The following is a 57,671-nucleotide window of genomic DNA, read 5'->3' as shown; positions in this document are numbered from 1 at the left end:
TGTTATAAAAGTATATCCAAATCCTGTTAGTGAAACTATTTTTGTTACAGTACCGCAATCTTCAATGGCAGTTGTTCAGGCTACAGTATTTGATTTGAGCGGAAAAATAGTGCTTTCGCAAAAAATAAATCCGCAAGACAACGGACACTTGCGTATCGATATAGCAAACAAAAATTTATCGGGAATCTATATTTTAAATGTAGTTGGAGAAAATTTCAACCAAAATTTTAAAATTATAATTAAGTAAAATTTAGATAATACCCAAATGTTGGCTAAGAGTTTTTTTTTCGCTTTTAGCCAACATTTTTTATGTAAGTTTCTTGTTTATTCTTTTAAAAAAGTAATAATTATGTAATGGAAACCTCAATTTTAAATTTTATTTTTACCCATATAAATAAAAAGAAATGGCATCAGGAATATTCGCCGTATTAGATGATATTGGCGCACTTATGGACGACGTAGCGGTAGCAAGCAAAATTGCAACCAAAAAAACGGCCGGAATTTTAGGAGATGATTTGGCGGTAAATGCCGAAAAAGCAACAGGTTTTTTATCCTCGCGCGAGCTGCCTGTTTTATGGGCCATTACCAAAGGCTCCTTTATCAACAAACTCATCATTATTCCGATTGCGCTGTTGTTAAATGTGTTTTTTCCAGCGGCCATAAAAGGTGCTTTGATTTTGGGTGGTTTTTATTTGGCTTACGAAGGTGTCGAAAAAATTATCGAATATTTGTTTCATCGTCATGAAGCTGATTCTGCAGAAAAAACAATCGAAATAGACGAAACATCTAATGAAGATCTGGAAAAAACCAAAATCAAATCGGCCATTGTGACTGATTTTATACTCTCTGTCGAAATTGTCATTATTGCATTGGGAACTGTTTTAGAAGAGCCTTTATCCATTCAAATTATAACCGTTGCTGTAGTGGCTATTCTAGCAACAATTGGTGTTTACGGAATTGTAGCCTTAATTGTACGAATGGACGATGCTGGATATAAGTTAATTAAACGCTCTCACAACAAAGGTTTTTTTGCACAATTAGGCGCTTTATTAGTAAAAATGCTTCCCATAATTATAAAGTTTTTAGGATTTGTGGGTACTATAGCTTTGATTTTAGTTTCGGGTGGTATTTTTGAACACAACATCGAATACGTGCATCATCTCTGGGAAAATTGGCCCCTAACACTTAAAGAAGTTGTTTTAGGTCTGACCGCCGGATTGCTTGTATTTTGTATAATCGGTTTGTTCAAAAAACTGATGGAGTTGTTTAAGTTAAAAGTATAATGAAATAAGGTTCCGATTGGAGCCTTTTTTTATGGGCGTAATTTATTAGTAGACGTTTTCCTTTTTTAAATATTGTAGTAAAAATCTTTAAAAATTTAATTTTAAATTATAAGCTATTACAAATGAATTTGTTAACTTTAGCTAGTTAACCATAAAAATTTAAATTATGAAAATGAAATCTATTGTTTTTGGAATTTCGCTTGCGGTACTATTAGCGGCTTGCGGACCAAAAGATGCCGATATTGAAAAAGAAATTGCGTCTAAAATGAGTACCATGCCGGGTATGCAAGTAAGCGTAAAGGATGGAGTAGCGACGATTGCGGGAGTTTGTAAAGATGCTGCTTGTAAAGAAAGTTGCGAAGAAATTGCCAAAAGTGTAAAAGGAGTAAAATCGGTAGTGAACAATTGTGAGATCGCCTCATTTGAAGTGGTGGCGCCTCCCGTAGAAATTTCAAGCGATGAAATGTTGAATACTTCGGTAGCTGCTGTTTTAAAATCCTATGAAGGGGTAAGCGCTTCTGTAAACGATGGTGTGATTACGCTGACAGGCGAAATCAAACGCGATAATTTGCCAGGTTTAATTCAGAGTATGCAAGAATTAAAACCAAAAAAAGTCGAAAATCAACTAACCATTAAATAGAGAGCGATGAGTTTACAAGATAAATACGCAGAATTGATTGCAACCGGAAATACGTTAGGAATTGCCAATTGGCAAGTGCGCGAACAAGATCAGGTTTTGTACTTGGATGGAACCGCAAAATCGACTGCAGATAAAGATAAACTTTGGGAAGTGTACGGAAAATTAGATCCCGATTTTAGATCGGCCGATGTCGTAATGAATATTGCAATAGCCGAGGGAGCTGTGAGAGAATATACCGTAGTAAGCGGCGATTCGTTATCTAAAATAGGAAAAGCACACGGTGTTTCTTGGCAAAAAATTTACGAAGCCAATACTGATATTATCAAAAATCCGGACATCATTCAGCCGGGTTGGAAATTAAAAATACCCACAGCATAGTTTGTTAATTGGTTGTTTTAAAAGTCTGTCTTGGTTTTGACAGACTTTTTTATTTGTATACAAATCAAGTTACAATTGCGTTTCCTGAAAATGCTCGGGTGGGTACAATACTTAAATTTGTATCTTCGTTTAATAATAGTGGTTCAATTTTAATATATCTCCCAAAATGATGCGTTGGATTTTAAACAGTTGTTTTTTATTGCTTACTTTTTTTGCTTTTGCTCAAGACGAAACGACACTTAAAGATACAACTGCCGTAAAAATAGACTCGTTGTACCGAGAAGACCAATTTTATGTGAGTTTTACTTACAACCGAATTTTGGAGGCGCCAGAAGGATTTGATCAACAAAAATTCTCTGTCGGAATTTCGGGAGGATTTGTACGTGATATGCCCCTCAACAAACGCCGAAATATTGCTTTTGCTACGGGTTTGGGATTTACCTATAACAACTACTTTCAGAATTTAACCATCGAAAAATTTGGCGATTCTAAAATATATCACATTTCAGATTATAATGATTTTGACCGAAACAAATTTTCTAACTTTTTGTTAGATGTTCCTTTGGAGTTTCGTTGGCGAAGTTCTACCGCGCAAACCTATCGCTTTTGGCGCGTGTATTCGGGCTTGAAATTTAGTTATTTGCTATTTGATGCATCAGTTTTAAAAAATGCCTTGGGAAAAAATAAAATCAAAAACAATCCCGATTTTAATGATTTTCAGTACGGCGTTTATTTGGGTGCGGGTTTTAATACCTGGAATTTTTACGGATATTATGGCCTAAATACCTTGTTTAAAAAAGGACTTCAAACCACCGATGGACAAAACATCAACATTAGAGCATTAAATTTCGGAATCATTTTTTATATTTTATAAAACCCATTTAAAGCCACAAATACAAAAAAAGCAATTGCGGAAAAATACCAAAAGCGCAACCCAAACTCAGCTCAAAAGGAGAATGCGCTTTCATGACCAAACGTGAGGAAGCAACCACGCCATTCATCAGAATAAAAAAAGCAATCAAATACGGCATTTTAATTTGTAAATGCAGACTCAAACCAATTAAAAAAAGCGTTAAAGCACTAATTCCCAACATGTGCAAACTGGCCTTTATTTTAAAAAAAACCAAAATAGCTACACCCAATGTCGAAAATAAAGCACCTAGTAAAAAGAAATGCAATTCGGGATATCTTGTAACCAAAATGGTGCGTTTTACTAGCAAAATAAAAAGCAGGCATTGTAGTGCTAACGGAATTTTGCGTTGTGTTGTTTCTTTAATCATAACCGATTCGACCTTGCCTGTGGTTTGCAACAACAAAAAAAACAAAATAGGAATGACCACGGTTAGCAAAAAAACTTGTAATAAAATATAGAGTTTTTCTTGTGCCGCAAACACATCTTGTTTTAAAAAAAAGTAAAAAAGAGTCGCATATATCGAAATAAATATTGGGTGAAAGATATACGAGAAAATAGGGAGTAGCTTTTTCAATTTTTTTCAATTTTTGTTACAAACAAATATAAAAATTATGCTCACAATGGCTTGGTATATTAAAGTTAAAACGACCAAAAACACCATTTATTTGTGAATAAACTTTAAATTTGAGTTTTAAATCCCGCAATCATTTCTCAAATGAGTATACCGTTACAAAAAGCCATTACTGTTTTAAAGGCTGAGTTTATTGGACTTTCACCCGATTCAAGTTTTGATCATATTTCGATAGACAGCCGCTCATTGCAAAACGGAGAAGGTACGTTGTTTTTTGCGCTAAAAGGACCCAATCATAACGGACACGATTATATTGAAGACCTTATTTTAAAAGGAGTACAGCATTTTGTTGTAGAAGAAGTTCCCGAAAATAAAATCCCAAATGCCAATTTTTTAGTCGTACCCGATACCGTTAGGGCATTGCAAAAAATAGCGGCCTATTACCGTGGGTTATTTGATTTTCCTATTATTGGTTTAACCGGAAGTAATGGCAAAACTATTGTAAAAGAATGGCTCAATTTTTTGTTGAGTCCCGATTATAATATTATTCGAAGTCCCAAAAGTTACAATTCGCAAGTTGGGGTGCCTTTATCGGTAATTGCAATAAATGAAAAGCATAATTTAGGAATATTTGAAGCAGGAATTTCTACTATAAACGAAATGGATCATTTGCAACAAATTATCCAACCCACTATGGGTGTTTTAACCAAAATTGGTTCGGCACACGATGAGGGTTTCGAAAATAGATCCCAAAAAATTCTAGAAAAATTAAAGCTTTTTACCACAACACCACTTATTATTTATAAAAAAGATCCTTTGGTCGACGATAGTTTAACGGTCTTTTTAAAAGAAAATCCACTGATTGATCGGCAACTTTTTTCGTGGAGTTTTACCGATGAAACCGCAACGGTTTTAATTTTGAATGTCTTAAAAAGTTCAACTTCTACTCAGATTTTTTATCGATTTGCAAGTACAGAGAATCAAATTGAAGTACCTTTTCATGACGATGCATCGATTGAAAATGCTATTTCTTGTTTGATGGTTTTGCTTTATCTGAAATATCCGATTGAGGTGATTCAAAACCGAATGGCACTGTTGTACCCAGTGGAGATGCGTTTAGAAGTAAAAAACGGTATTCATAATTGCAGTATTATTGATGATAGTTATAGTTCCGATTTTCAATCGCTAAAAATTGCTTTCGATTTTTTAGAAAGCCAAAAGCAAAATCCGAAAAAAACGGTTATTCTTTCGGATATTTTTCAAAGCGGATTTTCTAATGAAGAGCTGTATTCTAAAGTGGCTCAATTGATAAAAGACAACCGTATTTCGAGAGTAATCGGAATCGGGAAAACCATTTCATCGTTTCAAAAACTGTTTTCGAATTGTACCGTTTTTGAGTCGACCCAAGCTTTTTTAGAACAATTTGATGATTTATCTTTTAATAACGAAACCATCTTGATAAAAGGTGCTCGCTCGTTTGAATTTGAACGAATTGTGCAACGTTTGGTATTAAAAACCCATGAAACAGTGCTCGAAATCGATTTGAATGCCATTAGTCATAACCTCAATTTTTTCAAATCGAAATTAGAGGAAAAGGTCAAAATTATGGTCATGGTCAAAGCTTTTGGTTATGGCAATGGCGGTTTAGAAATTGCTAAATTATTAGAGCATCATCAAGTAGATTACCTCGGAGTCGCTTTTGCAGATGAGGGAATTGCGCTTAAAAGTGGTGGTGTAAAAGTACCGATTATGGTGCTTAACCCCGAATCGACTAGTTATGAAGCCATCATTCAATACCAATTAGAACCCGAAATTTATAGCCTTAAAGGCCTCCATGCTTTTTTAAAAATTGCCAAGGAAAAAAAGTTGGAAAATTTTCCAATTCATATAAAATTGGATACCGGCATGCACCGTTTGGGCTTTGAAGCCAATACGTTGCCCGAACTGATAAACACATTAAAAGGCAATACCTCGGTTCGTATAACCAGCATTCTTTCGCATTTGGCTACTAGTGATGATCCACAGCATTTTGATTTTGCCAATGCGCAAATTGCGCTTTTTGAAAGCTTATCTTCACAATTAATTAGCCAATTGCAAATCAATCCGATTCGGCATATTTTGAACACTTCGGGTATTAGTAATTTTCCAAAAGCCCAATACGATATGGTGCGATTGGGAATTGGTTTATACGGCGTTTCGAACGACAGTAACGAGCAAAAATATTTAGAAAATGTCGGTACTTTAAAGTCGTTGATTTCGCAAATACGAACTATTCCGGCTGGCGATAGTGTAGGTTATGGTCGTCGATTTATGGCTGAAAAAACTACTAAAGTAGCTACCATTCCTATTGGTTATGCCGACGGAATTGCAAGGTTGTGGGGCAATCAAGTGGGGTACGTGGTAATTCACAATCAAAAAGCGCCCATTTTAGGGAGTATCTGTATGGATATGTTGATGGTGGATGTAACGGAAATAATTTGCCAAGAAGGAGACGATGTGATTATTTTTGGTGAAAGCCCTACCGTTGTTGAAATGGCAAACGCGATTCAGACCATTCCATACGAAGTTTTAACCAGTATTTCGCAACGTGTAAAAAGAGTGTTTTTTAGATAAAATCTTATATTTGTAACAAAATTAGCTTAAAAATAACCAAAAAATAGCTACTTTTAAAAATCAAATATTTTTTAAAATTTAATACAAATAGAGTTATGGGTTTCTTTGCAGACTTTAAGGCCTTTTTGATGAAGGGGGATATCGTAAATTTAGCAACTGCGGTAATCGTAGGTGGTGCTTTTGGTAAAATTGTAACATCGTTTACCAATGATGTTTTAATGCCTCCTATCGGATTGTTATTAGGAAAGGTTGATTTTAAAAATTTAAAATTAGTACTGCAAGACGGAATACCAGCCGTTACTGAAAATGGAGTCGAAAAGGTTCCTGCAGTTGCCGAAGTAGCTATTTATTATGGAGCGTTCATTCAAACTATTTTGGATTTTGTAATTATCGGGTTTTGTATTTTTATGGTATTAAAAGCCTACGAAAGAACTCAGAAAAAAGAAGAAGTTGCTGCTCCACCTGCTGGGCCAACTCAAGAAGAATTGTTAACCGAAATTAGAGATTTACTGAAGAAATAATTCCGCTACACTATGTCTAACTAAACCGCTTTATAACGAAGCGGTTTTTTTATTTGTTACAAATTAAACAATTTGTTAATTTTTGTGAACCCCCTTGTCTAACCTTTTATTATAGTTACTTTTGCTGCTCAAACTCAAAAAAATAATCTTTTTAAAAAAAATAAAAACTATGAGAATAGCGGTTGTAGGCGCCACCGGTATGGTAGGTGAAGTAATGTTACAAGTTTTAGCAGAGCGTAATTTTCCGGTAACAGAATTAATTCCGGTTGCTTCTGAAAAATCAGTGGGAAAACAAATTGAATACAAAGGACAACAATATACAGTAGTGGGATTGCAAACAGCGGTGGATATGAAGGCAGATATTGCTGTTTTTTCGGCAGGAGGAGATACTTCCTTAGAGTGGGCTCCAAAATTTGCAGCTGCAGGTACGACCGTAATTGATAATTCATCGGCTTGGAGAATGGATCCAACCAAAAAATTAATTGTTCCCGAAATCAATGCAACTGAATTAACTAAAGAAGATAAAATTATTGCAAATCCAAATTGTTCTACCATCCAAATGGTGTTGGCTTTGGCTCCTTTGCATAAAAAATACAACGTAAAAAGAGTAATTGTTTCTACTTATCAATCTATTACGGGTACTGGTGTAAAAGCGGTTCGTCAGTTAGAAAATGAATATGCAGGTGTTGATGGAGAGATGGCTTACAAATACCAAATTCACCGAAATGCGATTCCACAATGTGATGTTTTCGAAGAAAATGGATATACGAAAGAAGAGATGAAATTAGTTCGTGAAACTAAAAAAATCTTAAGTGATAATACTATTGCTGTTACGGCTACTGCAGTTCGTGTGCCAATCGTGGGCGGACATAGTGAAGCAATTAATGTTGAATTTTCAAATGATTTTGATCTTGCCGAAGTACGAAACATTTTAGAAAATACCGATGGTGTAGTGGTGCAAGACAACATCAAAGAGTTTGAATATCCGATGCCGCTTTTTGCTAAAGGTAAAAACGAAGTTTTTGTGGGAAGGTTAAGAAGAGATGAGTCGCAACCTAACACTTTAAATATGTGGGTGGTAGCCGATAACTTAAGAAAAGGTGCTGCTACTAATACCATTCAAATTGCCGAATATTTAATTCAAGCTGGATTAGTATAATCGCAAAAAACAACAACTTTAACCACCTAAACTGATAATTCTTCATGAAAATATTGGTTTAGGTGGTTTTCTTTTTAATGTTTCTGTATCTTTGCGACTCATGAAAAATAAACAGCTCATACTCTCTTTTACGTTGGCGGTTACGGTATTGTTCTCGATACTGTTTCAATCGATTCACAGTTATGAGCATTTAAAGCAGCAATTGGCTCAAGTCGATTGCCACCACCACTATAACACTGCCAATCATACTGAAATTACGCACAAGCACCATGCTTTTGAAATGTGTTCGGTTTGTCACTTTTCGTTCAGTTATAGTGTGGCGCCACAAGATTTTTCTTTTCAAGTCCTTCATTTTCAACAACTGCTGTCGTGTGCCATCATCATTCCCGATGGTATTATTTCTTTTTCAGGAAGCAGTTATTCCCTTCGAGGGCCACCTGTAATAGCGTAAAAACAATAGATTTAGTAGGTTTGTGTTATTTGTTTGAAAATCAATATTTTAAAACAATACAATTCTTTATTTGAGGTGTTTGTTTTGCTTCGTTTCTACAAAATCTATTCTAATTATTTAATCGAACTAAAGGTCTTTAGTTTCGAAAATCATTATTTTACTTATTACGAAATTAAAAATGAAAAAATTTTTACTAACCCTATTTTTGGGTTTTTCGGCTTTACTACAAGCTCAAAATTCGGTATCTGGAAAAGTGACCGATAATCAAAATAATCCCCTACCAGGCGTGGCCATTTATTTGGCTGAATTGCACAAAGGGACCACCACCGATGCTAATGGAATTTACCGTTTTGACAATTTGCCAAATCGTAATTTTAGAATTGCTTTTACGTATGTGGGCTTTCAAACTGTCAATCAATTACTAGAAAAAATAGGAAAAGGAACGGTGCTAAATATTCAGATGGAAGAAGCCGTTCTGGAAATGGATGAAGTAATTGTTTCAACGCCTTTCAACAAATTGCAATCGCAAAATGTAATGAAAGTGGAACACGAAAGCATCAAAACCCTGCAGCAAAAAGGGACAGCCACTTTAATTGAAGGATTAGCGACAATTCCGGGAGTTTCGCAAATTTCGACCGGGACTTCAATCGGAAAACCTGTCATTCGTGGACTTAGCGGAAATCGCGTTTTGGTGTATTCGCAAGGGGTTCGGATAGAGAATCAACAATTTGGAGACGAACACGGTTTGGGATTAAATGATGCCGGCGTTGAAAGTGTGGAGGTAATCAAAGGACCAGCTTCGTTGTTGTACGGTTCCGATGCGATGGGAGGCGTTTTGTATTTCAATCCCGAAAAATTTGCCGATGCACACACCATAAAAGCGAATTTTAATCAAAGGTACTTTAGCAATACACTAGGTAGTAATGCTTCGTTGGGCGTAAAAGGCTCTACCGATAACTGGAAATTTTTAACTAGGGGAACTTATAATACGCATTCGGATTATAAAATTGCCGATGGAGATCGCGTGACCAATACACGTTACAACGAAACCGATTTTAAAACCGGAATTGGGTACAACAACACGAAATTTTCAACTGTTTTTAGATACAATTACAACAAATTGGACTTGGGAATTCCCGAAGAAGGTTTCGCCGAACAAACTCATAGTAAGTCACCTCAATTTCCTAAACAAGGTGTAACCAATCATTTGTTGAGTTTGAATAATGTGGTGTATTTAGGAACTTCAAAACTTGATCTGGATTTGGGATATATTTCCAATAACCGTAAAGAATTTGAGGAGAGTAACGATCCTTCGCTCGATATGTTATTGAATACGTTTAATTATAACGCCAAGTATCATCTGCCTAAAATGGGTCAGTTTGAAACCATTGTTGGGGTGCAAGGTATGCATCAAACGAATAAAAATTCGGGAGATGAATATTTGATTCCCGATGCAACGACCAACGATTTTGGTGCGTTTGCAACTGTAAATTACGAGTGGAAATCGAATGTGTTGCAAGCAGGTTTGCGTTTTGATAACCGACATATTAATTCCTTAGCACACGAAGCAGATGGTCACGAACATGATGACCATGATGACCATGATCACGATCACGATGAGGAAGATCACGACCACGATCACGATCATGAACATCATGGTGGCGATTTTGATGCTTTGAATCGATCTTTTAATAGTGTGAATGCGTCTTTGGGGTACAAAACCAATTTATCGGAAGCTATTGTGTTGCGAGCCAATGTAGCTTCGGGATTTCGAGCTCCAAATTTGGCCGAACTGACTTCTAACGGCGTACATCACGGAACAAATCGTTATGAAGTTGGGAATAGCGCTTTGAAAAATGAGCAAAATTTGCAAACCGATTTGAATTTGGAATATAAGAATTCGCATTTTGAATTTTTTGTAAACGGATTTTACAACCACATCAACAATTATATTTACACCTCGCCAACTGGTGAAATGCTAGATGATAACTATGTTTTTGAGTATATACAAGACAATGCCAAATTGTATGGAGGCGAAGTTGGTTTGCACATTCATCCGCATCCGCTAGATTGGTTGCATTTTGAAACGAGTTTTGAAACCGTTACCGGAAAAAAAGACAATGGCGATTACTTGCCGTTAATTCCAGCAAACAATTGGAACAATACCATAAGAACCGAATTTACCATTAAAAATTGGCTTCGTGAAGGATTTGCATCTTTCAATGTGAGTTCTACTTTTAATCAAAATAAGGTGAGTGGTTTTGAAACAGCTTCCGACGCTTATACTTTGGTAAATTTAGGTCTAGGCGGAACCATTCAGCTTCGAAAATTGACTTTCGGATTGAGTTTAAATGCTAATAATCTTTTTGATAAACAATATATTGCGCATTTATCGCGATTAAAAAATGACGGTATACCAAATATCGGACGAAATGTTGTTTTAGGATTAAACTTCAATTTGTAAAAATCATTGAATAATTTTCAGCAAAACGGCAACTTACGGTTGTCGTTTTGAATTTTAATTACAAAAAATAGTTATTTTTGTTAAAACTCATAAAACAGATTTCATGCACAAACTACTAATTTTTATGGCAATAACAGCAACAACCGCTGCTTTAGGGCAAAATGCAAAAAACAAAACCATTGTGTATCCCCAAACTAAAAAAGGCACTACGGTAGATACGTATTTTAATGAAAAAGTAGCCGACCCTTACCGCTGGTTAGAAGACGATAAATCGGCCGAAACAGAGGCTTGGGTAAAAGCTCAAAATGTGGTAACCTATGCCTATTTGGATCAAATTCCGTTTCGAAATGAATTGAAAAAAAGAATGGAGGAATTGTGGAATTACGAAAAAATTGGTGCTCCTTTTATAGAAGGAGAAACAACGTATTATTTTAAAAACAATGGTTTACAAAACCAATCGGTTTTATACAAAAAAAATAAAAATGGTAAAGACGAAGTGTTTTTAGATCCCAATACTTTTTCGAAAGATGGCACGACGTCGTTGGGTGGAATCGATTTTTCAAAAGACGGCTCCAAATTAACTTATGCTATTTCGGAAGGCGGAAGTGATTGGAGAAAAGTAATCATCATGGATGCGGTTTCTAAAAAAGTGTTAGAAGATACGTTGGTAGATGTAAAATTCAGCGGAATTTCATGGAAAGGGAACGAAGGTTTTTATTATTCGAGTTACGATAAACCAAAAGGGAGTCAGTTATCGGCTAAAACAGACCAACACAAACTGTACTTTCATAAATTAGGAACGGCTCAAAAAGACGATAAATTAATCTTCGGATTAAATGAAAAACGCCGATATGTAGGTGGTTATGTTACCGAAGATGATCGTTATTTGGTGATTACGGCGGCCAATTCTACCTACGGAAATGAATTGTATATTCAGGATTTGCAAAAACCAAATAGTCCTATTATCACCATTGTGGATAATTTCACCAATTCGCATAGCGTGCTTACCAATCAAGGAAGCAAATTGTATATTGAAACAGATTGGAATGCGCCCAATCAAAAAATTGTTACCGTTGAGGTAGCCAATCCAAAACCCGAAAATTGGAAAGATTTTATTAAAGAAACCGAAAATGTATTGAGTCCAACCACTGGTGCAGGTTATATTTTTGCCAATTATATGAAAGATGCGGTTTCGTTTGTGCAACAATACGATTACAACGGAAAACGTATTCGCGAAATCCAGTTGCCTGCCTTAGGAACAGCAAGCGGTTTTGGAGGAAAAAAAGAAGATAAGCTAGTGTATTATACCTTTACCAATTACACCACTCCAGGAAGTATTTATTCGTTTGAACCAAAATCAGGTAAATCAAACGTGTATAAAAAACCAACAGTCGATTTTGATAGTAATGCTTACGAATCTAAGCAAGTTTTTTATACTTCAAAAGACGGAACCAAAATTCCGATGATGATTACCTATAAAAAAGGAATGGTTTTAAATGGCCAAAATCCGACTATTTTATACGGATATGGTGGTTTTAATGTGAGTTTAACACCTAGTTTTAGTATTTCGAATGCTGTTTGGTTAGAAAATGGCGGTGTGTATGCCGTGCCTAATTTAAGAGGTGGTGGCGAATACGGAAAAAAATGGCACGACTCCGGAACTAAAATGCACAAACAAAATGTTTTTGACGATTTTATCGCTGCGGCCGAATACCTAATTGCACAAAAATATACTTCAAGTGATTTCTTAGCGGTTCGTGGTGGATCTAATGGTGGTTTGTTGGTGGGTGCTACCATGACCCAACATCCCGATTTGATGAAGGTTGCCTTACCGGCTGTTGGCGTGATGGATATTTTGCGTTACCATACTTTTACTGCAGGAGCGGGATGGGCTTATGATTACGGAACAAGTCAGGATAGTCCAGAAATGTTTTCGTATTTAAAAGGTTATTCGCCAGTGCAAAATGTGAAATCAGGTTTGCAATACCCAGCTACAATGGTTACAACTGGTGATCACGACGATCGTGTAGTACCTGCACATAGTTTTAAATTCGCTGCCGAATTGCAAGAAAAACAAACCGGCCCAAATCCCGTTTTAATTCGTATTGATGTAAAAGCTGGTCACGGAGCGGGTAAATCGGTTGCAGCTAGTATTCAAGAAAATGTAGACATTCAAGCGTTTACTTTGTATAATATGGGTTTTACATCCTTGCCAAAAAACAAATAAAGTAAATAAAAAGTAATTTTTGAATTCTCATTTTAAGCTAGTTATACTGGAAATATGCTTCCAATAAAGTTGTTTTTGTAACAAATCTGTTTTTCTTTGATAAAAAACAACTTTTTTTTTGGTGCGCTAGAAATAATTTATACATTCGCAGAGAATTTACAAAAAAACAGACACAAAATGTTGAATAACCGTTTTTATTTTAGCAACAACTTTTATTTCTTCTTTAGTAGAAGTAAGGATTGTGCTATGGTTATTTGAAAATATAAAAACAAGTAAAACTAATATACAATCCTGATGAAAATCAGGATTTTTTTTTGAGTATATGATTACAAAAATTGCAATACAAGGAATTTTAGGTTCTTTTCACCATCAAGTGGTCAACGAATATTTTGATGCCAATGTGACTATTGATGAGTGTTTGTCTTTTGACGAACTAATTGATAGCTTGAAAAGTGGTAAAACCGACCAAGCGGTAATGGCCATCGAAAATTCGATTGCAGGCCCGATTATTCCAAATTATGCGCTGATTGATAAAAACAATTTGCACATTATTGGTGAGCATTATTTGAGTATTCATCAAAATTTAATGGCTTTAAAAGGTCAGAAAATAGAAGATATTAAAGAGGTGCATTCTCATCCGATGGCGTTGTTGCAATGCATGGATTATTTAAAGCAATTTCCAGATATCAAATTAGTTGAAGATAAAGATACAGCCGAAACCGCTCGCCGCATCGAAAAAAATCAATTGAAAGGAATTGCTGCTATTGGGAGTAAAACGGCAGCCGAAATGTACGGATTGGAGATTTTAGCCCCGGAGATTCAAACCATAAAAAATAACATGACGCGTTTTGTAATCATCAACAGAGAAAATCATTTTGTTCCTGAGAATGAAATTAATCGCGCGTCAATTAAATTCGAATTGGATCATAAAAGAGGTAGTTTGGCGGCTGTTTTAAATGTGATGAGCGATTGTAAATTGAATTTAACCAAAATTCAATCGCTACCTAAAATCGAAACGCCTTGGAAGTACTCTTTTTTTGTAGATGTAACTTTTGAGAAGTATGAAGATTACACCAAAGCGAAAAGTTTGTTGCAAATTATGGCCGAATATTTTAAAGTATTGGGCGAATATAAAGACACCAAACCCTTGAGTCAGTCATAAAGTCCAAAGAGAAAAACCTAAAGCATTTTTTAATAAAAAATAGAAATGATTACAACAGCAAAACGATTAGATAAAGTTGAAGAATACTACTTCTCTTCCAAATTGAGAGAAGTGAGACAACTAATTTCTGAAGGAAAACCGATTATCAGTATGGCAATCGGAAGCCCTGATTTGAGTCCGTCAAAAGCAGTAATTGATGCCGTCACTGAAGCAATTCAAGACAAAAATGCTCATGGTTATCAAAGCTATCAGGGATTGCCAGAAATGAGACAGGCTATGGTCGACTTTTATCAAAATCAGTTTGGTGTTTTAGTAAATCCAAATAATGAAATTTTGCCCTTAATGGGTTCTAAAGAAGGAATTTTGCACATTTCGATGGCTTTTTTAAATAAAGGAGATGCCGTTTTGATTCCAAATCCGGGATATCCAACTTATACGTCGGTAACCAATTTGGTTGAAGCTGTTCCGATTTATTATGATTTGAAAGAAGAAAATGCCTGGGAGCCCGATTTTGAAGCTTTAGAAAAATTAGATTTATCAAAAGTAAAATTAATGTGGATTGGCTATCCGCATATGCCAACAGGAGCTCGAGGTTGTTTGGCGTTGTTCGAAAAATTGGTAGCCTTTGCCAAAAAACACAACATATTATTGGTAAACGACAATCCGTATAGTTTTGTTTTGAATGATAAACCAATGAGTTTGTTGCAAGTAGAGGGTGCTTTGGAAGTAGCAATGGAACTGAATTCGTTGAGCAAAACCTTCAATATGGCGGGTTGGCGAGTAGGAATGGTGATTTCGAATCCAACTTATATAGATGCTGTTTTGAAAGTAAAAAGTAATATGGACAGCGGGATGTATTACGGAATTCAAAAAGGAGCCATTGCCGCTTTAAAAAGTGATAAATCGTGGTTTGATGAAATGAATGCCATTTATGCCGAAAGACGTCTTTTAACCGAAAAACTGGCCGAAAAATTAGGTTGCAAAGTGTATAAAGAAGGAGTTGGACTCTTTGTTTGGGCTAAGCTTCCGGAAGGTGTGGAATCGGCTGAGGATTTTATCGATACCATTTTATACGAAAAACATATTTTTATTACACCAGGAACCATTTTTGGTAGTAACGGTGCAGGGTATATTCGTTTTTCTTTATGTGTAGAAGTTGATAAAATTGAAGAAGCGATTAACCGATTTTAAAAAGAAAATTAAGTAAAGCCCTTTTAACAATTTAAAAGGTTAATAAAAGAAGAAAATGAACGTACACGTTATAGGAATAGGATTGATTGGAGGTTCGCTAGTGCTGGATATCAAAGCACTGCATCCCGAAGCTACTATTTACGGTATCGATGCCAATCCAAAACACGTACAAGAAGCCATTGCGTTAGGTGTGATTGATAAAGAATCCAATTACGAAGATTTGGCAACAGCCGATTTTGTAATTGTTTCGGTTCCGGTAGATGTTGCCATGACGGTGTTGCCTGAAGTGCTCCATCATATCGGAGATAAAACCATTGTTTTTGAAGTAGGTTCTACCAAAACGCCTATTTGCGAAGTAGTGGCTCATCATCCGAAAAGAAGAAATTTTATTGCCACACATCCCATTGCAGGAACCGAATTTTCGGGGCCATCGGCAGCAATAAAAGGTTTGTACCAAGGAAAAACGAACATCATTTGCGAAGTCGAAAAAACAGCTTTTAAGTTGCAGGAAAAAGCATTAGAATTGTTCAAAAACATCGGAATGCGCATTCGTTATATGGATCCGAAATCGCACGACAAGCATATTGCGTATGTATCCCATTTATCGCATATTAGTTCGTTTATGCTCGGAAAAACGGTTATGAATAAAGAAAAAGACGAGCAAGATATTTTTGATATGGCCGGCTCGGGTTTTGAAAGTACCGTTCGATTAGCCAAAAGTTCGCCAGCTATGTGGACACCCATTTTCAAACAAAATAAAAAACATGTTGTAGAAACTTTAGAAGAATATATTGCCAATCTAACTCAATTTAAAGATTGGTTAGAAGCAGATGATTATCAAGCCATTTTTAATGAAATGGAAAGTACCAATAAAATAAAAGAAATATTAAACGGAATAACAACTATCAAAAAATAACTTAAGAAATGGAAAACAAAAAAGAAATGAGAGCATGGTTGGAGGCGTTCAAATTAGATCACCCTTTAGTAATTGCTGGGCCATGTAGTGCGGAAACGGAAGAACAAGTATTGAAAATTGCTCACGAATTGAAAGATTCAAAAGTTAGTGTGTTTAGAGCGGGAATCTGGAAGCCAAGAACGCGTCCAGGAGGATTTGAGGGTGTTGGTGAAATTGGTTTGAAATGGTTACAAAAAGCCAAAGCCGAAACCGGAATGTTAATGGGAACGGAGGTTGCTACTGCAGCTCACTGTAAATTGGCTTTAGAGCATGATATTGATGTGTTATGGGTTGGAGCAAGAACTACTGCAAATCCGTTTGCGGTTCAAGAAATTGCCGATACCTTAAAAGGAACAGATAAAATCGTTTTGGTTAAAAACCCAGTAAACCCAGATTTAGCTTTATGGTTAGGTGGTGTTGAGCGTTTACACATGGCTGGAATCGAGAAATTAGGTGTAATTCACAGAGGTTTTTCTACTTACCAAAAAACGAAATACCGTAATATTCCGGAGTGGCAAATTGCTATTGAATTACAAAATAAATTCCCCGATTTGCCTTTAATTATCGATCCTTCGCATATTACAGGAAACCGTGATATGATTTTTGAAGTAACGCAAGAAGCTTTAGACTTAAACTACGACGGTATGATTATCGAAACGCACATCGATCCAGATAATGCTTGGTCGGATGCAGCGCAACAAGTAACACCCGATTCGTTAAAACAAATCATCAAAGATTTAACGATTAGAAAAACGGATGACAATACCGACGAATACAGTTCAAAAATGTCAAAATTGAGAGCGAATATTGATGTTTTGGATGCTAATTTATTAGAATTGTTAGGCAAACGTATGCAAGTAGCCGACGAGATAGGTCAAGTGAAAAAAGACGCTAACGTAGCTATTTTGCAAAACAACCGTTGGAACGAAATTTTAGGAAAAATGATTTTGGAAGGTGAGAAAAAAGGACTTTCGGAAGAATTTGTTTTGAAAATGTTCAAAGCAATTCACCAAGAAAGTATCGGTCACCAAGAAAAAATCTTCAATGCTTAATTTTTTCTGAATGAAATAGTGATAGGAGGTTTAGGGGAAGTTTTATTCCCAATTTCAAATGTCACGTTTTAAAATTTTTTAAAATCCCTGCCACTTTAAATAAAGTAGTAGGGATTTTTTTATTGTTAGCACGGGCAAAAAGACTACTGTTTTATTCGCTTAGATACCTTATATGGTTGAAATTATTCATTTATCTTTGTAAAGATTTAGGTTTTGACTTTGAAATCTAAAATCAACAATCTAAAAATAAAGAATGACAGGAACCGTTTATAAATCAACAGGAAGTTGGTACACCGTAAAATCTGAAACTGGCGATTTTATTGAGTGTCGCATTAAAGGTAAATTTAGGATGAAGGGAATTAAAAGTACCAATCCTATTGCCGTTGGCGACCGTGTTGATTATGAACTCGAATCTACTTCGGATGCCGTAACGGGAACCATCCACAACATTCACGAACGCAAAAATTATATAGTTCGCAAATCGGTTAATCTTTCCAAACAAATCCATATCATCGCATCCAATATCGATCAGGTTTTTTTACTAATTACAATTGATAATCCTCCCACTACTACTAGTTTTATCGATCGTTTTTTGGTCACTGCCGAAGCATACGGAATAGAAGCTATTTTGGTTTTTAATAAAATGGATACGTTAACCGATGCCACGCTTGATGAGCAGTTGTATTTGCAATACATTTACCAAGAAATTGGATATGAATGCTTGCGCGTTTCTTCGACAGAAGGGAATGGCGTGGAAGCCTTAAAAGCAAAAATGATGGGAAAAGTCAATATGTTTTCGGGTCATTCGGGAGTAGGAAAATCGACTTTGGTTAATGCCTTAGAACCCACTTTGCATTTAAAAACTACGGTAATTTCCGAACAAAGTAAACAAGGACAGCATACGACAACTTTTGCAGAAATGTACGATACCCGTTTTGGTGCGCAAATTATTGATACTCCCGGAATTAAAGGTTTCGGAATTGTAGATATGGAAAAACAAGAAATAAGTGATTATTTTCCAGAATTTTTTAAGTTAAAAGACCAATGTAAATTTAATAATTGTTTGCACAAAGAAGAACCACATTGCGCTATAAAAGCAGCTTTGGATAAAGACGAAATTGCATGGTCTCGATACAATTCGTACTTGAGTATTTTAGAAGGAGATGATGAAAACTACCGCACCGACATTTACAACGAGGACCGCAAAAAGAGTGATGAAACGCGAAAATAATTGTGGATTGTAAATGTTAAATTGTTAATTATGACTGATAACATCATTAAAGTTAAATCGTTTAGTTTCGCTTTGAGAATTATTAAACTTTTTCAATTTTTAAAGGATGAAAAGAAAGAGTTTGTGTTAAGTAAACAATTGCTTCGAAGTGGAACTGCTATCGGGGCATTGGTGAGAGAAGCTGAACAAGCAGAAAGCAAAAAAGATTTCATTCATAAACTAGCCATTGCACAAAAGGAAGCAAATGAAACAGATTATTGGTTGGATTTGCTTTATCAATCGGGTTATTTTAACGATTTTCAATATCAATCCATAAAGTCGGATGTTGTAGAAATTAATAAAATTTTGGCTTCAATGATTATTACTTCCAAGAAAAAGTTGAATACTAAATGAATTTACAATTTATAATTCACAATTCACCATTATCATGAAAACCGTAATTCAAAGAGTTTCCTCAGCGTCAGTAACAGTGGAGCAAAAAATAGTAGGCGAAATTCAGAAAGGCCTTTTGGTTTTAGTCGGAATTGAAGATGCCGATACACAAGAAGATATTGATTGGTTGGCTGCTAAAATTGTCAAAATGCGCATTTTTGGCGATGAAAACGGTGTGATGAATTGTGATGTGAAAGAAGTTGACGGTGCTATTTTAGCGATAAGTCAATTTACGTTACACGCTCAAACCAAAAAAGGAAATCGACCCTCCTATATAAAAGCTTCAAAACCCGATTTTGCCATTCCGATGTATGAGAAATTTGTTGGAGCACTAGAAAAAGAATTGGGTAAAAAAATTCAAACCGGCATTTTTGGAGCCGATATGCAAGTCCAACTTTTAAATGATGGTCCCGTAACTATTATAATTGACAGTCAAAACAGGGAGTAAAATAGATAAAAAACACCAATCCTCAAATTGGTGTTTTTTTGTTTTATTGTTCAAGTAAATGGGTAACTACTGATGCCGCTACTTTTATAATTGTACCGTGTCTGGTTCCGGGAGGAAAAGAAATCTGATTCGAAATATCTTCCCATTTGTTCCCATTTTGTTTTACAGCACCATATTGGTGGTCTCGGTATTTGTCAAAATAAACAACCCAATCGCCCTTTATTTTAACGGCAGTTGGCCCTTCAGCCCAATAATTTCCGGTGATAGGTTCACTTGCTTTAGAATAAGGACCGGTTAGTTTTTTACTATAAGCGACTTTCAGATTTTTTTGGACGGGTACTTTTGTTTCGTCTTTTAAAAACATAATATATCCTTTGTCATCTTTCAAAATACTAGAATCGATTACATTAAAACCCGGTTCGTAAAGTAATTTAGTTGGCGAGTATTTTTTAAAATCGTTTGTTGTAGTGTAATAAATTCGATGGTTATAGCCTTTGTCTTCGGTTGATTGTGTTTCTGGAAATGCTCCTTCAATAGTTGAGGCCCAATATATCATGTATGTTTTTGATTTTGCATCATACGTAATTTCGGGAGCCCAAGTATTTCTGGTTTTTTCCTCATGTGCCATTACCGGAATAAATTCTTGTTTCGACCAGTGAATTAAATCTTTTGAAGACGCATAACCAATGCCTTTATCTGTCCAACTGACTGTCCAAACCATGTGAAAAAGTCCGTCGCCACCTTGAATTACGCAAGGATCACGCATGAGTTTGTCTTTTCCAACTTCGGGTGTTAGGAAGGATTTGTTGTCTTTTAATGCCTTCCATTTAAAACCATCTTCGCTATAGGCCAAATGCAAACCGTCTTCGCCATTTCCTTTGAAAAAGGTAAAAACATACAAACTATCTGCTGGTTTTTTTTGAGCAAAAAAGCTGGCAACTGTTAAACAAAAAGCTAGTGTTAGCAGTGTTTTTTTTGAAATGAATTTCATTCTTATTTCATTTTATAAAGTTCAGAACCTGCTAATAAGAAACAACCCAATCCGTAATCTTCAAAATCGGGCATTTTATCTACTGATAATGGTTGCCCATCTTTTGGCTCTTTTCCTGTAGATTGCAAATACCCTAAGAAACCATTTTTTTGTAAACTTTCGGTTGTTAGTGCTTTCCAAGCTTTTTCAATTACAGGTAAATACGTTTTCTTGTCTAAAATTCCAGTGTTGATGCCATAAGCCATTCCGTATACAAATAATGCCGTTCCCGAAGCTTCTTTTTCGCCAAAATTATTTGGATCGTGTAAGCTTACATTCCAAAAACCATCCGCCCTTTGAATAGGAACCAAAGCTTTTGCCATCGCTTTTAAATCTTTTACGTATTGGTCTCTATGGGGTGCATTTTCTGGAATAATAGTTAAAACTTTTGCCAAAGCAGCAATTACCCAACCATTTCCACGACTCCAATAACAATCTTCTCCGTTTGGTTCTTTGTAAGGCGGATCAAAATCGGCATCACGCCACCAAAGTCCATCTTTTGGATTGAATAAACCATGATCTCCGTGTTTGTCTCTTGAGTACATATACATATCGTACATTTTCTCATAATAACGATTATCGTTGTCTAAAACGCCCATTTTAGCAAAAACCGGCATTCCCATTTGAATTGCGTCAACCCAAGACCAATCGTCGTTTTGAGGCGTGTTTAAGAGCATCGCAATATTTGCTTTGGTGTTTTTTAGCTTTTTTGAATCAGGCTCTAAATTATATAGGTCAATATAGGTTTGAGCCGCACAATAGTTGTCGGCATTTCGGGTTGTATTCCCGCCGTTAAATCCCCATTTGTGTGATTCAGCCCAATCATAAGCATATTTGTAGTAAACGTCTTTTGGATAAATTTCGTGCAAAGCCATTAATCCTTCGTAGTACACACCACGTGTCCAAATATTACTCGGACGTTCTTTATTGGTGATGATAGTTTTTCCGGTATCCGGCCATTTATCCATGAAATATTTATTGGCTAATTCCATTTGAGCCAAAATTGTTTTTTTGTCAAATGTTTGTTGTACCTGAGCAATTCCTTGATTGATATAAAAAACGGAAAGAAGCAGCACTAGTTTTCTCATTTCGTAAGTATTATGATTTAGTAATTTTTATTGTAAAGGTGTTATGGTAACAGGACCCAATAAGCCAGAAGGTGTAGGATTCCATTTAGTAGCATCAAATTTTTTATAATCTTTATCGACCATATTAATTTCATAGAAAATTTTCCATTCCTGACCTTTTAGTTCCATGTCACGAACTCGGTTGGCAGCTAGGTTTGTCACCTGAATTTTAAGTTCGTTTTTACCTGATTTTAATTTGCCAATATTGAGTTTGTAAGGAACCGACCAAGCTGTACCAATATACGTGCCATTTAGCCAAACTTTGGCGCTCTCTCGGACATTTCCTAAGTTTAATGACCAATTTTCGGCTTTGTTTTTTGGAGCATTAAAAGTCAAGGTATAAGTAGCCGATCCTGAAAAAGCTTCCGCCTGAGGTGAAAGTTTGGTCCATGATTCTAAATTTTCTGTAGTAGCTGAAGGAGGTAATTCAGGTCCACCTTTATCAAAATCAATTTGCCATTTTCCGTTTAAAGTTATCGGTTCCGAAATTGGATTCCAATAGTTCCATTTTGATTGTGTTGCTGACTTTTCGGTAATTAAAAATAACGATTGTCCAGGCTCTAGTTTTACTTTAACTAAAGTTTGATTTGCTGATTTTTCAACCTGAGCATTTCCGGATATTTTAGTCAATGGATCAAATAAAACTACTTCTTTTTGACCAATTTGAATTGGAATCATTTGGTCAATAGTTTTTGAAGTATGGTTTACAATGTAATATAGTTTTTCACCATCTAATGTTCTTCTGATGAATTTTAAACCTGTATTAACCAGTGTTTCGGGTAAAATAGAACTATTAGCAAGTTGTGCGGCTACATCCGATTTTGGGTTTAAAATAGTTGAATTAGAAGTGATTAATTGCTGTAATTCCTTGTTTTGTTTTTCCAATTCAAAATAACCCGGAACGGTTTCTGGTAAACCTTTAAAAATGATGTTGGCTCCTGCTTTTTTGAGTTCAATTAATTTTTGAAGCGTTTGTAAAGGCATATTTTTAGATTCTGGAATTACCATTGCTTTAAATGTTCCTCCAGGCACAACCAAAAATCCGTTTTCAACTTTAGCTTCGGCAATAAATTGATCTGAAATAAAATCAACACTATAACCTTTGCCCATCAACTCTTTGGTTGTATCATAAAAGGAAGTATGATATAACCATTCGTTTAATGAGTGAATTTTGAATTGAAGAAATAAGGAACCCTCATTATATTTATTCCAAGCATCATAAATGGGCCAGTACATTAAAATTTCATTATCTGGATTTCCTTGTTGTAAAAGCGATTGACAATTGGCTATATAAGAAAATAATGCTGGAACATCTTCCCAAATGGTGTTGTTGGTATTAAAATTTACAGAGGCATAAAATTTCCATCCTGGCCATTTGGCTCTATCAGGTGAATACGTAGATCCGTGAAGAAAAGTATGGTTTACACCGTTCAAAAATAAATCTTCAACTTCGGGTTTACATTGCGAAAGCGCGGTTTTAAAATGATCGCGCAACCAGGTAAATGTTTCGGATGACACTAAAGGTTTTCCGGCAATATGCGCCGCAGAGGATGAAAATTTAAGCATCACGGGGTCGGCATCGCCTTGGCGGATATCGTCAGCTTCTCTTCTAAAACCTGGAATGTCATACGGCATTGACCCAAATGTTTCGCATTCCGGAATATCAGCAGAAGCGTACAAATCAATTAAATTTCCGGGAGAACCATGTGCTTGTAATTTGGTTTTCATTTTTTTGGAATTAGCCCAAGCTGTCCACGTTTTATCAAAACGATTTAAGAGTAAATCCGAAATGGTTTCACGGTAATCTGCTTTTATACGATTTCCTTTTTCGTTATCGGTTGTACTAATTAAATCCGGAAGGTGTTTTTTTAAATCATAACCCCTTCTTTTTAGGAATTCTTCAAAAAAATCGGGTGTAAAATCGGTGCCATATACTTCATAACTATCATTAAAAATAGCTCGTATTTTGCCTTCTCGGCCTTTAAAGACTTCATTAAACGGTTGTACATATTCGTTAAAAGCTGTTTCGGAATAATGGTCTACCGTAAAACCATTTCCTCCCGGAGCAGCACGTTTGACTTTTTGACCTGTTTTACCACTAAATACAGCGTAAATAGTATAATTGGTTTTGGTAGCTTTCCAGTCTAACTGATTATTTTTTACAACAGTTTCGGTGTTTTTGTTTTCTATTTTCGATTTTTGCCAATCTATCTTTTTTTGTTTAATTTCTTTAGTCAAATCTAGTATAGTTCCGTTTTCACCGCAGGCAATAACGTAAAGTAATTCGGCAGGATTTTTTTCATTTTTGCCGGGTAAAATTTCACGGTTTATTTTTTCTCCTTTTTTTACCTCGAATTTTTCGATGAGTAATTTAGTAGCAGCATTTTCAAGAGTTACCTGAGCGCCTCCATAAGGCCATCCGGTTCCTAAAACCATATCAACTTGCATGTGTAAACTGTCACTTATGTGTATAGTGTAGTCTAACATGTCGAGCCATTTAGGGGATAAAAAGTCAATAAAATTATTTTCTTCTCCTTTTACACCATATATAGGAGTGATTTCTACACCGCCAATTCCGGCTTTATGAAAATCATTTAGTGTTTTTTTTAAGTTGGGTTTATCAACAGCACTTCCCATCCACCACCAACGCGTCCACGGCTGATTGGTGTTTTTGATTTCTTGCAATCTAAAGTTGGAAACGGTTTGAGCCGAAGTTTCTAAACAGAAAGTTAAAACGAGAAGTAAAAATATACCAGATTTAGTACGCATCATTAGTATTAGGATTTAGGTCTTTTTTTGTAATTATTTGTAAGATAGAAATATAGGTAAAAATGAACTCTTTTCTAAAAAGTAAAAGTAGTATACCCAACAAAATACTCTATCCTGTTGCATCCTGTTTAATAAAAAGTGTCTTTTTTTTAGATAATCATTTTTATAGTTATGATATTTTATGAAGAATATAATTTTTTTTGCAATGTTTTATTGATATGATATTTTGAGTATAAATAACTATAAATCAATATGTTATGTATTTGTTTTTAACAAAAAGGGGTCTAAGGGTTTGCAAATTAACAGGATACCACAGGACACAAAGGAGATGCACACTAAATAAATTTGGAACACTAATAGGATTAACCAAAATTTAACTTTTTATGAAATTAGAAATGTGTTGGGAAAATGGAGCATTAAAAAAGATGTTACTGTTTTTAGTATTTTTTTCTATAGGAGTTGTACAGGCTCAAAATAGGATTAACGGAACAGTGAAAGATGCAACGGGATTTGGAATACCAGGAGTTAGTGTAAATCAAAAAGGTACTTCCAATGGGGTGATAACAGATATTGATGGAAAATTTGAGATTAATTTACGTGATAACGGGCAATCAATTTTAGTTTTTTCGTCAGTGGGTTTTCTTAGAGTAGAAGAAGCTTTAAAAGGGCGAACTTCAATAGAGGTTTTACTTAAAGAGGATAATCAGGTTTTGGAAGAAGTAACTGTTATCGGATATGGAACTCAGAAAAAAAAGCTAACTACGGGAGCCATTTCCTCTATTAAAACCGAAAATTTTACAGAAAGACCTATTTCAAGAGTTGACCAAGGTTTGATTGGTCAATTAGCTGGGGTAAGGGTAAAACAAACTACCGGGTTGCCAGGACAGCCTTTTAGTATTGAAATTCGAGGAGCGGGTTCTATAACTGCAGGTAATGAACCGTTGTATGTAGTAGATGGATTCCCTATTTACACAGAAGGGTCAAATAGTAACGGTGGATTTTCTAATGGAAGCCCTTTGGATAATATGAATCCAAATGATATTGCCTCAATTGAAGTATTGAAAGATGCCGCTGCTGCCGCAATTTATGGTTCGAGAGCATCAAATGGGGTGGTATTAATTACTACCAAAAAAGGTAAATTGGGTAAAACAAAATTCACTTTTAATACATACGGAGGGATTAACAAAGAAGCAAATAGAGTAGATATGTTAACCTCTCAACAATGGATTGATAGAGCAAAGGTAATGATAGATGCGCAATGGGAGGCTTCGGGTATTCCTGGAGCATCTGCTGGTCAAACTATGGGAGAAAGAATTGCTGCCTATAATTCAGTAAATCCTTCGGCGCCTTTAAATCAAACTAATACCAGATATTTTACCTATATCTATGATGAACGCTGGGATATACCAGGTCATCCTGGCTTGGATTATATTGATTGGCAGGATAAAATTTTTAGAACAGGAGAATTTAGTAATTATCAATTATCTGCTTCGGGTGCTACAGATGCTGTAAATTATTATGTTTCGGCAAACTATCAAAAAAACACAGGATATATTGTTGGTACGGACTATACATTATTTTCGGCAAGAGCAAATGTAGATGTAAAGTTGTCTGATAAATTTAAAATGGGTATAAATTTAGCTCCTTCTTATTCGGTTAAAAACGATCCAGGAGTAGAGGGTAAGGATAATACCTTATTTAAAGCTTTGGTTGCCACGCCTGTTTTTGAAAGTGCTCCTAATGCTGCGGGAGAGAAATATACTACACGTTATGCGTGGGGAAGCAGTACTACTAACATGCTTAGTGCTTTGGCAAAAACGGGAAGAAATTCGATGTATAGAAGTTTAATTTCGGGTTATGCTAATTATGAAATTATTAATGGTTTAATTTTAAAGAGCACAATAAATTTTGATAATTCGGATAATACTTTTGAAGGTTACACGCCAAACGATGTATTGTTAAGTATAAGGGGATCTTATAATACGTATAGAAGGCAAAATATTGTAAACGAAAACACAATAAATTATTCTAAATCATTAGGTAATCATAATTTTAATGTTTTGCTAGGGCAGTCGTTTAGTTCTTACGAAATTATGCGATCAAGTTTATCTTCAGGAAATTTATATACCAATTCGAGTATAGAAACACTTCCGGCTGGATCTTTGGGAAGTACTAATGCTGAAAAAAGTACTTTGTTGTCTTATTTTGCAAGACTTCAATATGATTATAAAGAAAAATATTTGTTATCATCAAGTATACGAAGTGATGGTTCATCCAAATTTGGTATGGATAAAAGATGGGGAACTTTTTATTCTCTTGCCTTAGGATGGAGAATTAAAAAGGAAGCGTTCATGGATGATGTAAATTGGTTGGATGATTTAAAAGTGAGAGCCAGTTTAGGTACAAACGGAAGTAATAACATTGGTAGTTATGCTGCTTATTCAACTTTGGGTAGCTATAATTATTCTATTGGTGGTGCAGCAGCAATAGGACAAGGTGTTACCTCAATTCCAAATCCTTCTTTACATTGGGAAGAATCAAAAAGTGTTGATTTTGGTTTGGATTTTTCGGTCTTGAAAAATAGAATTTCAGGAACTTTTGAAGTGTATAGAAAAAACAATAGTGATTTATTATTACGAGTTCCCGTTCCGGCATCTTCAGGATTTGAAACCTATTTAACGAATGTAGGGGAAGTGCAAAACCAAGGTTGGGAGTTTGAATTAAATACCGTAAATGTCACTACCAAAGATTTCCAATGGAGAACATCTGCTAACTTAAGTCATAACGAAAATAAAGTTTTGGCTCTAGGACCTGGTCAAAGTAAAATAGAAATAAGCAATTCTTTTGATGGAGGAGTGCCGTTTGTAAAATTGGAAGTAGGCAAGCCTATGTATACCATTTTTGCATTGCAACAAAACGGAGTTGTTACCCAAGCCGATATCGATAATGGAGGTACTACAATAGGAGGAAAAGCATTAGTGCTTGGCGATCCTCGATATGTAGACCAAAACGGTGATAAAAAAATTAATTCTGAAGATAGAGTGGATATTGGAAATCCAACTCCAAAATACACTTGGGGAATTACCAATAATTTTAAATACAAAAATTTTGATTTAAGCGTTTTGGTTCAAGGTCAAAATGGAGGTACAGTATATGGATTAACAGGTAGAGCTATTGATAGAACAGGTATGGGATCTGTAGAAAACTCATTAGATATTGATCCTGCTGTAAGAGGTAATTGGAAAACAAATTTTGGTTATCAAGCCAATACGGATTGGTTGTATAAATCAGATTATGTGAGTATAAGAAGTATTTCCTTGGGATACAATTTAAAAGACGCTGTGAAATCAATTAAAAAAATAGATAACGCGCGACTTTATTTGACTGGAGAAAATTTATTTTATTGGAATAAATACAAAGTTGGATTTAATCCAGAAGCTGTAAATACTTCAGGAAGTTCCAATAGTGATTTTGCTGTACCTGTAGATTATGGCGGAGCTCCACTACCTAGTTCAATAGTTTTAGGACTTAACATTAATTTTAATTAAGAAAAAATGAAAAAATATATTTATTTAGCAACCAGTGCTTTCTTGTTGTTTGCTTTTGCATCTTGTAATGATGAACTTGAGCAAATTCCGTTATCACAAGGTACCACAGAAAATTTTTATGCTAACCAAAATGATTTTATACAAGCAAGAAACGCAACCTACTCGGTCGCATTTCATGGAGCAGGTACCTATGGTTATGCCAATAGAGTCTTGAATTTAAGCGAAACAAGATCGGATAATTTGTATGCTACAACGACAGCTTCGAGAGATTGGGAGGGTATAAACGGTTTTTTTACCTCAATAAGTTCGGTTTCATATATTAACGAAGCTTATACATCAAATTATAATGCCATTTATAAAGCAAACCAATTGCTTGAAAAAATTGATGAAAAAGGGAATGAAATTTTCACAGACCATTTAGCCAAAGCATCAATGGCGGCTGAAGCCCGTTTTCTTAGAGCCTTTTGCTACTTTGATTTGATTAGATGGTTTGGAAAGGTGCCTTTAATAGATAGAACGGTAACCGCTCAAGAAGCTGCTACAATTGGCAGAAGTCCTGTTGCAGACATTTATAATTTAATTATTTCTGATTTAGAATTGGCTATTCCAGACTTGAGCCCATCGTATGATGCGGCCAATTACGGACGAGTAACCAAATACGGTGCTAAAGCATTATTAGGGTTAGTGTACATGACGCGTTCGAGTCCTACTTACGGTATTGACGGCGCTATGCTTGGATTAAATGAATGGGATAAGGCTTACAAACAGCTTAATGATATTAAAACTAGTGGTTTATTTGTTTTTGGTACGGATTATGCCTCTATTTTTAAAGTTGAAGGGAATAATAATAAAGAAAATATTTTGACAATTCCTTATACTCAAAATATTTCTACTCCAGTAGGAGGTAATTTTATGGTTGAAGTAGGATATCAACCTTATTTTTCGTCTGTTGGAATTGATTCTAATCAAGGCTCTTTAGAAGCTAGACCCATATCAACCGAATTTTTGGCGCAGTTTGATGCTAATGATAAACGAAAAGCCCAATGTATTGCCACTAGTTACACTGTTGCATCGGGTACTTATAAAGGAAGTTATACCTTACCTGTTTTTACAAAATATATAGACCCAGCTCGTTATGGAAATGGTCGTGAAGATTGGGGAGTTGATTTTATGGTGATTCGATATACCGATGTGTTAATGATGATGGCCGAATGTACTTTGCACGGCGGAGGAGGTACACAAGCAGATGTGGATGCTATTGTAAACCAGGTTAGAACTAGGGCGGGAATCGCTGCCAATGCTTCAAATATTACCTTGGATCAATTATTCTTGGAAAGAAGAAAAGAATTCTTTTCGGAAGGAACGAGATGGTTTGACTTAATTCGTTCGGGTAAAGCGGTGACTACTATGAATGCATGGAGAGCTACTGAAGACACAGGGAAAAGAATTCAAGAAATTACCAATAATTCATTGTTATACCCAATACCATTGCAAGAAATTTTATCTGTTCCTGGTTTATATGAACAAAATTTGGGATATGATTAATAAATATAATTCTATTTTAAATTAAATTATTTTTTGTTTACTCTTTAAACCGTCTCATAGCGCAATTTGAGACGGTTTATTTTTGATGTTCAGGAAAGTACAGGATGCTGAAAAAGGAGTATTACGTTATATTTAAAACCGACAAACTAAAATTAAACACATGAAATTTTTGAATAAAAGTCTGATACTAATAGCCTTGTTTTGGCAATGTTGTTTGGTAAAGGCACAAATAAAATTGCCTGCTTTGGTGAGTGACAATATGGTCTTACAGCAAAACAGCAAAGTTAATTTATGGGGGTGGGCGTCACCTAATGAAAAAATTAGTATTCGGGTGGGTTGGCAAAAAGAAGCAATAGAAACCAAAGCCGATGAAAAAGGCAATTGGAAAGTCGCTACACAAACACCAAAAGCGAGTCAAAAAACATACGAAATCACGTTAACAGCCTCTAATAAAATCACATTACACAATGTTTTAATTGGGGAAGTCTGGATTTGTTCGGGTCAATCGAATATGTTTTTCCCCGTCGGAAAACAACCAGGAACTTGGAAGAATGGCGTTGTAAATTATGAAGAAGAACTTCAAAAGGCTACTTTTCCTAGTATTCGTTTATTTACCGTAAATACCGTTGCATCAGACAAACCTTTGAATGATGTGCAAGGCAATTGGCAAGAATGCAATCCTACAAGTGTTGCTAATTTTTCGGCCGTGGGGTATTTTTTTGGGAAAGAATTGTATCAGGATCTAAAAGTGCCCATCGGATTAATTTCTTCGTCTTGGGGAGGAACCAAAGCCGAAGCGTGGACAGCCGAAAAAGTATTGACAGAAAATAAAGAATTGCTTCCTATTTTGGAAGAAAATGCAAGCAAGGAAAAAAAATATTATTCGGATTTAGAAACCTATTATGTTAATTTAAAAAATGCAACTGGCAACGAGCTAAAAAAGCCAAAAAGAGATCAGGAAAATAAATATCCGTATGTTTTGTATAACGGTATGTTGCATCCTTTAACCAATTTCACCATTAAAGGAGCTATTTGGTACCAAGGTGAAAGTAATGCCGAAACCGCATTTCGTTACCAAACCTTATTTTCGGCAATGGTAGCGAGTTGGAGAACCGAATGGAATCAGGGTGTTTTTCCGTTTTATTATGTGCAAATTGCGCCTCACAAAGGGCAAAATCCCGAAATTCGAGAAGCTCAATTACGCTCTTTACAAACTATTCCAAATAGCGGAATGGTAGTGACCACCGATGTGGGCGATGCTAACGATATTCACCCAAGAAACAAACAAACAGTTGGATACCGTTTGGGATTATGGGCTCGTGCCAAAACATATAACGAAAGTAAGTTGGTGTTTTCTGGCCCGCTTTACAAGGAAATGAAAATTCAAAAACAACAAATTCAGTTGTTTTTTGATCATGCCGATTCGGGTTTAAAGAAAGAAGGAAAAGAGGTTAAAGAATTTGAAATTGCTGGCGATGATCGTGTTTTTTACCCAGCAACTGCAAAAATTAAAGGCAATTCGGTAATGGTTTCTTCGGATAAAGTAAAAAAGCCAGTTGCCGTTCGTTTTGCTTGGAAAAAGGTACCCGAACCCAATTTGTTTAATGCCGAAAATTTACCGGCTTCTCCCTTTAGAACCGATAATTGGGAAACATCAAAAGAATAAGTATGCTATTCAAATCAAAAAAAATACCGCTGCTTTTCTGTTTCCTTTTTCAGTTGGGGCTAACGGCGGCTTATTCGCAAAAAGAGGTTGCAAAAGAATCCAATATAGCCGATAAACCGTTGTTTAGAGATCCGATTTACGATGGCGCAGCCGATCCTGTTGTGATTTGGAACAAAAAGGAAAAAAAATGGTTTATGTTTTATACCAATCGACGAGCTAGTGATTCCACTGCAAGTGGGGTGAGTTGGGTACACGGAACTAAAATTGGTGTTGCAGAATCTACTAACGGAACACATTGGACTTACAAAGGGGTTTGTAATGTTGATTATACGGTTCCGAATATCACACATTGGGCGCCTGATGTCATCGAATACAAAGGCGTTTACCACATGTATTTGACTATAGTGCCGGGTATTTTCGAAGACTGGTACCATCCGCGTTATATCATTCATCTCACCAGTAAAAATATGATGGATTGGAAATTCGAATCGCAATTAAAGTTAGCATCCGAACGTTGTATTGATGCCTCTGTTTACCAGTTGCCTAACGGAAATTGGCGCATGTTTTACAATAATGAAAATGACGGAAAGTCTATTTATTATGCCGATAGTCCCGATTTGTATCATTGGACAGATGCCGGCAAAAAAATAGTAAGCGATCGAGGCGAAGGTCCGAAAGTATTTCGTTGGAAAAACAAAAATTGGATGATAACCGATTCTTGGAGAGGATTGAATGTGTATACATCAGCAGATTTTTTGAATTGGAAAAAACAAGAAAAAAGGATACTTGACGAGCCGGGAACGGGAGTAGACGATCAGGTAGTGGGCAATCATCCGGATGTGTTGGTAAACGAGGACAAAGCCTATTTGTTTTATTTTACACATCCGGGTAAAACGCCCGAAAACAAAGGGAAAGATACTTACGAAACCCGTCGCAGTACCATTCATTTGGCCGAATTGGAATTGGTCAATGGCGAAATGATTTGCAATCGGAATAAAGCAGTTGAAATTAATTTAAAAAAACCGAAAAAATGAAAAATACCATTCGAAATGCCTTTAAAATGAAATTAAAAAAAGGCTTTGAAACCGAATATAAAAAAAGACACGATGAGATTTGGCCCGAATTAGAAGCGTTATTGTCGGAGACGGGAATTCAGGATTACAGCATTTTTTTAGACGAAGAAACCTTGATTTTGTTTGCGGTTCAAAAAATTAGTGCTGACTTTGATTCGAACTTGCTTCCCAATCATCCTATCGTAAAAAAATGGTGGGCGTATATGGAAGATATTATGGAAACCAATCCCGATAATTCACCGCTTTCCACTTCTTTAAAAGAAGTTTTTCACATGGATTAAGATTGTAAAAGCAGTATACAGCAGGATACTTTCGCGGGGTTTATTGAATACTTTTGAAAATAGCAATTTGAAAATCTTTTTTGAAAGGATTTTTAATTAGTTAATAGTTTTTAATTTTTTTAAAAAAGAAAGTTAATTTACATTAATAAGTGTTGAGTTTTACAAAGCCTTCTTTTTAAACGCTGTAATCGATAGGTTGAGCGTTTTTTTTTGCCTTTAAATAAAATCAAGGCTATCATGTAAAACACACAAAGGTAAAGCAGCAATTCCTGCATTGATTTTTAATCCGAAATAAACACGTTAAATTTGTAAAAGCGCAGTTTTAAGGAATCTTCAAAAAAACAATTTCTTAATACGGTATTTTATAAATCGAATTTAAAAATGATAAAATGAAAAAAAGCATTCAACTTGGATTAGCAACCACCGCTGTAGCCGCATTGTTAAGCAGTTGTAAAACGCAACAAAACGGTCAAACCAAAATGGTATTACACAATACTTCCGAAATTGTCTTGCCTCAAAAAGCAGTAGAAATTTCTAGAAAAGCAATTGCAAATGCCGATAAAAGCACCAATTTTCCTATTCTTTTGCACGGAAATGATACCATTCCGGCTCAGGTTAACGATTTGAATGGCGATGGGAAATGGGATGAAATTTTCTTAGTAACTGATTTTTCGGCTAAAGAGAAAAAAGAAGTAGAACTAAAATGGTCCGAAACCGATCCGAAATTTACCGTTCGTACCAGCGTTCGTTTTGGAAAACGTGCTGCAAAAGACCAACCCGTTAAGCCTGCTACTGAAGAAATTTTGCCCGCCAACGAAGTACACAAAGCATTGGGTTATCAGCGTTATCAAACCGACGGGCCAACTTGGGAAAATGATAAAGTTGGTTTTAGACACTATTTGGATGGACGAAATGCGAAAGATGTTTTTGGTAAAAAAACACCTGGAATTACGCCAGAAAATGTTGGTATTAATGCAAAAGGAGAAGTGGAAGATGATTACCACCAAATGTACGATTGGGGAAGGGATATTTTTCCAGTAGGAAATTCAGTTGGACTAGGCGGTTTTGGTTTATTAGTAGACAATCAAATCAAAAGATTAGGAATTTTGCCAACCGAAAAAGTAAATACTATTGAAACCACTACTTTTAAAATTGTAAGCGAAGGTCCAGAGAATTCGGTTTTAAGTTATGATTATCACAATTGGAAAGTAAATGATAATTTGTATCAAGCGCATGAAACCACTTCCATTTGGCCCGGAATGTATGGATATCAAAACACAGTTTCAGTTGATGGTTTAAAAGGGAATGAGCAGTTATTAATTGCACTTTCAAATATCAACAATACCAATCCATTACAAGAAGTAGAAGCCGGTGATTTTGTTTGTTTGATTCAGCATGGTCATTTAACCTATGACAAACAATGGATTTTAGGAACGGCTATCATTGTACCTAAAAAAGGATACAAAGGATTTATTGAAGCTCCAAAAACCGGAGAAATAACACAATCTTTTTTAGCAAAATTTGATGTAAAAAATAATGAAACCGTTACCTATTATGCCGTTGCGGGTTGGGAATTGAGTGCCGATCCTAATTTTAAAGATGCAACATACTTTGCCAACTATGTAACCACTTTGGCTAAACAATTAACGGCTAAAGTTGAGGTCAAAGTAAATTAAAACAACCGTACTATACTATATTAATCAACCCAAAAAACAATGAAACGATTATTGACAATAGCCATTTGTATGATAGGGATTTCCCATTCTGCATTTTCTCAAAATTATAAAAACGACAAATTTCCGGATGGGAGTGCCATTACGCCTTGGTTTAAGGATTATACCAAACTGCAGTTAAAGGACTTAGGGAAACAATATGTTATAACCGATTTTGGAGTGGGCAAAGACAGTACAAGAATCCAGACCAAAGAAATTCAAAAAGTAATTGATAAAGCAGCAGAAAATGGAGGTGGCGTTGTCGTAATTCCGAAGGGGGTGTACTTGAGTGGCGCTTTGTTTTTTAAACCTAAAACGAGTTTGTATGTTTCGGAAGGTGGCACCTTAAAAGGATCGGATGATATTTCGAATTACCCGATTATGCCATCACGTATGGAGGGGCAAAACCTGGATTATTTTCCGGCTTTGGTGAATGCGTATGGTGTCGATAATTTTTCAATTTCAGGAAAAGGAACTATCAACGGAAATGGTTATAAATATTACGAAGCCTTTTGGCAACGTCGAAAAGAGAATCCAAAATGTACCAATTTAGAGGTTTCAAGACCGCGTTTGGTTTTTGTTTGGAACTCCAATAATGTGCAATTTCAGGATGTAAAATTGATTAATTCTGGTTTCTGGACAAATCATTTTTATAAATGTTATAACGTAAAATTATTGGATTTATATATTTTTTCGCCACATGAAAAAATTAAAGGGCCAAGTACCGATGCGATTGATGTGGATATTTGTACCAATGTTTTGGTAAAAGGCTGTTATATGTCGGTTAACGACGATGCGATTGCTTTAAAAGGAGGAAAAGGTCCGTATGCAGACAAAGATCCTAATAATGGTGGTAATGCTAATATTATTATCGAAGATTGTACTTACGGATTTTGCCATTCGGCTTTAACCAACGGAAGCGAGTCGATTCATAACCGAAATGTAATCATGCGTAACTCAACTATCGAAGGTGCTACACGTATGCTTTGGTTAAAAATGCGTCCCGATACACCACAACGCTACGAGTACATTCGTGTAGAAGATATTAAAGGATCGGCTAAAAATTGTTTGGTAGTTTTAGCTTGGAAACAATTTTTTGATTTAAAAGGCCGCCCAGATGTGCCAATATCTTATGGTGATCACGTGACGTTGAAAAACATCGACATTAAATGCGAAACTTTTTTTGCTGTAGAAAAAGACCCAAATGTTCGTTTATCTAATTTTGCTTTTGAAAACCTAAAAATTGAAGCGAGCAAAAAAACAGATTTTGATAAAAGTGTCGTGAATGGAGTTCATTTTAAAAATGTTATCGTTAACGGTAGTGAACTAAAATAAGCTTTGTAAATTTCGAAAAAGCTGTTTCTATGTTCAAAGAAGCAGCTTTTTTTGACTTTACTTGTTTTTAAAAATAGGATAATGAAAATGTATAGAAAATCAAATAGTTTAACTTTTTTCCTGTTGTTTTTTTTTGGTATTCTCCAGGCACAGTCAACTCCCGAAAAACCCAATATCATTGTTATTATTGCCGATGATTTGGGCTGGCACGATGTAGGCTACAACGGCTCCGAAATCAAAACCCCAAATATTGATTTTTTGGCAAAAAATGGGGTACAACTAAACCGGTTTTATGTTAACCCAACTTGTTCGCCAACACGAGCATCTTTACTAACGGGTAGACCTGCAAGCCGAATGGGTATTGTGGCACCTATTGGCGATAGAAGCAAATTGAAATTGCCGGATTCCATTCCTACTTTGCCCAAATTCCTCAAAAAACAAGGTTACCAAACAGCACTTATTGGCAAATGGCATTTGGGATTGAATTTAGAAAGTAGTCCGAAAGGCTACGGTTTTGATTATTCTTATGGCTTTTTGCACGGTCAAATTGATCAATACACACATTTGTATAAAAATGGCGACAAAAGCTGGTACCGTAACGGTGAATTTATTGAAGAGGAAGGCCACACAACCGATTTGTTGACTAACGATGCTTTGCATTGGTTGTCTAAACAGAAACAACAAAATGCGCCTTTTTATTTGCAGTTGGCATATAGTGCGCCGCATTTTCCATTGCAAGAAGAGGAAAAATGGAAAAAACCCTATAAGCAAATTCAAAACGATTCTCGTCGGGATTATGCTGCTGCAGTGGCTCATTTAGACCATGCAATTGGGCAAGTGTTGGAAAGTTTAAAAAAGCAACAATTAGATAAAAATACAGTAGTTGTTTTTATGAGTGATAATGGTGCTATGGAAAACTGGGATGCCAAAGATCAATATGGTGGTAAATTTAGCGGAAATTCGGTTTTAGGTGATAATACGCCCCTTCGAGATTGGAAAACTTCGAACTACGAAGGTGCGGTTAGAGTGCCTTGCGTTTGGTATTGGAAGAATCATGTAAAGGCGCAAGAAAATAAAAACTATGTTTCGGTAATTGATTTTTTGCCTACTTTTTTAGGTTTATCGGGGGAGAAAAATGGGTCAACTTCGGTGGAAGGAATTGATATTTGGCAAAGCATTTCGGAAAACAAAACCTTAGCAAAACGCCCGATTTATATTAGAGGTCATTTACAAGCCTGTGTGATTCAGGAACCGTGGAAATTAGTAAAATCCAATCTTAAAAAAGGAACTCCAAGTTTTGAGTTGTTTAATCTGGAAACCGATCCGGAAGAAAAAAACAATGTCTTTTTACAAGAACCCACACTAGCCAAAACCTTAACCGCTGAACTCGAAAATCAAATGCAAAAAGACGCTATTATTTTGAATAAATAAGAAACGGATTTTATTTTAAAGCATAAAAAATTCCCTCAACTAAGAGAAATTTGTTTTCTAAATGAAAGAAATACAAAATGCTGTAGTTGAGGGGATTCTATTTTTAGTTCACTGCTTTTAATTCAGGTAACTTGTAAGTACCATCTAAAACAGAGGCAGCTGGCATATAAACGCGGGTACAAGTCCAGAACGGATAAGTAGGAACCAATAATTTGTTTGGATAGTTTACTTTGTCAAACTCCGATTCGGGAACATAATACAAATCGAAGGTTTTACCGTCAGGATTCAATTTAATTTGTCGGTTGTTGATAATCGATCCTTTATCTGTTTTAAGATACTGGTCGTCACCATACATGGTTACCGAATAAAATCCCAATTTAGGATTTGCCATTTCTGGAACCGCATAAGTTGCTTTATAAATTTTTCCTTTTTCAACTTCGTATTTTTGAGTCAAATACACCGCATCTTTATCGGGTAAAAGTCCAGTGGCGATGGATACTCCTCGGTTGTTATTTTCTTTGGTCACAGGATTAGCAACGGTTCCCATCGTACCACGAACACCTTCTTTTTGAGCGATAGCCACATAATGATTACGGACACTATCAAAAGATTTCATATCCCAGTTGGTCACTTTAAACGATTCTGGTTTGTAACCATTTAAAAATTCTACTTTCAATTGATCTTGGTAGGCATTTACTTTTTTCAAGTCTTCAGGACTGCTCGCATCGGCTTGCATACGAACATTCGCATAAAAAAACGGACTGATAGAGTCGGCCGGAATTACATAACGTCCTGGGCCATAAAAGACCTTGTAAGTTACGTGATCGTGGTTCACCACATGAAGCGACATATAACGGCCATCATTTTCAGGCAAGGTAATGACTACTCCGCCACGACCATCTAATATAGCGAACGAATATTCGGTATCACGATTCATCAAAGGTGCTGGTTGCTCTTTTAAAGGCATCGGTTTGCGGTGGTGGTACCAAGTGTTATCAGCTCCCAAAGCAAATTCTTTTTGCATGGCCATGTCAATCATAGCGTGGGCAAAATTGTCGTTGGTTACCGTTACGGTCGAGTCGGCCGTTGTGGCTGTTGCATCGCTTGAGGTTTCGGCTGTATTTTTTTTACAGGCAACCAAAGTGGCTGCGGCTAAAAAAGTTATTACTATTTTTTTCATAATAGAATGATATTAAAATGAATGAATGGTTTTTTATTTTTTTACGGCAACTACTTTATGATTTTTGGTAAAATCTTCTTTGTAAGCAATCATCGAGGGAACCGAAACAGGCAAGTAACAACGGAATAAGCCATTCCAATTTTTAGGTACTTTAATGTTGTTAATAGCATCGGGACCTCCGTTAAAATTTAAGGTAATGGTACCGTCTGGATTAGGTTTTACTTGGTGGCTGTTTAGGTGAAAAGGATCGGTTACCACCCAACCTTGTTCGTCGTAAATTGTTAAAGACCAGTAACCCGATTCGCCATATTTTAAATCTGGTTTTTTGAAAGTAACCGAACTAGGCTCGCCATTTTTAGCGGCTTCATCACCTGGTAAAACCACAAAATAATAAGCATGCTTAGCAGGTAATCCAGCCCAACCTGCCAAATTGATGTATTGGTATTGCGGTGTGCTAATGTCTTTGATGTTGTCTACAAAACCTTTTTCAATAACCGCACGAGTTACAGCATCGGTAATAATTTGTTTTCTCAATTTATTAAAAGATGCTACATCGTATTTTACTTCAGGAACAAACGGTTTGTTTGAGCCGGCTTCTACAACAACTGCATCTTGTCGTTTGCGCATTTCTTCCATTCCTTTTGCATCATTGCTGCGAGATTGGGTACGCATAAACAAGTAAACATGACTTCCGTAAGTGGCATCGCTGGCTTTTAATTCAAGTGTTTTTCCTGGATAACAAACGCCAATGGTTACCGAATTTTCGTCTAAGACATGCACAATATGATACAAATCGTAAGGAGGAACAGTAATTTTTAATCCACCTGAAATATCATAAACCGCATACGAATAGATAAGATCAAAATTGGAACGAATAACCGTTTGGTTTTTTAAATCGATACCGCTTCGTTCATGACGAAATTTGTTGGTGCCGCTTTCAATTTGTTCTGCTGCAAAATACTTGGCCGTTTCTGCGCGTACGATATTGTCCCAAGTGGCTACTTCGCCTCCTGTTTCTGTAAAGGCTGGATTTTCGGCGGTAGCATCACCATTTTTTAAAACACCCGTTGGCTTTTTTTGTAGGATGTCTACCGTTGTAGTTTCTGGTGTTTCGGGAGCAGGAGTAGTTTCTGCCGACTTTTTGCAAGAAGCCAAAAGCCCAATTGTTACTAAAACTAAGATTGATTTTTTCATAAAGAATTGATTTTGATACTATTTTTAGGATATTCATTTAAAAAACGCATCTAATTTAAGGAAAAATCTTGTCAAAATTTAGAATTGATTTTTATATCAATTTTTTAATTTCTAAAAAGAAAAGGATATTTCATTATGAACTGGAGTGAAACTAAAAAGCAACCCTTTTTGAGTTGCTTTTTTACCAAATATGATTAATTCTTCTTCTTCACCAACACAATATTCGGTTTTGGCGCTTTTTCCATACCATAACCCATATAAAAACTCGTGTGCGGTGGCTGATTATACCCCACATTTTGCCAAGCAATACTCAAACGGTATTGCGGATCGTGCATCAAAGTATATTGTCTAACATCGGTTGGAATAGTTGTGGTATAAATTCGTAATTCCGAATTATCACTGCTTCGCAAAATTAGTTCTTCTCGCCAATCTCCCCAAATATCAGCCGATAAAGCAGGCGTTGACTTGGTTCCATTATTTGAAGAAGCTCCTTCGGCAGTAAATAATCTTCCTTTTCCATATTTATCAATATAATTGGAATTTAAAATTTCCCTTGAAGTGTCACCATCCCAATAAATCACAAAATTAGCGGCTCGTGGAGCATCTCCTAATCGATTCCCTTTGGTATCAAACAGCCCTTTGGAACCCGACCACCACAATTGCGCTCCTTTTTTATCCGCTACAATATTATCGGCCACACCTCGACCAACATCTTGATTAGGTGAACCTGAAAATAAAATTTTACCCGTTTTAGCATCGTATAAAGCGGCTCCCAAACCTTTAGTACCATCTTCTAATTCATGTACACCAAAGACTTCTAAACCTGGATTGTCTAAATCCAAATCACTCACATGTAACGCATCTCCATGACGTAGACCGGTTGTAAACAAACCTTTCCCATTATCATCTACCACCATAGCACCAAAAATAATTTCATCTTTTCCGTCATTATCAACATCGGCTACAGAAAGTCCGTGATTCCCCTGACCCGAATATGGATTTTTTCCGTCTTTACTGTCAAAAACCCAACGAGACTTTAACTTTCCGTTTTTAAAATCACAGGCAGCTAACACGGTTCTGCCGTAATACCCTCGGCACATCACCACACTTGGATGCACTCCGTCTAAATAGGCCACACAAGCCGTAAAACGATCAGCACGATTTCCTGTATTATCACTATGCCCGTTTCCTCCAAAACCACCCCAGCCACGTAAATCTCCTCTTTCTGGAATATAATCTACTGTAGAAACAGCTTTCCCGGTACGTCCATCAAAAACCGTTAGGTATTCTGGTCCTTTTAAAATCTTACCGTAAGTAGGTGATTTTTCATCCAAATCACGATAATCTTTTGAAGCATCTCCAATACTATTTCCTTCTCCATCTATACCTCCATCGGCCGTTTTGCAAACCATTTCGGCAATTCCATCACCATCCAAATCATACACCATAAATTGCGTATAATGCGCTCCCTCACGTATATTTTTACCTAAATTTATTTCCCAAAGCAATTTTCCTTCTAGCGTATAAGCATGAAAAATAAGGGGATCGGTAAGACCTTTATGTGAGTTGTCATGACCTTTCCCAGTCATGTGAACGATTAATTCGTAACGCCCATCGCCAGTTAAATCCCCAACGGAAACATCATTGGGTGCATATCCTTCAATCTTTTTTAACGGCAAGGAAACGTAGTTTTTCGACTCCGAATTGGCTATGATCACAAAACTTCCTTTTGAATCTTGCTCTTTTCCCTTTTCAATCGTTTTTACAAACCATTCGTTAGTTTCATTCCCTTTCGCTGTTTTATCGATAAAAAAAGTAGCTCCGGAAATGGGTTTTTCATTCAATCGAATCGGTTTTGCATCATTACTCTTTCGGTATAAATTAAAAGCCAAATCATCCGTATCAGTTCCCAAAACACGCCAACTCACTACTACACCATCCTTTTGTTTGATGGCTACAAGTCCACGGTCTAGATTTTCCATTTGCCGTTGTGAAAATGCCGAGAAACTTACGAAAAGTAGTATCAGGAAAAACATTTTATTGTATTTCATAATTTGGTTGGTTTAAGTTAAATAGTTTATTAAAAGCTCTTTATTAGACTGAATTTAATAAAGAAGGTTTAGTTGAAAAGCTAAAACATTTTTTGAAAACCTTCGCTTTTCACCTTCCAAGTTCCATCTTTCGGGAAACCTGGATTTTCTCCCACAGAACCTTCCCAACCTGCACACATCATCGCAACAGCAGTAAGAACACCACCGTTTCCTGGTAGATAAAGCGTTAGTCTTTCCGATTGGTAGTTGTGTCCGTTTTTGAGATAAGTATTGGTGGTAATATCCATAAATAAGGCATCGATCGCTTTATTAGGTAATCCCAAACGAGCCGCCGACATAGCTGTCATTGGAAAATCCCAACCCCAAGTTTTTTGCCAAGACCAGGTATCCCAAACCAAATCGAAAGTGTTTTTCATGATTTTTTTGTCCAACAAAGAAGTCTCAGGAAGCATTCCGAAAGTTCCTAAAACCGAAGGATGATCGGTTTTAAACTCTGGATTTGTATAAGAATCGGTAGCACTTTCAGTCGCCAAATACACATTGTTTTGTATTGGTAAAGGCGATAAATCTTTTAGAACGGCTTCCCATTTTTGAGGAACAGCTTGGTTCATTCTTTTCTTCCATTCGATGGCAGTTTTCAAACCCCAATTCCAGTAGGCTAATTCATACGTTGGGTTGAACGTTTGCATGGCTACAAAACGCTCCTGAGCCGGAATCACACCGGGACCCAACCTATATTTCTTTTTTTCTGTGTCATAAAAAGCAAACGAAGCCATAAAATCGGCGGTAGCAAAAACACGTTCGCTGTATTTTTTCAAAGTGGCTTCAGATTTTGACGCATCATATAACAACTCTGCATAGGTGATAAAATGGGGCTGTTGCCAAATTAAAAACGCCCCTACCGATGACGGACTTTCGTTACCATCAGGATCGGTCATTTTTTGCCATCTGGCTCCTTCAAAACCTTGTCTTTTTGCTATTTTTTTAGCTTTATCAAAAGCATTTTCATACCACCCTAACGTATTCTCTAAATATTCTGGTCTTCCCCAAAGCGGAAAATGAACCCCATGCCACCAATGCATTTCCAAGTGCGGTTTCCCAAACCAACTGTTGTACGTTAAACCTGTTTCTTGTGGAGGCATAGAACCTGCACATTGAATTTTGGTCAAATATTGTGACAACACCACTCTGCGTTCCAATTCATTGGCACGAGGATCTGTACTTCCAGCAAAATCTACCGCTGCACCACTTTTCCAGAATTTATCATAACCTGCAACCGAACTTTTTTCAACCTCAGCAAATGCTGGAACGGCACCTTTATTTTTTTGGGTTAAAATAAACTCAGCACTCAACTCAAAAACCTTACTTTGTGAAGGCGAAATCAAAAAATAATGTGCTTGCTTTTCGGCAATTTGAGCTGTTCCTTTCCATTTCAAATTAATATCATACGAAATACTATCCATCGGATGAATGATCGTTGCCTCCGATTTATTCTTGATTTTCAGATTGCTTTTATAGTTTAATTTTCCTCCCCATTTTTTCCCCATTTCAGTTCCTTCAATGGCAACTGTTGAGATCGCTACATCCTGTTTTTCTTCCCATTTGGTTCCCATATCGCCCCAAAGTCCTGTTGGATAAGGAATACGAACGCGAACTTTTAGCCTTTTTTGTTGAATCAAATCCGATTCGATTTGAAATCCTAAAACATCTTTCTCTTGATGACAAGCCGTAATAACTTTTACAGCAGTGCCTTCTACTTCAAAAAGGCTTTCGATTTTTCCTGTCCATAAATTCAGTTTCTGATTGATGGCTTTGATGTCTTCGGGTTTAGCTAAACTTCCGTCTTTCTTGGTAATCTCCAAACCAATATTCCCCAATTGTAATAAATGTGCATTTTGACGAAACCACTCCACCGCCTCTTTACTATGTTTTGGTTCCTTAATTTGTGTGGAATACGAAATTTTTCTTCCGTATTGATCTACTTCTTTTAAAGTCTCCGAAAATTTATAGCCATTTACATTTTTGTAACTATCCCAACCCCACTCGGCTTGGGTTCCTAATGGCACACCGTTTTGATACTTTTCAGGAAAAGATTGCAATCCTGTAGCATCAACTGTATAGGCAAATTTCCCATTTCCGACGCTTAGAGAAGCCAACGTATCGATTTCTGTAATCTTGACATCATGTCGTGTAACTACTGCTTTACGGTCGATTTTTTGTTGGGCAATGCCACTTAAAGCAATACCAAGTAAAAAAAGAATGTTGACTTTAAATTGAAAAAATGATTTCATATTCTGATTATATTAATTGATTTTAAAAATAAATGCTGAGGCAGTTTCGTACTTTCCTCCTTGCGAAGCCGTAAACAAATAGGTTGGTTTTCCTTTTTGAAATAATAGTTGTGGTCGTTCAGAACGTCCGTAGCGATTTAAATGTTTTGGAGCATCGGGTTGTGTAATATATTTACTGAGTTCCTGATAGCCAATTTGTGGTTTTGACCAATGTTTGCCATCTTTCGACTCCATATACAAACCTTTGTCCATACCGAAAACGCCCATGTCTCGAGCCAACATCTTGAATTTTTTATCTTCATACCAAACAAAAGCGTCCTCGCATTGTTGGTTATTTCCCATTTTATGAAAATCGATTACTGGGTTGCCGGAGTATCTTTCATAAGGTCCATTTAAAGATTTTGAAATCGCCAAACCATACTTTCGATTCCCTTTTATATTAAACTTTGGATGTACATATCCTTCTTTGTCCAACGATTTATAATACAACCAATATTCTCCATTTGGATGTTTTAAAAAGGAAGGATTCGTTGTTATATAATCGTCCCATTCTCCCTCTTTTCCAGGTTGTAACAAAGGTTCATTTGGTCGTTCCCAAGGGCCATAAAGAGAATCAGCAGTTGCCAAACCTATTCTTTTGGTATCGAATTTTCCATTAGAATTTCCTAAATAAAACAATGCATATTTACCCTCTACAAAATGAATACTGGGATTATGACAAGTCGTTCCGTCCCAAAATCCAGTTCCGCGAGGAGCTAAAATCGTGCTCACATATTCGTAAGGGCCTTCTGGTTTTTCGGCAACGGCATGAGCAATTTCACAGCCATTTAACCAACCGCCCATTCCTTTGCTTTTAGGCCAACGCGAAAAAAACACATGAATTTTTCCATCAGGACCTTCAATAGGACTGTTGCACCAAACGTAATAATCTTCAAATTCTAATGCTCTTCCAACAGGACTTAAGCTTTTTTCAAATTCGGAAAGTTTTGGATCGCTTTCTAAAATCAAAAAATTACGAGCTTCGACTGGAATAAATGCCGATAGCGAAGCTAAAATTGTAGTTCCTATAAAATCTCTTCTCTCCATTTATTCTCTGATTAAAGTCGCACTCATCAAACCAATCACCACATCAACTGAAAAAAGAAAAATGTAAATGATTGAATATTTTTTCATGTTTTAAATTTTAAAATAGGACTCTTAATCCTTTGTATATTTTTAATTCCTGTTGTACATCACTTTTATAAAATTGCACGCAGATTCAGCAGATTTAGCAGATTTTTTTAATTATTTTTACTTAATTCATCTGATTAAAGTCGCCCCCATCAACCCAATCACCACATCATTGGTAATGGTTTCTATTGAAAGGCTTTTTAGTTTTTTTGATGGATTCAACGGTAAATCCAAAATCGTTCCGGCTCCACCATCAATAGCATAATTCGAAAATCCTTTGATGCTCGTATAATCTGAAAAAGTTCTGGATACTTCACCCGATTTCAAATACACTCTTGGCGGTTTTGGCGCATTTGTCATAAAAGCTTTTCCATCTATAAAATAATCCTGTTCAATTGGCCACCAGTTTTGTGGGTTTTTGAGTTCTAAAATCTCTTGTGAACCATCGGTATAAGTTACGATCACTTTACCATTTACCATTCGACTTTGCATCGGATTGGTAGAACCCGCCATCATCAAATACAAATGCGAGGCTTTGCCTTTTAACGGAATACTTACTTCGTTTGGAAAATTATCCCACTGTGAAGTAAAAACGATATTGTTTTTTGAAGCTTCGGAAGGGGTTTGAAAAACTAACTTTTCATTCACTTTAAATTCATTGTTTACGGTTTTTGAACGTAATCCCGAATCATCAATTTCAGGTTTTATAAAAGGATAACACCAATTTCCGATTCCTTGAGTTGGCAATTGTAAGGTCGGACTTTGTGGACGAGGTGTTAGGTATTTCTGTTTAAAAATATCGGTTACTTTCGCATTAAAAAAAGCATTCAAATCTACTTTTTCGAACTTTGTTTTTTCTTGATTTGGAATGTCCCAATTGGTAAATGATAAATTCAAATTACCCGAAGTATTAGTTTTCAATTGCAACTTATTGGTACCTGTAACGAAATTTTTCAACGGAATAGAAATGGTTTCAACACTGTTTGCTTTGATGGTTATTTCTTTTTCAAATGAATTCAAAATCAAATTTCCAGAAACATTTTTATCCGAATTATTTTGAATAGAAAGTAACAATTCATTAGCCTTGATTTCATTTGAAGCAATTTCAACACTTGGTTTTGAATCAATGAAAACAGGTTGCCACCAAGTCATTTCGCCCTGTTGCAATTGCACAAAAAGTGTTTTATTTCCTAATCCATTTATTGTTGCTGTAATTTTATTTTCACTCTTTGAAATTGAACTCAAAACTTTTTGCGGGTCATTGATAGCAATGATTTTTGCCATTTTAGTTTCGAATACAAAAACATCTTTTGGATTGTAATTTTCTTTTATTTTAGGTTGCTCCAAAGCTTTTTCTTCCCAATTAATTACAATGGAATATTTTTCTGCAAAAGGCGCTTCAATGATAATTTCTGGTTTTCCGATTCCGTTTTTGGTAATTGAATAATTCGTTTTATTTCCATTAATGGTAATGTTATCTATTTTTTCAGCAATTCCTTTGATGATGAATTTCAAAGCCATTTTAGATTTCAAACGATTGCTGATTTCGTAGGAATCGGTATTTTTTTCTCTTTTAAAAGCAAATGAAATATCTGGAATTTCAAGCGAAGCCGAATCCCATTTTTCAGGAAATCCGGGTTTAATTGTCAGTTGTTTTGCCAAAGCATCGGGCTGAATTCCGTACAATCCTTCGACCAAAGTTCGTGCTGCCATTCCGATAGGATCGGCAAAGTCACGGTACAATTCGCCACGCATGGCATCCTGATACGTCAACTGTTCAAATCCACCTGGAGATGGACTCAAATACATACTTTCGACCAAAGCACTTTCCCACATTGTAAAGGCTTTTTCAGCATTTCCTCCTTGCCAATACGCCAAAGAAGTATGCAATTGTTCCGCCAATGCCACATTGTTAATCGACCAATCATAAGGTTGCCAATTGGTGGTACTAATCATGTACAAATCGGTTTTATCCAAACCATCCACCTGAATCGGAATGTGCGGAATTTGAGTATCCACATAACGAAGCATTTGGTATTGCTGAAAAGGATCTCCAAGTTCAGAATCAATCGTGTGGTAAATACTCCAAATTGCTGGTGAATCATGCAATAATTGTTTTCCCAAAGCATCTTTATACTCGGCAAAAATTCCTTTTTCGGGAATCCAAAGTTTATCAGCAATCGCTTTTTCAATTTTACTGGCTTCGGAAGAAAATGAAGCGGTCTCTTTATTTAAAGTTTGAGCTACCGATGCCAATGTTTTATTCGAATAATAATTATAAGCCGAAGAATGGATTACACCACCACCGCTGTATTGCAAGGCGTCACTCGCCCAAATCGTAGCATACGCATCGTACAAACCATCTTTGTCGGTATCGAAATTTCGTTTTTCCCAATCGATATGCCTATTCAAAACCGGCCACATTTCTTTCATAAATTCGGTATCTCCCGTCCATTTAAAATGACGCAACATTTGATCGAAAAAAACCAAATTCATATCATAATGATGTGCAATTGTGTTGTTGTTTGGCTTTCGACTAATATATCCACTGCTAAACATTGAAGTTCCCATTTCCTCTTTTTGACGTGCTAAATTACGCTCTGCATCAAAAACCACAGGACCCGTTGCTGGCTCTGTAACCTGCGATTTACTGTAACCCGTAAAATGCGTTTTCGCTCTATCATGCCAACCCAACGGATCGGCCACATAAGCACCACGCCAAGCATTGAGGTGCATGCGCCACGCAATGGCTCCGTGCAAATAGGCTGGACTTTCCCAAATACCATCGGCAGCAATAGCCAAAGCCGAACCTAAGGTATTGATATAGGGATCGGGGGTTTTTACTTTGATGCGATTGGCCAAAGCCAACATATCGGCAGAAGCTGACTCAAATAAAGCGGCAATTTCCTTTTGAGAAAGGCTATCAGAATTAATTTCTGGTGAAAACAACCAATAATAAGTCTCTTCTGTTTTTGCATCTAATTTTCCACAAATACAATTTAAATCTGATTTTGAAGAAGAAAATAATACAATAGGCGAATTCTGTTCGTTTGCGTTGGCTAATTTAACTTTCGAATCGGGAAAAAAACCTTGAACTTGTTTGTCATTTCCTGTTTTCTTTTTGTTCGCTTCGGAACCAAAATGCAGTACAAAATCATTTTTTTTCAAGTCAAAAACATTCCCTTTGCAATAGTTTGGTTGTAGGTAAAAAACCGATTCGGGGTCGGCGCCAATATCGCCATCACGGCTAAATTTCTTTCCTGTTGCTCCACCAAAAGCCCAAAATAAGGCTTGTTTTGGATTTGCGTTTTGAACTTTTGCTTTCAACACAAAACCTTCTTTATTAGTCATAGCAACCACTTCCAACAGGATTTCAACTTTTCCAAAAGCATCATCTTTTACCGAGTAATACATTTTTCCGTTTGCGTAACGGGTTGCAATTTGTTTAAATTCAGTCAGCCATTTACTTTGATTTTCATTGCCGAATCCCAATTTAAAATTACCTCCCATTCCCGGCAAGTACATAGCAAATTCGGGTAAATCGCCAGTTTCAACTCGGAAACCTGTATTCGAACCATATAAGGCACGATTGAATTTTCGAGTACCATTTTTTAATACAAATCCATTTCCATCTGGTTTATAATGAATTTTCCGCATTGGTATAGCCGCCTTTTGAGAGCTCTGTCCCAATACCATCAGCGAACACATAAACAGCCATATAAAGGAAATCGTTTTAATTTTTATCATTGTTTAGGGCGCTTTAAACCATTTGTTGTTTTCTTTATTCTTATCTAAAATCCTATAAAATTATGGTTAGTGAAAAAAAGAATAAAGGAATACCAATTTTTTATAATAATTAATTACGCAATATCTAAGTTTTAAAATCGTATTGTATCCTGTACTTACCCGATTTAATTAGTAAGTCATTATTATTTTAACAAAATACGCACCTCATAGTACAGGATAGTATATTAAAACTGAACTATTAGATTTGAAAACTGTTCACAATAACCCAAAAACATGTATAATTTGAAGCACTTATTATTGGTCTTATTTATCGGCGCCTTTTCGTTAGTTGTCTGTGGTAAGAATTTCCAAAAATCCAAAAGCAAGCCTATTCCGCTTATTTTTAATTTTGAAGCAAATGCCAGTCATAAAAATAAAACTGCTGTTCTTTCGGCCGCAACTTTTTCGAATGAAAAAGGATTTGGATTTGATTTTGAAACGGAAAACAATGCTTCATTTTCAAAAAATGGAGTAAGTTTTGAAAAAAGTACCTATTTTTCGATAGCTGTTCCAGAAGGGAATTATGCCGTAACAGTAAAAATGGGAAATGAAAAAAGCCATTCGGAGGTAACGATAAAAGCCGAATCGAAGCGAGTAATGGTCAATCAAGTCCCGATTTCGAAAGGGAATTTTAAACAATTTACATTTAACGTTAATATCCGAAATGTGAAAATCGACAATTCGTCGGTAGTACAATTAAAAGACCGCGAAAAAACAGAATTGAATTGGGACGACAAACTCACGTTGGAATTTTTAGGAAATGGCACTATTCAGGAAATTGAAATCAAACCAATTTCAAATGTGACTACTGTTTTTCTGGCTGGCGACTCCACCGTTACCGATCAAGATGTAGAACCTTGGGCATCGTGGGGGCAAATGATTACGTCGTTTTTTGATACAAATGTGGTTGTAGCGAATTATGCTTCGTCGGGCGCTTCGTTAAAATCGTTTAAAGGAAGTAATCGATTCAAAAAAATCCTTTCACAACTAAAAAAAGGTGATTACGTGTTTATCGAATTTGGTCATAATGACGAAAAACACAAAGGGGAAGAAAATAGTGCCTGGAATTCCTATTCCGATTTATTGGTTGAGTTTACCCAACAAGCGCAACAAAAAGGCGGCGAGGTGGTATTGGTAACGCCAACGCAACGTCGTGCTTTTAATGAAGATAAAAAAACATTGCGACCTACACATGGTGATTTTCCTGATGCTATGAGAGCCGTAGCCAAAAAATTAAATGTACCTCTCATTGATTTAACTGAAAAAACGACGGTTTTATACGAAAAATGGGGCAACGAACCTTCGCGAAAAGCCTTTGTGCAATATCCCGCTAATACATTTCCGGGTCAAACGAAGGCTTTAGAAGACAACACGCATTTCAATGATTTTGGAGCCAATGAAATTGCACTTTGCGTCATCGAGGGCATTCGTGATTTGAATCTGCCTTTAAAAAAGTGCATTACCAAACAAACACCGGATTATAGCCCTTCAAAACCCAACTATATTTCGAGTTGGACATTACCTTTGAGTTCTCGTTATCAAATCGAAAAACCAGATGGGAACTAATATCTAAATCTCTTTAAATGAAAATACAACAGTCTCTTCAAGTTTTACTTTTGGCTTTAGTAACGGCAGTTCCTTGTCAAAAAAACTGGGCACAACAAACCGAAAAAATTCTCCTTTCCGGAAAAGATTTTGAACATCCTGTACAATGGGATTTTTATTGTACTGATGGCAATAAAAGTAAAACCTGGTCTAAAATAAATGTGCCTTCGCAATGGGAATTAGAAGGTTTTGGCGAATACACCTATGGCCGTTGGTACAAAGAATTGAATCAAAAAGAACCGAGCAAGGAAGAGGGTTTGTACAAATACGAATTTGAGGTTCCAGCCGATTATAAAAATAAAGACATCACCATCGTTTTTGGTGGAGCCATGACCGATACCGAAGTAAAAGTAAACGGCAAACTGGCGGGCGAAATTCATCAGGGTGGTTTTTATGAATTCAAATATGATATTAGCAAACTTTTAAAATTCGGAGCTAAAAACACTTTAGAAGTTCACGTTTGGAAACATTCTGCTAACAAATCTGTAAATGCTGCTGAACGCAAAGCCGATTGGTGGTTGTTTGGCGGAATTTATCGTCCGGTTTGGTTAGAAGTTGCTCCCAAAGCACACATCGAGCATATTGCTGTAGATGCCAAAATGGATGGTTCTTTGGCAGCAACTTTAGATTTAGAAAATATTTCTAAAAATGTTGAAGTTGAGGCTACAATTGTTGGAGTAAAAGGCGGAAAAACTTTTGCAACAAATTCTTTCAATATCAAAAAAGGAAGTACTCAGGAAATTATAAAAACCAAATGGGATGGCGTTGAACCTTGGAATCCTGAGAGTCCGAATTTATATACATTGAAATTAACTTTAAAGGAAAACGGAAAATCCGTTCACGAGTTCGAAAAACGTATTGGTTTTAGAACATTAGAATTTAAAAAGAAAGACGGAATTTACGTTAACGGAACCAAAATTCAGATGAAAGGGGTTAACCGTCATACGTTTTGGCCGGAAGGCGGACGCTGTACCAGCAAACGACTGAGCGTGATGGATGTAAATTTATTAAAGGATATGAATATGAATGCGGTTCGTGGACATTACCCTCCCGATTCGCATTTCTTAGAAGCATGCGATTCATTGGGAATTTTTGTTTTGAATGAATTGGCGGGCTGGCAAAATGCTTACGATACCAAAACTGGAACCAAATTGGTGAAAGAAACCGTAGAACGTGATGTCAATCATGCTTCGGTGATTATTTGGGACAACGGAAACGAAGGCGGATGGAACTACGATGTCGATAAAGTTTTTGAACAATACGATCCTCAAAAAAGAATTGTGATTCATCCTTGGGCCGATTTTAATGGCTGGGATGCACATCATTATCCAACGTATTTAACAGGAGTGCATCGTTTTAATCAAGGTGAAAATGTATTTTTCCCAACCGAATTCATGCATGCTACCTACGACAATGGTGGTGGAGCAGCACTTGAAGATTTCTGGAAACGCTATAAAGAAAGTCCGCTTTTTGCAGGAGCTTTTATCTGGGCGATGGTTGATGAAGCCGTTTTTCGTTCGGATTGGACAGGAGCCGAAAAATTTGATTCCAAAGGTTCTTTGGCTGCTGATGGAATTCTAGGGCCACATCGTGAGCGAGAAGGAAGTTTTTATGCGATTAAAGAAATTTGGGCGCCTATTCAGTTTGTTCCTTTTCAAATCACGGAGAAATTCGATGGCAAAATTTTAATCACCAACGATTATTTGTTCAGCAATTTGAATACCTGCCAAATGGAATATCGCGTGATGCAGGCTGATAAAAATTTGTTTTACGGAAATAATCAAGCCAAAAGTATAGCCTCAGGAAAAATCGAAATTCCAAGTATGGAACCGGGAGAAACCAGAAAAATTTCAATTCCAGTGAATGATGCTTTCTTTCATGGAGATTTTCTAGAGATTTCGGCCAAAGACCAACACGGTCGCGAAATTTACACTTGGTCTTGGCCAATTCATAAAGCAGATTATTTTGCAGAAAAATTCATATTGGCAGAAAAAACAAATGCAAAAGCTACTGTAAAAAAAGAAGGCAATCAAATCGTACTTTCAGCAAATAAAGTGGAATTGGTTTTAGATGCTTCAACTGGGGAAGTCCTTTCGGTTAAAAACGAAAAAAATACCATTCCGCTTACACAAGGTCCACGCCCAATTGGGATGAAAGCTACTTTTAAAGAAATCAAAACAGAGCAAATTGGTGACAAAGCCGTTTGTACCGTTTTGTATAATGGTGCTTTACATTCTGTTATTTGGACAATGGAAGCCGATGGTCGTGTAAAAATGGATTTACGAGCTTTGACAAATGCTACCAATAATGGCGGTTTTGACGGAGCTGCTTTTGATGATAAAATCGATAAATTCGGAATCACTTTTAGCTACCCAGAACAAGGTGTAACTGGTATGAAATGGTTTGGAAAAGGACCTTACCACGTTTGGAAAAACCGTATGAAAGGAGCAACTTACGGCGTTTGGCACAAAGAGTATAACAATACCATTACAGGCGAAAGTTTTGATAATTTGATTTATCCTGAATTCAAAGGCTACCACGCCAATTTATTTGGAGCTAATTTAGAAGCAGGAACTAATTCGTTTAAAGTTTTTAGTGCTTCAGAAAATGTAACCTTTAGAGTTTTCACGCCAGATGAACCTAAACATGCGTTGCCAGGAAGTTATCCGCAACCGAAATTCCCAGAAGGTGATTTGTCCTTTATGTATGAAATTCCGGCGATGCGATCTTTCAAACCATTGGAACAACAAGGACCATCTAGCCAACCAACCAACATCCGAATTAAAAATGGCGATGACGGAATTACTATGAATTTATTATTTGATTTTAGAAATTAAAAAAACATCTCGACTGCGCTCGATGTGACACACAGTTATTGTCAGTTCGAGCGCAGTCGAGAACCTATTAAAAAAATTAATATGAAATTTTTAAAAATAACAGTATTACTGTGCGTTACTGCACTTTTTCTAAATTTTGAAACCAAAAAAGAAACCAAACCAACTGTATATTGCGTAGGCGATTCGACAGTAAAAAACGGAAGTGGTAAAGGAGACGGCGGACTTTGGGGCTGGGGCGATTTTATCGGTCAGTTTTTAGATACAACAAAAGTTTCGGTTCAGAATCATGCTTTGGGCGGAACGAGTAGTCGAAGTTTTCAAACTAAAGGTTTATGGGAACCGGTTTTCAAACAACTCAAAAAAGGAGATTATGTGTTGATTCAGTTTGGACATAACGATAATGGTCCGATAAACGATACCGTTCGTGCACGCGGAACTTTTAAAGGAATAGGAAATGAAACCGAAGAAATTGATAATTTACTAACCAAACAGCACGAAATCGTACACAGTTATGGTTGGTACATCCGCAAATTGGTAAAAGATGCTAAATCTAAAGGCGCGATTCCGATTATTTTTTCGCCTATTCCAAGAAATGATTGGAAAGATGGAAAAGTCATTCGCAACAACGATTCGTATGGTTTGTGGGCAAAACAAATTGCCGAACAGGAAAAAGTAACTTTCATCGATTTGAATGAAAACATGTCATTGGCTTTGGATAAAGTGGGTCAGGAAAAAGTAATGGGAACTTATTTTTACGAAAAAGACCATACGCATCCATCAGCAAAAGGAGCCGTTTTAGCTGCCACAACCATTGCTACTCAATTAGAAAAAAGCACTAATTCTTTAAAAAAATACCTTTTAAAAAATCCGAAAATTAAACTTCCAGCGAAGAAAAAAGTATTCTTAATTGGCGATTCTACCATGGCAAACAATAACGGTAACCCAAATGCTGTGGGTTGGGGGGTTGCGTTTCCAAAATATGTCGATACCATGCGCATTGAAGTAATCAACAAAGCTCGTGGTGGTCGCAGTAGCCGAACGTATGATTACGAAGGATTATGGAAGGAAGTCCGTGAGCAATTGCAACCTGGGAATTTTGTCATTATCCAATTTGGGCATAATGATGCTGGAAAAATAGACTCTGAAAAATACCGTGGTTCTTTACCCGGAAATGGAACCGAAACTCGTGTGGTAAATCGTGCCGATAGTATCAACGAAACGGTACATACTTTTGGCGCTTACATTGAAAAATACATCAAAGAAGCACGCGAAAAAGGAGCAATCCCGATTGTGATGAGCCAAACTGTTCGCAACGAATGGCCCAAAGGAAAGCCAGAACTTAGAGACGAGAGTTACAACAAATGGTCTAAAATTGCAGCCGAAAATCAAAAAGCGCCTTTCATCGATTTGAATGTTTTAATTGCCGAAGAATATGAAAAATTAGGCAAAGAAAAAGTGGCTAGTTTTTTCCCAAAAGACCATACACATACCGGAGCCGAAGGAGCCGATTTTAATGCTTGGGTTGCGGCAAAAAGTATCAAAAAAACCAAAGGTTGTGAACTCCGGGATTATATCGAAATTCCGAAATCGGCTCAAAAAAAACCCTAAATACGCCCATTGTTTTAGATGTTGAAAATTATGAAAAGAAGACTCAGCTTTTGTTTTTTGTGGGTGATGCACTTAATTGTTGCGCAGCAAAACGAATGGGAAAATCCAACTGTTTTAGATCGCAATAAGTTAGAAGGTCACGCTAATTTTATTATCTATACGAGCAAAGAAGCGGCCATAAAACAAGAACCAACTGCTTCTCCTTTTTTTAAAAGTCTCAATGGCGAATGGAAATTCAATATTGTAAAACACACTTCGCAAAAACCGACCAATTTTTTTGCTGAAAAGTATAACGATGCGGAATGGAAAACGATTGCTGTTCCGTCAAACTGGGAATTACAAGGATTCGACATTCCTATTTATACCAATGTAAAATACCCTTTTCCTAAAAATCCACCATTTATAAAAGGTGATTATAATCCGGTAGGCAGTTATCGCAAAACCTTTACCGTTCCCGAAAATTGGGACAATAAAACAATTATTTTGCATTTTGGTTCTATTAGTGGCTATGCGCAGGTTTTTTTGAATGGCAAAGAAGTAGGGATGACCAAAGCCAGCAAAACACCCGCTGAATTTGACGTAACTCCTTTTTTAAAAAAGGGTGAAAATACCTTGGCCGTGCAAGTAACACGTTGGCATGATGGAAGTTATTTAGAAGATCAAGATTTTTGGCGCTTAAGTGGTATTGAGCGCGATGTTTGGTTGCAGGCCATGCCCGCTGTTTCGGTTTGGGATTATGATATTGCCTCCAATTTAGACAGCCAATACACCAACGGAATATTGAAAGCTATGGTTCATTTGAAACTATTTAAGGCTAATAAAGCAAAGGAACCGGGCACACTTACCTTTAGCCTTTTGGATGATTCGGGTAAAGAGGTTTTTTCGGAAACGCAGCAAATAAACCTGAAAAAGACAACCTTAACGTTTAATACGGAATTAAAATCGGTTAAAAAATGGTCTCCAGAAGCACCTAATTTGTATTGTTACCTAATTTCATGGCAAGGCGAAAAAGGCGAAAAAGAGGTAATTTCGGGTAGTACGGGATTTAGATCTGTCGAAATTAAAGGCGCACAATTGTTATTGAATGGCAAGCCACTGATGGTAAATGGTGTGAATATTCACGAACACGATCCCATTAATGGGCATACACCCAATCGGGAACTGATGTTGAAAGATTTGGCTTTGATGAAACAAAACAACATCAATACCATTCGGATGTCGCATTATCCTCACGACCCGTATTTCTATACGTTATGCGATCAATTTGGGTTTTTAGTCGTAGACGAAGCCAACATTGAAACCCACGGCATGGGTGCCAATTTACAAGGCAATTTTGATAAAACAGTGCACCCGGCTTATTTGCCCGAGTGGGCTCCAGCACATTTAGATCGTATAAAACGAATGGTGGCTATAAATAAAAACCACCCTTCCATTATTATTTGGAGCATGGGAAATGAATGCGGAAATGGCCCTGTTTTTCATGAGGCTTACCGTTGGTTGAAACAAAACCAACCCCATCGTCCGGTTATGTTTGAGCAAGCAGGCGAAGAAGAAAATACGGATATTGTGGCGCCCATGTATCCTCGCATCAAAAATATGAAAGACTATGCTGAAAGTGATAAAAAACGTCCTTACATCATGTGCGAGTTTAGTCACGCAATGGGAAATAGCAACGGTAATTTTCAGGAATATTTTGATATTATAGCCAAAAGTCCAAAAATGCAAGGCGGCTGTATTTGGGATTGGGTGGACCAAGGACTTACCACTCAAGATGCAAATGGCGTATCGTTTTTGGCCTACGGTGGCGACTTAGGTGGCGAAAATTTACAACACGATGAAAATTTTTGCGCCAACGGATTGGTAAATGCCAATCGGATTCCGCATCCAGGTTTGTTTGAGGTTAAAAAAGTCTATCAAGACATTGCGTTTCGATATGAAAACAAATCACTTTTTTTGAAAAACCTATACCATGATACGAATCTTGATGCGTTTCGTTTTAAATGGGTTTTATTGAAAAACGGTCTTCCTGTACAAGAAGAAATGTTTGAGGTGAATGTACAACCGGGTGCCGAAACAGCGATCCCAATTCAATTTTCAATAGAGGATACAGCCGAATATTATTTGAATGTTTATGCCTATACTTCAAAAGAAACGCCATTAATCCCGGCTCATTTTGAAATGGCAAGGGAAGAATTTAAATTGAATGCATTCGATTATTTTCATCAGGATAAGATGGAAAAAGCAGGAACGTTAAAAGTCAAAACCAAAAAAAACAAATTGATTTTTGAGACTGAAAAAATTAGGGGAACTTTTGATTTAGAAAAAGGAATGTTAAGCAGCTATCATAAAAAGGGAGAAAACACCGAAGTTTTGGAAGCGTTTCCCACACCTTATTTTTGGCGTGCTCCAACCGATAATGATTTTGGAGCCAAGTTGCCCGAAAAAGCGGCAATCTGGAAAAAGGCACATTTAAATCCAATACTAAAAAAGCTTACGGTCGGAAAAAAAACAGCAGCAGGTTTACCCATTTCGGTAGTTTACCAACTGCAAGATGTCGATATTCCATATACTGTACAGTATGTTTTGCAGCCTGACGGTGCCATTAATATTACGGCGAGCATTGATAAAGAAGGGAAAGAATTGCCGGAAATGTTACGCTTTGGCATGCGAATGGAGGTTTCGGATGCTTATTTCGATTTGAAATATTATGGGCGTGGGCCTTGGGAGAATTATAGCGACCG

The 57,671-nt window shown here is 36.4% G+C and carries 40 protein-coding genes (2 of these 40 cut by a window edge); 30 read left to right on the top strand and 10 right to left on the bottom strand.

Annotated elements, in window-relative coordinates:
• The 5 genes from I5M07_RS05580 to I5M07_RS05560 form a co-directional block, all read left to right on the top strand.
• Positions 1-247, top strand: the 3' end of a protein-coding gene (locus tag I5M07_RS05580; protein WP_200105236.1) for a LamG-like jellyroll fold domain-containing protein. It extends 2,753 nt beyond the left edge of the window; only the last 247 of its 3,000 coding nucleotides appear in the window; its start codon lies beyond the left edge, outside the window; its stop codon occupies positions 245-247.
• 157 nt (positions 248-404) lie between these two features.
• On the top strand, positions 405-1,283 hold the full coding sequence (locus tag I5M07_RS05575) for a DUF808 family protein (RefSeq protein ID WP_200105235.1): 879 nt from the start codon (positions 405-407) through the stop codon (positions 1,281-1,283).
• A gap of 166 nt (positions 1,284-1,449) precedes the next feature.
• Positions 1,450-1,923, top strand: coding sequence for a BON domain-containing protein (locus I5M07_RS05570; RefSeq protein WP_200105234.1), 474 nt, complete (start codon positions 1,450-1,452; stop codon positions 1,921-1,923).
• A gap of 6 nt (positions 1,924-1,929) precedes the next feature.
• The gene (locus tag I5M07_RS05565; RefSeq protein ID WP_200105233.1) at positions 1,930-2,301 is read left to right on the top strand and encodes a LysM peptidoglycan-binding domain-containing protein; all 372 of its coding nucleotides are present in this window, start codon (positions 1,930-1,932) and stop codon (positions 2,299-2,301) included.
• Between the two features lie 166 nt (positions 2,302-2,467).
• The gene (locus I5M07_RS05560) at positions 2,468-3,175 is read left to right on the top strand and encodes a porin family protein (RefSeq protein WP_233621964.1); all 708 of its coding nucleotides are present in this window, start codon (positions 2,468-2,470) and stop codon (positions 3,173-3,175) included.
• Between the two features lie 7 nt (positions 3,176-3,182).
• Here the strand turns inward: I5M07_RS05560 and I5M07_RS05555 are convergent, their stop codons facing one another.
• Positions 3,183-3,788 carry a hypothetical protein gene (locus I5M07_RS05555; RefSeq protein ID WP_200105232.1) on the bottom strand — a complete coding sequence of 202 codons (606 nt, stop codon included), beginning with the start codon at positions 3,786-3,788 and terminating at the stop codon, positions 3,183-3,185.
• Positions 3,789-3,929: 141 nt separating this feature from the next.
• On the opposite strand from I5M07_RS05555, the gene I5M07_RS05550 reads away from it, so the two are divergent.
• The 13 genes from I5M07_RS05550 to dtd all read left to right on the top strand — a co-directional run bounded on the left by I5M07_RS05550 (position 3,930) and on the right by dtd (position 19,691).
• On the top strand, positions 3,930-6,398 hold the full coding sequence (locus I5M07_RS05550; RefSeq protein WP_200105231.1) for a bifunctional UDP-N-acetylmuramoyl-tripeptide:D-alanyl-D-alanine ligase/alanine racemase: 2,469 nt from the start codon (positions 3,930-3,932) through the stop codon (positions 6,396-6,398).
• Between the two features lie 95 nt (positions 6,399-6,493).
• The gene (gene mscL, locus I5M07_RS05545; protein WP_200105230.1) at positions 6,494-6,919 is read left to right on the top strand and encodes a large-conductance mechanosensitive channel protein MscL; all 426 of its coding nucleotides are present in this window, start codon (positions 6,494-6,496) and stop codon (positions 6,917-6,919) included.
• 169 nt (positions 6,920-7,088) lie between these two features.
• Positions 7,089-8,078, top strand: a complete 990-nt coding sequence (locus tag I5M07_RS05540) for an aspartate-semialdehyde dehydrogenase (protein WP_200105229.1) — start codon at positions 7,089-7,091, stop codon at positions 8,076-8,078.
• A gap of 100 nt (positions 8,079-8,178) precedes the next feature.
• The gene (locus I5M07_RS05535; protein WP_200105228.1) at positions 8,179-8,529 is read left to right on the top strand and encodes a hypothetical protein; all 351 of its coding nucleotides are present in this window, start codon (positions 8,179-8,181) and stop codon (positions 8,527-8,529) included.
• A 178-nt stretch (positions 8,530-8,707) separates the two neighbouring features.
• Positions 8,708-10,993: a TonB-dependent receptor gene (locus I5M07_RS05530; protein WP_200105227.1), complete on the top strand. Its 2,286-nt coding sequence runs from the start codon at positions 8,708-8,710 to the stop codon at positions 10,991-10,993.
• 124 nt (positions 10,994-11,117) lie between these two features.
• Positions 11,118-13,220, top strand: a complete 2,103-nt coding sequence (locus I5M07_RS05525) for a prolyl oligopeptidase family serine peptidase (protein WP_233621990.1) — start codon at positions 11,118-11,120, stop codon at positions 13,218-13,220.
• Positions 13,221-13,542: 322 nt separating this feature from the next.
• Positions 13,543-14,382 carry a prephenate dehydratase gene (locus I5M07_RS05520; RefSeq protein ID WP_200105225.1) on the top strand — a complete coding sequence of 280 codons (840 nt, stop codon included), beginning with the start codon at positions 13,543-13,545 and terminating at the stop codon, positions 14,380-14,382.
• 45 nt (positions 14,383-14,427) lie between these two features.
• Positions 14,428-15,573, top strand: a complete 1,146-nt coding sequence (locus I5M07_RS05515) for a pyridoxal phosphate-dependent aminotransferase (RefSeq protein WP_200105224.1) — start codon at positions 14,428-14,430, stop codon at positions 15,571-15,573.
• Between the two features lie 55 nt (positions 15,574-15,628).
• Complete coding sequence (locus tag I5M07_RS05510) at positions 15,629-16,489, top strand: prephenate dehydrogenase (protein ID WP_200105223.1); 861 nt, start codon at positions 15,629-15,631, stop codon at positions 16,487-16,489.
• Between the two features lie 8 nt (positions 16,490-16,497).
• Positions 16,498-17,580, top strand: coding sequence for a bifunctional 3-deoxy-7-phosphoheptulonate synthase/chorismate mutase type II (locus I5M07_RS05505; protein WP_200105222.1), 1,083 nt, complete (start codon positions 16,498-16,500; stop codon positions 17,578-17,580).
• Between the two features lie 253 nt (positions 17,581-17,833).
• Positions 17,834-18,811: a ribosome small subunit-dependent GTPase A gene (rsgA, locus tag I5M07_RS05500; protein WP_200105221.1), complete on the top strand. Its 978-nt coding sequence runs from the start codon at positions 17,834-17,836 to the stop codon at positions 18,809-18,811.
• A gap of 30 nt (positions 18,812-18,841) precedes the next feature.
• Entirely contained in the window at positions 18,842-19,204 is a 363-nt protein-coding gene (locus I5M07_RS05495; protein WP_200105220.1) for a four helix bundle protein, read from the top strand.
• 34 nt (positions 19,205-19,238) lie between these two features.
• Complete coding sequence (dtd, locus tag I5M07_RS05490) at positions 19,239-19,691, top strand: D-aminoacyl-tRNA deacylase (RefSeq protein ID WP_200105219.1); 453 nt, start codon at positions 19,239-19,241, stop codon at positions 19,689-19,691.
• A 43-nt stretch (positions 19,692-19,734) separates the two neighbouring features.
• Here the strand turns inward: dtd and I5M07_RS05485 are convergent, their stop codons facing one another.
• Genes I5M07_RS05485 through I5M07_RS05475 form a run of 3 tightly spaced genes read right to left on the bottom strand, consistent with a single transcriptional unit; the run spans position 19,735 to position 24,620 of the window.
• Complete coding sequence (locus I5M07_RS05485; RefSeq protein ID WP_200105218.1) at positions 19,735-20,682, bottom strand: glycoside hydrolase family 43 protein; 948 nt, start codon at positions 20,680-20,682, stop codon at positions 19,735-19,737.
• Between the two features lie 2 nt (positions 20,683-20,684).
• Complete coding sequence (locus tag I5M07_RS05480; protein ID WP_200105217.1) at positions 20,685-21,809, bottom strand: glycoside hydrolase family 88/105 protein; 1,125 nt, start codon at positions 21,807-21,809, stop codon at positions 20,685-20,687.
• 27 nt (positions 21,810-21,836) lie between these two features.
• Positions 21,837-24,620 carry a glycosyl hydrolase gene (locus I5M07_RS05475; protein WP_200105216.1) on the bottom strand — a complete coding sequence of 928 codons (2,784 nt, stop codon included), beginning with the start codon at positions 24,618-24,620 and terminating at the stop codon, positions 21,837-21,839.
• Positions 24,621-25,000: 380 nt separating this feature from the next.
• Between I5M07_RS05475 and I5M07_RS05470 the strand changes: the two genes are divergently transcribed.
• The 8 genes from I5M07_RS05470 to I5M07_RS05435 all read left to right on the top strand — a co-directional run bounded on the left by I5M07_RS05470 (position 25,001) and on the right by I5M07_RS05435 (position 37,208).
• Entirely contained in the window at positions 25,001-28,165 is a 3,165-nt protein-coding gene (locus tag I5M07_RS05470) for a SusC/RagA family TonB-linked outer membrane protein (protein WP_233621963.1), read from the top strand.
• Positions 28,166-28,171: 6 nt separating this feature from the next.
• Positions 28,172-29,710, top strand: coding sequence for a RagB/SusD family nutrient uptake outer membrane protein (locus tag I5M07_RS05465; RefSeq protein ID WP_200105215.1), 1,539 nt, complete (start codon positions 28,172-28,174; stop codon positions 29,708-29,710).
• A gap of 160 nt (positions 29,711-29,870) precedes the next feature.
• On the top strand, positions 29,871-31,376 hold the full coding sequence (locus tag I5M07_RS05460; RefSeq protein ID WP_200105214.1) for a sialate O-acetylesterase: 1,506 nt from the start codon (positions 29,871-29,873) through the stop codon (positions 31,374-31,376).
• Positions 31,377-31,378: 2 nt separating this feature from the next.
• Entirely contained in the window at positions 31,379-32,410 is a 1,032-nt protein-coding gene (locus I5M07_RS05455; RefSeq protein ID WP_200105213.1) for a family 43 glycosylhydrolase, read from the top strand.
• Positions 32,407-32,730, top strand: coding sequence for an L-rhamnose mutarotase (gene rhaM / locus I5M07_RS05450; RefSeq protein WP_200105212.1), 324 nt, complete (start codon positions 32,407-32,409; stop codon positions 32,728-32,730). Before I5M07_RS05455 ends, rhaM begins: the two co-directional genes overlap by 4 nt.
• 389 nt (positions 32,731-33,119) lie before the next feature.
• Positions 33,120-34,406: a DUF4861 domain-containing protein gene (locus I5M07_RS05445; protein WP_200105211.1), complete on the top strand. Its 1,287-nt coding sequence runs from the start codon at positions 33,120-33,122 to the stop codon at positions 34,404-34,406.
• A gap of 39 nt (positions 34,407-34,445) precedes the next feature.
• Positions 34,446-35,777, top strand: coding sequence for a rhamnogalacturonidase (locus I5M07_RS05440; RefSeq protein ID WP_200105210.1), 1,332 nt, complete (start codon positions 34,446-34,448; stop codon positions 35,775-35,777).
• Between the two features lie 81 nt (positions 35,778-35,858).
• A complete protein-coding gene (locus I5M07_RS05435; protein ID WP_200105209.1) occupies positions 35,859-37,208 on the top strand; it encodes a sulfatase-like hydrolase/transferase in 1,350 nt (449 codons plus the stop codon).
• A gap of 103 nt (positions 37,209-37,311) precedes the next feature.
• Here the strand turns inward: I5M07_RS05435 and I5M07_RS05430 are convergent, their stop codons facing one another.
• The 6 genes from I5M07_RS05430 to I5M07_RS05405 form a co-directional block, all read right to left on the bottom strand.
• Positions 37,312-38,388 (bottom strand): DUF1254 domain-containing protein, encoded by a 1,077-nt coding sequence (locus I5M07_RS05430; protein WP_200105208.1) that lies wholly within the window; start codon positions 38,386-38,388, stop codon positions 37,312-37,314.
• A 33-nt stretch (positions 38,389-38,421) separates the two neighbouring features.
• Positions 38,422-39,582 carry a DUF1254 domain-containing protein gene (locus I5M07_RS05425; RefSeq protein ID WP_200105207.1) on the bottom strand — a complete coding sequence of 387 codons (1,161 nt, stop codon included), beginning with the start codon at positions 39,580-39,582 and terminating at the stop codon, positions 38,422-38,424.
• Between the two features lie 194 nt (positions 39,583-39,776).
• Positions 39,777-41,633 (bottom strand): rhamnogalacturonan lyase, encoded by a 1,857-nt coding sequence (locus tag I5M07_RS05420; protein ID WP_200105206.1) that lies wholly within the window; start codon positions 41,631-41,633, stop codon positions 39,777-39,779.
• A gap of 80 nt (positions 41,634-41,713) precedes the next feature.
• Positions 41,714-43,924 carry a hypothetical protein gene (locus I5M07_RS05415; RefSeq protein ID WP_200105205.1) on the bottom strand — a complete coding sequence of 737 codons (2,211 nt, stop codon included), beginning with the start codon at positions 43,922-43,924 and terminating at the stop codon, positions 41,714-41,716.
• 12 nt (positions 43,925-43,936) lie between these two features.
• Positions 43,937-45,010: a glycoside hydrolase family protein gene (locus tag I5M07_RS05410; RefSeq protein WP_200105204.1), complete on the bottom strand. Its 1,074-nt coding sequence runs from the start codon at positions 45,008-45,010 to the stop codon at positions 43,937-43,939.
• A 213-nt stretch (positions 45,011-45,223) separates the two neighbouring features.
• Positions 45,224-48,751, bottom strand: coding sequence for a DUF4450 domain-containing protein (locus I5M07_RS05405; RefSeq protein ID WP_233621962.1), 3,528 nt, complete (start codon positions 48,749-48,751; stop codon positions 45,224-45,226).
• Between the two features lie 372 nt (positions 48,752-49,123).
• Between I5M07_RS05405 and I5M07_RS05400 the strand changes: the two genes are divergently transcribed.
• The 4 genes from I5M07_RS05400 to I5M07_RS05385 form a co-directional block, all read left to right on the top strand.
• A complete protein-coding gene (locus I5M07_RS05400; RefSeq protein ID WP_394369042.1) occupies positions 49,124-50,446 on the top strand; it encodes a rhamnogalacturonan acetylesterase in 1,323 nt (440 codons plus the stop codon).
• A gap of 17 nt (positions 50,447-50,463) precedes the next feature.
• The gene (locus tag I5M07_RS05395) at positions 50,464-53,322 is read left to right on the top strand and encodes a glycoside hydrolase family 2 TIM barrel-domain containing protein (RefSeq protein WP_200105202.1); all 2,859 of its coding nucleotides are present in this window, start codon (positions 50,464-50,466) and stop codon (positions 53,320-53,322) included.
• 81 nt (positions 53,323-53,403) lie between these two features.
• Positions 53,404-54,930: a rhamnogalacturonan acetylesterase gene (locus tag I5M07_RS05390; RefSeq protein ID WP_200105201.1), complete on the top strand. Its 1,527-nt coding sequence runs from the start codon at positions 53,404-53,406 to the stop codon at positions 54,928-54,930.
• Positions 54,931-54,960: 30 nt separating this feature from the next.
• A protein-coding gene (locus I5M07_RS05385) for a glycoside hydrolase family 2 TIM barrel-domain containing protein (protein WP_200105200.1) crosses the window boundary here: on the top strand, positions 54,961-57,671 show its 5' portion. The gene runs 388 nt beyond the window's last position; the window shows 2,711 of its 3,099 coding nt (coding positions 1-2,711); it begins with the start codon at positions 54,961-54,963; its stop codon lies beyond the right edge, outside the window.

This window comes from Flavobacterium agrisoli (genome assembly GCF_016522065.1).
GTDB lineage: Bacteria > Bacteroidota > Bacteroidia > Flavobacteriales > Flavobacteriaceae > Flavobacterium > Flavobacterium agrisoli.
The sequence above is the reverse complement of the archived record's forward strand: the minus strand, read 5'-3'. Positions and strand labels throughout refer to the sequence as shown.

Bases quoted from the DNA above. Each gene is read 5' to 3' on its own strand.
- I5M07_RS05575 (WP_200105235.1), top strand. From the start codon at position 405: ATGGCATCAGGAATATTCGCCGTATTAGATGATATTGGCGCACTTATG.
- I5M07_RS05570 (WP_200105234.1), top strand. From the start codon at position 1,450: ATGAAAATGAAATCTATTGTTTTTGGAATTTCGCTTGCGGTACTATTA.
- I5M07_RS05565 (WP_200105233.1), top strand. From the start codon at position 1,930: ATGAGTTTACAAGATAAATACGCAGAATTGATTGCAACCGGAAATACG.
- I5M07_RS05560 (WP_233621964.1), top strand. From the start codon at position 2,468: ATGATGCGTTGGATTTTAAACAGTTGTTTTTTATTGCTTACTTTTTTT.
- I5M07_RS05550 (WP_200105231.1), top strand. From the start codon at position 3,930: ATGAGTATACCGTTACAAAAAGCCATTACTGTTTTAAAGGCTGAGTTT.
- mscL (WP_200105230.1), top strand. From the start codon at position 6,494: ATGGGTTTCTTTGCAGACTTTAAGGCCTTTTTGATGAAGGGGGATATC.
- I5M07_RS05540 (WP_200105229.1), top strand. From the start codon at position 7,089: ATGAGAATAGCGGTTGTAGGCGCCACCGGTATGGTAGGTGAAGTAATG.
- I5M07_RS05535 (WP_200105228.1), top strand. From the start codon at position 8,179: ATGAAAAATAAACAGCTCATACTCTCTTTTACGTTGGCGGTTACGGTA.
- I5M07_RS05530 (WP_200105227.1), top strand. From the start codon at position 8,708: ATGAAAAAATTTTTACTAACCCTATTTTTGGGTTTTTCGGCTTTACTA.
- I5M07_RS05525 (WP_233621990.1), top strand. From the start codon at position 11,118: ATGGCAATAACAGCAACAACCGCTGCTTTAGGGCAAAATGCAAAAAAC.
- I5M07_RS05520 (WP_200105225.1), top strand. From the start codon at position 13,543: ATGATTACAAAAATTGCAATACAAGGAATTTTAGGTTCTTTTCACCAT.
- I5M07_RS05515 (WP_200105224.1), top strand. From the start codon at position 14,428: ATGATTACAACAGCAAAACGATTAGATAAAGTTGAAGAATACTACTTC.
- I5M07_RS05510 (WP_200105223.1), top strand. From the start codon at position 15,629: ATGAACGTACACGTTATAGGAATAGGATTGATTGGAGGTTCGCTAGTG.
- I5M07_RS05505 (WP_200105222.1), top strand. From the start codon at position 16,498: ATGGAAAACAAAAAAGAAATGAGAGCATGGTTGGAGGCGTTCAAATTA.
- rsgA (WP_200105221.1), top strand. From the start codon at position 17,834: ATGACAGGAACCGTTTATAAATCAACAGGAAGTTGGTACACCGTAAAA.
- I5M07_RS05495 (WP_200105220.1), top strand. From the start codon at position 18,842: ATGACTGATAACATCATTAAAGTTAAATCGTTTAGTTTCGCTTTGAGA.
- dtd (WP_200105219.1), top strand. From the start codon at position 19,239: ATGAAAACCGTAATTCAAAGAGTTTCCTCAGCGTCAGTAACAGTGGAG.
- I5M07_RS05485 (WP_200105218.1), bottom strand. From the start codon at position 20,682: ATGAAATTCATTTCAAAAAAAACACTGCTAACACTAGCTTTTTGTTTA.
- I5M07_RS05480 (WP_200105217.1), bottom strand. From the start codon at position 21,809: ATGAGAAAACTAGTGCTGCTTCTTTCCGTTTTTTATATCAATCAAGGA.
- I5M07_RS05475 (WP_200105216.1), bottom strand. From the start codon at position 24,620: ATGATGCGTACTAAATCTGGTATATTTTTACTTCTCGTTTTAACTTTC.
- I5M07_RS05470 (WP_233621963.1), top strand. From the start codon at position 25,001: ATGAAATTAGAAATGTGTTGGGAAAATGGAGCATTAAAAAAGATGTTA.
- I5M07_RS05465 (WP_200105215.1), top strand. From the start codon at position 28,172: ATGAAAAAATATATTTATTTAGCAACCAGTGCTTTCTTGTTGTTTGCT.
- I5M07_RS05460 (WP_200105214.1), top strand. From the start codon at position 29,871: ATGAAATTTTTGAATAAAAGTCTGATACTAATAGCCTTGTTTTGGCAA.
- I5M07_RS05455 (WP_200105213.1), top strand. From the start codon at position 31,379: ATGCTATTCAAATCAAAAAAAATACCGCTGCTTTTCTGTTTCCTTTTT.
- rhaM (WP_200105212.1), top strand. From the start codon at position 32,407: ATGAAAAATACCATTCGAAATGCCTTTAAAATGAAATTAAAAAAAGGC.
- I5M07_RS05445 (WP_200105211.1), top strand. From the start codon at position 33,120: ATGAAAAAAAGCATTCAACTTGGATTAGCAACCACCGCTGTAGCCGCA.
- I5M07_RS05440 (WP_200105210.1), top strand. From the start codon at position 34,446: ATGAAACGATTATTGACAATAGCCATTTGTATGATAGGGATTTCCCAT.
- I5M07_RS05435 (WP_200105209.1), top strand. From the start codon at position 35,859: ATGAAAATGTATAGAAAATCAAATAGTTTAACTTTTTTCCTGTTGTTT.
- I5M07_RS05430 (WP_200105208.1), bottom strand. From the start codon at position 38,388: ATGAAAAAAATAGTAATAACTTTTTTAGCCGCAGCCACTTTGGTTGCC.
- I5M07_RS05425 (WP_200105207.1), bottom strand. From the start codon at position 39,582: ATGAAAAAATCAATCTTAGTTTTAGTAACAATTGGGCTTTTGGCTTCT.
- I5M07_RS05420 (WP_200105206.1), bottom strand. From the start codon at position 41,633: ATGAAATACAATAAAATGTTTTTCCTGATACTACTTTTCGTAAGTTTC.
- I5M07_RS05415 (WP_200105205.1), bottom strand. From the start codon at position 43,924: ATGAAATCATTTTTTCAATTTAAAGTCAACATTCTTTTTTTACTTGGT.
- I5M07_RS05410 (WP_200105204.1), bottom strand. From the start codon at position 45,010: ATGGAGAGAAGAGATTTTATAGGAACTACAATTTTAGCTTCGCTATCG.
- I5M07_RS05405 (WP_233621962.1), bottom strand. From the start codon at position 48,751: ATGCGGAAAATTCATTATAAACCAGATGGAAATGGATTTGTATTAAAA.
- I5M07_RS05395 (WP_200105202.1), top strand. From the start codon at position 50,464: ATGAAAATACAACAGTCTCTTCAAGTTTTACTTTTGGCTTTAGTAACG.
- I5M07_RS05390 (WP_200105201.1), top strand. From the start codon at position 53,404: ATGAAATTTTTAAAAATAACAGTATTACTGTGCGTTACTGCACTTTTT.